Here is a 54,912-nt window from a genome sequence, read left to right on the forward strand (position 1 = left end):
CTTGTACCCCGTGTACAGGGGGCGGACTCGCGTGTACCCGGCGATCTCGGCGGCGTGCACCCGCATGAACGGAGCGGATGCCCCGGGGCCCGGCCCGCGTCACGCCCCGGGTGTGCGGCGCCACCGCGCGGCGAGCGCGGCGTCGAGCGCCACGCCGAGCAGTAGTGCCACCGCGATGGAGGCGAGGATGGCCAGCACCGGCGCGTCCGGCAACAGCGTTGCCACGACCGTTCCGACGAGGGCCTGATAACAGGCCCAGCCGAGCGCGGCCAGCGCCGCGAGCGGAAGATATCGCGGCGCGGTCACCCCGCTCGCGCCGGCCGTGAGGTTCACGGCGAGGCGCGCGAACGGGATGAAGCGCGCGGTGAAGACGATCGCGGCCGTGCTGCGCGCGAGACGGGCCCGCGCCCACGAGAACGCGCCGGCGATGCGGGGCCGACGCATCCATGCCCACCGTTCCAGCCCCACGCGCCGGCCTACGAGATAGCAGACCGTGTCGCCCAGAAAGGCGGCCAGCGCGGCCACGGCGATGATCCCCAGCAGCCTCGGCTCTCCGGTGACGAGACGCTGAGCGCGGCCAGTGCCGTCACGGCGGTCTCGCCCGGGATCACGACCAGAAACGCGTCACCCAGCACGAGTCCGAACATCGCGACCAGTGCCCAGGGGCTCGCGGCGATCGTCGAGAGAACGTCGGACATCACAACCCTTGGGTAGCAAGCTCGCGTGAACGCCGTGCGAACGAGCGTTTCGGCGGGTCGCGGCCGATCCCGGGGTGCGGCGACGCCCGGGCATCCGTTCGGTGACGCGGATGCGTGCGCTCGATGAACTCTCGGTGTTCGGGGCTGTTTCGGCACGCCGTGCACCCGCGGGCGCTTCACCCTGGACATGTGAGAGTCGCCCTGCTGGCGGAATCCGCCCTGCCCCACATGAACGGCGTGACCGGTTCGGTCGCGCAGGTGCTGCGGCACCTTCGCCGCGAGGGGCACGAGACGCTCGTGATCGCCCCGCATCCGGGTGGAACGGCACGGGGTTCGCGAAAGATGCTGCCGGACTTCACCGACGCGCGGACGGAGCTGCTCCGCTCCGTCCCATTGCCGTCGTACCCCGATGTGCGCGTCGTGTTCGCGCGGACGGCGTACCTCACGCGCCTGCTGCGGGATTTCGCCCCGGACGTCGTCCACCTGGCTTCGCCGTTCGTTCTCGGCTCCCAGGGGGTCGCGGCCGCAGATGCGCTGCGAGTGCCCTCCGTCGCCATCTATCAGACGGATGTCATCGCGTATGCCGAGAAGTACGGTGTCGTCGGCGCCGCGCCCCTCGTCGCGCGTCACGTCGCACGACTGCACCGCCGTGCGACCCTCACGCTCGCGCCGTCGTCGGCGGCGATCGCGCAGCTCGAGGCGCTCGGCATCGACCGACTGCGGCCCTGGGGACGCGGTGTCGACGCCGAACGGTTCACTCCGAGCCGCCGCAGCGAGGCGTGGCGTCGGAGCATCGCCCCCGGCGAGATCCTCGTGGGGTATGCGGGACGCCTCGCGGCGGAGAAGCAGGTAGAGGATCTGCGGGCGCTCACGGATCTGCCGGGCGTTCGACTCGTCGTCATCGGTGACGGTCCCGACCGTGCGCGCCTGCAGGCCGCACTTCCGACCGCGGTCTTCACGGGATTCCTCGACGGCCTGGAGCTCGCGGAGGCCCTCGCGAGCCTCGATGTCTTCGTGCACCCGGGCGAGAGCGAGACCTTCTGTCAGACAGTGCAAGAGGCTCACGCGAGCGGTATCCCGGTGGTCGCCACCGGTCGGGGCGGCCCCGTCGACCTTGTCCGCAGCAGCATCGACGGCTGGTTGTACCAACCCGGCGATCTGCGCGATCTGCGGGCCCGCGTCGCCGACCTGACCGGCGACGAAGCCAAGCGCCGCTCGTTCGGCCTTGCCGCGCGGGAGGGAGTGCGCCACCGCACCTGGGAGGCGCTCTGTCGCGACCTCGTCGACCGCTACGCAGAGGCACGGGTTCTCCGTCCGATCGATGACGCCCTCCTCGCCCGCGGCATCACGCGGCCCGAGCTGCCGCCCACCCCGACCGCCCCCTCGGCGGCGGCTCCTGGCTGGCGGCGGTACGTCGCTCTCGGCGACTCGATCACCGAGGGTCTCTGCGACGTGTCGCGGGCCCCGTCCGGTCAGTACCGCGGGTGGGCCGACCGCCTGGCCCTGATGTTGTCGTCTGCGGGCCCCAAGCGCGGATCGTTCCGCTACGCCAATCTCGCGATCCGCAGTAGTCGGATCCGTGATGTCGTGTCGCGCCAGCTCCCGGCGGCCCTGGATCTGCGCCCGGACCTCGTCTCGGTGCTGATCGGTGCGAACGACCTGGTCAAGCAGGGCGCGAATCCGGCGCGTCTGTCTGCCGAGGTCGAACAGGTCGTTCGGACGCTGCGCGCGACCGGCGCGGATGTACTGCTCGCGACCCCGTTCTTGCCGCACCGCCGCGCCGCCCGGATTTTCGCCCGCCGGTTCGCGCGCTACAACTCCGAGCTGCGTCGCATCGCCCGCGAAACGGGATCGCTGCTGCTCGACGTCGAAGCACTCCCCAGCGTGTCTCAGCTCGACCTCTGGGCCGAGGACGGCGTGCATCTGCGCTCGGCCGGCCATCGCCTGCTCGCTTACCGCGCGGCAGACGTGCTCGGAATCCCCGACGCCGAACAGCTCGGCCTGCTGGAAGCCGCGTTGCACGCGGACGAGTCGGCTGACGAGGATGCCTCGGGTCCGACACGACCGTGGTTGACCGCGCATGCCCTCCCGGGGTGTGGCGCCGACTGCGCGGCAAGACCGCCGGCGACGGGCTCTCGGCCAAGCACGCCGACTATGTCGTGCTGCCGGGTCGCTCTCGCCGCCGGACGCCGACGACCTGAGGCTTCTTCAGCCCCGCCAGGCGTACTCGGTTTCGGGGCGTCCGGGTGTGCCCCAGCGCGAGCTGCGTTCGGCTCGCCCCACGTCAGCGAGGTGCTCGAGGTACCGGCGTGCCGCGACCCGTGAGAGACCGAGCGCCGCGCCCGCCTCGGCGGCGGAGAGCGGTCCGTTCTCGCGGAGCGCCGCGGTGACACGGTCGAGCGTGTCAGAGGCGAGCCCCTTCGGCGGTGCCGAGGCGGTCGGCGGGTGCAGGGCGCCGAGCAGCGCGTCGACTTCGGCCTGGGTTGCCTGACCGGATGCTTCACGCGAACGTCGTCGAAACTCCGCGTACTGTTCCAGGCGTTCGCGGAACATCCCGAATGTGAAGGGCTTGATGAGATATTGAGCCACTCCGAGCGCGAGGGCCGTCCGGACGACCTCGGCATCCCGCACCCCCGTGATCGCGATGATGTCGATGGGCGCGCCTCGGGCACGGATGAGACGTGCGAGGTCGAGCCCGTGTCCGTCGGGCATGGTCATATCGAGCAGCACGAGGTCGATCCGGGCCCCGACCTCTGCCTCGAACACCGCGGCGACCGCCGCCCGTGCACCCGCGCACTCGGCGACGACCTGGAAGCCCTCGACTTTGTCGACGTACGCGCGGTGCATTTCGCGGGTCAGCCGCTCATCGTCGACGATGAGCACCCCGATCGAATCCGTGGTTGCCGCACGCGCGGTGGCGGGGTCATCCGTCATGGGGCCATCCGTCATGTTGTCCTCCCCGGCAGGACGACCCGGAATGTCGTGGGGGAGTCGTTCACGGTGATCTCGCCCCCGCTGGCGGCCACGATATCGCGCACGAGGGCGAGTCCGACCCCGCGCCCCGACGGCCCCGCGGGTTTGGTGCTGAAGCCGCGGTCGAACATCCGGGCGCTCACCTCGGCCGAAATGGGTGGCCCGCTGTCGCTCACACTCACGGCTACCGCCGTGCCGGCGGGTCGGATGCGCACCCGAACCCACCGTGGTTCGTCGCCCGCAGCGGCGGCATCGATCGCGTTGTCGATCAGATTCCCGACGACCGAGACCGCGTCGACGGGACCGAGCACGGATCGTGGTGCGCCTGGGTCGATGTCGACGTTCCATCCGACACCGAGCTCCGACGCCTGTGATGCCTTGCCGAGCAGTAGCGCCTCGACGGCAGGTTCGCCGGCACGGAGCGGAGTCATCCGATCGACGAGTTCTTGGCTCTCGCGCGTCCGTTCGGTCAGCAGCTCGATCGCCTCGGCGGCGCGGCCCAGTTCGATCAGGGCGACCGCCGTGTGCATCCGATTGCCGTGCTCGTGGGCCTGCGCCCGGAGAGCCTCCCCGAGGGCCCGCACCGATTCGTAGGAAGACACCGCGTCACGCACCGCGCTCGCGGGAAGGTCGCCCGCCACGCGCCGCGTCAGTCGTCGCGCCAGCCACGCGGCCACGGTGCCGATCACGACGAGCGCGGCCGTCAGAGCCAGAATCGCGGGGATGCGTCCCCAGAGCTGCCCGGCGACGCTCTGAACGGTCACCCCGGCCGCGACCAGGCCGACGACACGATCGCCCGAGAGAACGGGCACGACGGCGCGGACGGAGGGACCGAGCGTTCCCGTGAATTCTTCGAGGACGACCCCGCCCGCCGAGGCCTCGGCAATCGTGCCGAGGTAGGGCAGACCGATCTGAGCGGGATCGGGATGCGTCAGCCGAATACCCGCGGGCGTCATGATGGTGACGAAGTCGATCGGGGTCTCGCTCGTGATCTCGAGAGCGATCGGTTGCAGCACGTCCGTGGCATCCGCCCCTCCGGCCGCCACCGCATCCGCGACCGCGGGATCGGCCGCAACGGAGCGAGCGACGGCGAGAGTCAAGGTTTCGGCCTCCCGCCGCTCATCCACCAGGGCGACGACGACCAGGGCAACCCCGACAACCGACGCGATCGCGACGACGGCCCCCACGAAGACGAAGAAGACGCGCGACGCGGCGCTCGGTGCGCGGCGAGCGTTCTTCGGCGTGCGGGACACGACGTCTCCTCTTCATCGATGTCAACGTCCGTGTGACATCTCTGTCCGTGGAGTCCCATCCTGCCGCGCCGTCGCCGATTGCCGTGCACCTCTCGTGCGACCAATACGACCGCAACCCCTTCCGGCATCCGGAGCGGGCCCACAGTACTGGCAGGGATCGCCACGACACACCGCGATGGCGATCACGAACAACGACGGTTCACCAGGAGGCAAAGATGACTCAAGGCATCCCCAAGACGGGATCATTCACTCTCCCGCGTTTCAACGGGCGCAGGGGCAAGCGGGCCTGGGACAGGCACACATGGCTCTACGTCGCCGTGATCATCGCCGTGGTACTCGGGGCCAGCATCGGCCTGATCTGGCCGGAGTTCGCCGTCGCGCTCGAGCCGATCGGCAAGGGCTTCGTGTCGCTCATCAAGATGATGATCGCGCCGATCATCTTCTGCACGATCGTCGTGGGCGTCGGCTCGATCGCCAAGGCCGCGACCGTCGGCAAGATCGGCGGGATGGCGCTGCTGTACTTCATGATCATGACGACCTTCGCGCTGGCCATCGGCCTCGTCGTCGGCAACATCATCCACCCAGGTGAGGGCTTGAACATGACGAACTCCACCTACGACGCTGACACGAGCGAGGCGAAGACGACGCAGGAGTTCATCCTCGGCATCATCCCCACCACCTTCTTCTCGGCCTTCACGGGGGAGAGCGTGCTGCAGGTGCTGTTCATCGCCCTTCTTGTCGGGTTCGCGCTGCAGAAGATGGGCAAAAAGGGCGAGCCCATCATGTTCGCGGTCAAGAACCTGCAGGCACTCGTCTTCCGCATCCTCGGCATGATCCTCTGGCTGGCACCGCTGGGCGCCTTCGGGGCGATCGCGGCCGTCGTCGGCAAGACCGGCTTCGCGGCCATCCTGAGCCTCGGCGTCCTGATGATCGCGTTCTACATCACCTGCGCGCTCTTCATCGTCGGGATACTCGGCACGCTGCTGTACGTCGTCGCCCGGGTCAATCTGTTCAGCCTCATGAAGTACCTCGGCCGCGAGTACCTGCTGATCGTCGGCACGTCGTCGTCCGAGTCCGCGCTCCCGCGCCTCATCGCGAAGATGGAGCACCTGGGTGTCTCGAAGCCGGTCGTCGGCATCACGGTGCCCACGGGCTATTCCTTCAACCTCGACGGCACGGCCATCTACCTCACGATGGCTTCGCTCTTCATCGCCGCGGGCATGGGTATGCCGATGTCGATCCCCGAGCAGATCGGGCTGCTGCTGTTCATGGTCATCGCGTCCAAGGGCGCCGCGGGCGTCACGGGTGCCGGGCTCGCAACCCTCGCCGGGGGGCTCCAGGCCTACCGCCCCGACCTGGTCGACGGCGTCGGCGTGATTGTCGGAATCGACCGGTTCATGTCAGAGGGCCGTGCCGTCACGAACTTCACCGGCAACGCCGTGGCGACCGTGCTGATCGGCACCTGGGTCAAGGAGTTCGACGCGGCGCGAGCGCGCCACGTACTTGCCGGTGACCTCCCGTTCGATGAGAGCTCGCTGACGGGAACCGATCACGATGGGATGTCGGACGCACCGGATGCCGTGGGCGTCGCGGGTCTCGAAGAGGCGGCCAGCGCGGAGGACGAGCGGCTCGAGGGTCGGAAGGCCCGAGCCGGCGCGCACTGACCCAGCCGTGTCCAAGGGCCCCCGAGACCGTCCAGGTCGACGGGGCCCTTGTGCGTTCTCGGCGCCCCTCAGGGGCGAAATGATCCTGGCGTCGCGTCGAACCGGTCCCGGAAAACATGATGAAAGTGCGCGATGTCGCGGAAGCCGGACGCCGCCGCAACTACCTCCACGGATCGCTCCCGCCATGCGGGGGAGCGCAGCAGCTCTCGGGCCGCATCGAGTCGGGCGCCGAGCAGCCACCCGCGGAATGTCTCGCCCGACGCGCGGAAGTCGTTCTGGATCGTCCGCACCGAGACGTTCACCGAGCGGGCGAACTCGTGCACGTCGAAGTCCGGATCATTGATCCGAGAGGATGCGGCACGCTTGCCGGACTCGAGTCGGGAAAGCGCATCCGTCTCGACATCAACGCCGGTGAGGGCGCCGCGCAGCATGGCAACGACCGCGCGAGTCATGGCGGCCGCGGCATCCCATCGTCCCGCGTCGAACTCCGTTGTCAGCAGAGCGCATTGCGCGCCCAGGCGCGCGCCCGCACCCGAAGCCGAGAGACGCCGGTTCAGGTCGGCTACCGCACGGCCGCTCGGTTCGACGCCGGCGAACGTGCGCGGGACGCGCAAAGAATAGAGACGGAATCGCCGCCGTGGATCGAACTCGAGGGCGAACGGTGCCGAGTTGTCGAGCAGGATCGGCGCTCCGGCGGGCATCCGCCATCTTTCGCCGAGGTGATCGAGCCGCGATGACGAATCCGGCGAGACGTTGACGAACAGCGCATCGTCGGGCACACGGGCGAGCGAGGCCGCATCGCGACGCGCCTCGTGGCCGGGCGCACGCATGCGCGACAGAATCGCTCCGTCCCAGTCATACGCGAGTACGTCGGCGTCGAACGACCCCGAGGACGGGCGCTCGGGACGGATGCCGAGGTACACATCGCACAGCGCGTCGCGGAAGCTCTGGAACCGGTCGGACTCGCGTTGGTCCGCCGTGGTCGCCGCAAGGACTGGAACGGGCTCGTCGTGCACAGAGATTGCGTTCATCGCCATCGACTTTCGTTCCGCGCCAGTGCGTGTTCGGACGCGTCGACCTATCTTCGTCCGTAGACGCGTGAGCCTCAAGCGGGCGCTGCCCGAACAGCGCCCGCTTGTACCCGCACTGCGCGTCCGCACAATCCTGACTGCACGATCCTGACTGCACGATCCCGACCGCACGATCCCGACCGCACGATCCGACGATGAAGACGGAGTTCCCGATGACCGATCGCCCCACACTTCTGCTCGTCCACGGCGCCTGGCACGGCTCGTGGGCCTGGGTGCCCCTGCAGGCCGAACTCGAGTCGCGGGGATGGGATGTCCGCACCGTCGATCTGCCGACGGTGCATGCCGACGACCCGCGAGAGCTGCACATGACGGATGACGCGGACGCCATCGCGGCGGCGATCGACGCCATCCCGGGTCCGGTGGCGGTCGTCGCTCACTCGTACGGGGGCGTCCCGACGACGCAGGGCGCGACATCCGATTCCGTCGTCCACATCGTCTACATCGCCGCGTTCGTGCTGGACGAGGGCGAGTCATTGCTCGGCGCCGTCGGGGGAGTGGCACCGTCGTGGTGGGTCGTCGACGGTCCGCTGGCAACGGCGGGGACCGAGGCAGAGCCCGCGACCGGCCTCTTTTTCGCGGACGTCGACGAGGTGGCCGCTGCGGACGCCGTCGGTCGACTCAAGCCGCAGAGCTCCATCGCCTTCAGCGAGACCGTGACGACCGTGGCGTGGCGCGATAAGCCCACGACCTATGTCATCACCGAGCAGGACGCGATCTTCCCGCTGCCCGCGCAGGAGGCGCTCGCGGCGCGGTCGGGCTCGACCGCCGTCCGGATGGACACCAGCCACTCGCCGTTCTTGTCGAAGCCGGCCGATTTGGCCGACATCATCGAGAACGCGCTCGGCTGAGCGGGCGATGGGTCGGGGTCAGCCCTCGATGCCCTGCTCGTACTGTTCGAGCTCGAGTTCAATCTGACGGCGCAGTTCGGCCGTCTGGAAAGCGTTGAGATCCCCGGATTCGTCACCCGGTGCGTCGCTCATGGCTACCGCGTCGCGATCCTCTGCCGCGGGGTTCTCTCGTCGATCGGACATCGTCACTCCTCGCCGTACGGGGGTAGGTCATTGGCGCTGACCTCGGTGGCGAGTGCGGCATCCGCCTCGCCTCCGAGATCGGCGTCCAGGTCATCGTCGTCGACCGCATCCGCGGTGTCGGCGGGGGCCTCGGGGTCGATCGCGTGCGTCGCGTGGACCACCGTTTCGGGGTCGACGGAATTCGAGAGCGCCGCGTCGCGGGCCGCCGCGTCTGCGTCAATCTCTTCGAAAGTGGGCTCGAAGACCATCGGGTGCTCCTTCTCAGCCGCTCTTGCGTCGGAACTCGCGCTTGACCGAGGCCGGACCCTGCGTCGCGTGAACGGCCGAATCACCGTTCAGGTGGGCCTCGCCCTCGCGATGCTTGGCGTTCTTCTTCTCGAGCGCTTCCTTGAACTTGCGCTTGACATCGTCGGATGCCGCGGTGGGCGTCACGTCTTCAGTGCTCATCCGGCAAGCCTACGCGGGCAGCCCGAAGGCGGCGACTGGTAGGGTGAAATGTGATGACGTGGCATTCGTCGTGTCATCAGACAATTTCATACGCATCGCGAACCGCGGTGCACCTGGAGCAGGCCGGCAGAAAGCTGGTCCCCTGTGGTGGTCTCCTCGTCGCGAGTGCGCCGGGTGGATTTCTACTGGTGGCCAGCGCAGGCTAGATCGCGTATTGCGCGCCGCGCGCCCATATCTGCCTGTTCCTGCTTCTTCGCACACACTCGTGCGCCATACGGGCGCGCGAGTCGAAACAAAGAAGGAGAGACCTCTTGGAAGGTCCTGAAATCACATCCGCCGAGGCCGTTCTCGATAACGGCCGCTTCGGCACCCGCACCATCCGCTTCGAGACCGGCCGCCTCGCGCAGCAGGCTCAGGGCGCCGTTGCCGCTTACCTCGACAACGAGACCATGCTCCTCTCGGCCACCAGCGCCGGAAAGCACCCCCGCGAGGGCTTCGACTTCTTCCCCCTGACGGTGGATGTCGAAGAGCGCTCGTACGCCGCCGGCAAGATCCCCGGCTCGTTCTTCCGCCGCGAGGGCCGCCCCTCCACCGAGGCCATCCTCGTCTGCCGTCTGATCGACCGGCCGCTGCGCCCGTCGTTCGTCGACGGCCTGCGCAACGAAGTCCAGATCGTCATCACGGTGCTCTCGATCGCGCCGGGTGAGTTCTACGACGCGCTCGCGATCAACGCGGCGTCGGCGTCCACCCAGATCTCGGGCCTGCCCTTCTCCGGACCGATCGCCGGCGTTCGCCTCGCGCTCATCCCGGGTCACGGCGAGCACGCCGACCAGTGGGTCGCGTTCCCGACCGTCACGCAGCTCGAAGAGGCCGTCTTCGACCTCATCGTCGCGGGACGCGTTCTGCCCGACGGAGAGGTCGCGATCATGATGGTCGAGGCCGAGGCCACCGAGGGTTCCTGGAACCTCATCAAGGGCGGCGCCGTCAAGCCGAACGAGGCCGTCGTGGCCGAGGGCCTCGAGGCCGCCAAGCCGTTCCTGCGCGAGCTCGTCTCCGCACAGCAGACGCTGGCGAACACGGCTGCCAAGGAGATCGCGAACTACCCGGTCTTCCTGCCCTACAGCCAAGAGACCTACGACTTCGTCGCACACCGCGCGTACGACCCGCTCGTCGGCATCTACCAGATCGCCGACAAGGTCGAGCGTCAGACCGCTGATGACGAGCTCAAGGACCGGGTCAAGGGCGAGCTGCTCGCGGCCGTCGAGTCCGGCGAGCTGCAGGCCGTCGCGACCCTCGAGTTCTCGGCCGCGTACAAGTCCGTCACCAAGAAGATCGTCCGTGGACGCATCCTCGCCGACGGCGTCCGCATCGATGGCCGCGGACTGGCAGACATCCGTGCGCTCGACGCACAGGTCGACGTCATCCCGCGCGTGCACGGCTCGGCGATCTTCCAGCGCGGCGAGACCCAGATCCTGGGTGTCACCACGCTGAACATGCTCAAGATGGAGCAGCAGATCGACTCGCTGTCGCCCGTCACGCACAAGCGCTACATGCACCACTACAACTTCCCGCCGTACTCGACCGGTGAGACCGGCCGTGTGGGTAGCCCGAAGCGTCGCGAGATCGGGCACGGCTTCCTGGCCGAGCGCGCCCTCGTCCCGGTGCTGCCGTCGCGCGAAGAGTTCCCGTACGCCATCCGTCAGGTCTCCGAGGCGCTCTCCTCGAACGGCTCGACGTCGATGGGCTCCGTCTGCGCCTCGACCCTGTCGCTGCTGAACGCCGGTGTGCCCCTGCGGGCTCCCGTCGCCGGTATCGCCATGGGTCTTGTCTCGGACGAGGTCGATGGACAGACGCGCTACGCCGCCCTGACCGACATCCTCGGCGCCGAAGACGCCCTCGGCGACATGGACTTCAAGGTCGCCGGTACGAGCGAATTCGTCACGGCGATCCAGCTCGACACCAAGCTCGACGGCATCCCGACCTCGGTTCTGACCGCGGCGCTGCAGCAGGCACGGGATGCGCGTCTCGCCATCCTCGACCTGATCAACGCCACGATCGACGCTCCTGACGAGATGGCGCCCACCGCGCCGCGCGTCATCAGCGTGCAGATCCCGGTCGACAAGATCAGTGAGCTCATCGGCCCCAAGGGCAAGACGATCAACTCCATCCAGGACGAGACCGGCGCCCAGATCTCGATCGAAGAAGACGGAACCGTCTACATCGGTGCCGTCGACGGTCCGTCGGCCGAGGCCGCTCGCGCGCAGGTCAACGCGATCGCCAACCCGACCAACCCCGAGGTCGGCGAGCAGTTCCTCGGAACCGTCGTCAAGATCGCGACGTTCGGTGCGTTCATCTCGCTCCTGCCCGGCAAGGACGGACTGCTGCACGTCAGCGAGGTCCGCAAGCTCGCCGGTGGCAAGCGTGTGGAGAACGTCGAAGACGTGCTCGGTGTCGGTCAGAAGATCCTCGTGAAGATCACGAAGATCGATGACCGCGGCAAGCTGTCGCTCGAGCCGGTCGTCGAAGAGTCGGCCGACCAGGCTGCAGACCAGGGTGCCGCCGAAAGCGCACCCGAGGTTGCTGTCTGATCTGACCTGATCGGATTGCGGAGCCCCCTCACCCCTCGCGGGTGCGGGGGCTCCGTCGTCTGTCGTGACCAAAGCGTTATGGGTAGTTCATAGGTTCGTCACCGGATCGCGCGCCACGGTCGGTGGGCTGCCCTACTCTCGAAGAAAGCGTCGGGGGGCGCGACATAAGGCAAGAAGTCGCGACTCGTGGCACGTAGCGCGCGAGGGGGTGGGAGCATGAGTTTCTTCGGTATCGGTGCCGATGTGTCGACGGGGCAGGCTTCCCCGCCCGCTCCGCACCCGTCGTCACCCATCCCGGTTCTCGGCCCGAGCATCGGCCACGGCATGCGCGTCACGCTCGGCGAAACCGGGCTCGAAATCTTTCCGCTCATGCTCGGTGGTGCGGAGTTCGGTTGGAACATCGACCTGTCGACCAGCCACCGGATCATCGACCGCTATGTCGAGCTCGGCGGTAACGCCCTGCACACGGCGGACTCGTTCTCGGCGGGGCGCAGCGAGCACATCATCGGCCAGTGGCTGGCGTCTCGACAGGCGCGGGATGACACGGTTGTGGCCGTCAGGGTCGGAGCGCACCCCGACAACCCGGGTCTCGGCCCCGTCAACCTCGTACGTGCCGTCGAGGCATCCCTCGTGCGGCTGGGCACGGACCACATCGACGTTCTGTATCTCGACGGTGCCGACACATCCGTCCCGCTGGAAGAGACCCTCGCGACCGCTGAGTGGCTGATCGGGTCGGGCAAAGTACGGCACCTCGGCGCCGCAGCATTCACGCCCGAGCGTCTCGTCGAGGCGCGGATTCTCGCCTCGGCCGGTTACCCCCGCTTCACGGTTCTCGATGCGCACTACAACGTCGTGCACCGGTCCGCCTTCGAGGGCGACCTGCGGCTCGTCGCAGGTGCGCAGGGAATCGCGGTCACCCCCTCGCACCCGCTCGCGCACGGCTTCCTATCGGGGCGTCACCGCAGTCGTGACCGAGTCGGCCTGTCGGCACGCGGTATGCAGGTAGCGGCATATCTCAATCGACGCGGCCAGAAGGTGCTCAAGGCGCTGGATGCGATCGCGCTCGAGCTCTCGGTGCCCGACGCCGCCGTCGCGGTCGGCTGGTTGCTCGCGCAACGCACCGTCGTTGCGCCGATCGTGAACGCCTATGCGCCCGAGCACGTCGAAGAACTGACGCAGGGTGTGGGTGTGCAGCTGAGCCGCGCGCACCTGGGAGAGCTGTCCCGCGCGGCACAGTGACGCTCGAGGGAGGGCGCGGTCGGGCCGCGCCGAGATCGTTTCGTGACACGGCGCATTCGTGACCTAGGCTGGAAACGGCGTGGCATCGGGGCACGCCGGGACGAAAGCGAGCGAGGATGACGCACTTCATCTACCTCGTTCGCCACGGCGAGCATCAGGATGCCGAGCACGGGCTGGTCGATGGTCCGCTCTCTCCGCGGGGTCAGCGCCAGGCATCCCTGATCGCCGATCGGCTGTCAGGCATGCCTCTCAGTGCCGTATGGCACTCGCCCTTGCTGCGGGCGACCGAGACGGCCCGCATGGTCGCCGAACGGATGCCCGCCATCACCCCGCAGGCGTCGTCCCTGTTGTTCGACTGCGTGCCGTCGGGCATGTCGCCCGAGACGCCCGCGGTTTACGAGCCGTTCTTCGGCTCGGTCACCGATGCCGAGATCGAGGCGGGTCGCGCGCAGATGGCCGACGCCGTCAGCGAGTTTCTCGTGCGCCGGACCGGCGAGGTGCACGAACTCGTGATCACGCACAACTTCGTGATCAGTTGGTTCGTGCGCGAGGTACTCGGGGCCCCCGAGTGGCGCTGGATGACGCTCAACCAGGCCCACTGCGGTCTGACGGTGATCGCGCAGAAGCAGGGGCGGCCGTGGACACTGCTGACCCACAACGACCTCGCGCACCTGCCGTTCGAGCTGCGCACGGGCCTGCCCGAGACCCACCCGGTCTAGATCCGGTCTGACTGCCCCGCGCTGGTCTTCCACCGCACGCGTTCACAATTCAGTCGGCGCGTGTGTCGCATGGGTGAGCCCCCGCGGATTCGCACGGATCAGCCCGCCTACTCGGCCCCGAAAGACTGAATTGCGAACGCCCGAGCGCCCGCACCGGCGGGGACTCTGATCACCCGAGGGCTTTCCCGTACCACCGCGTCGCGTTGGGGTTGTCGTTGTAGGGCGCGATCGGCTCGAATCCCGCCGAGGCGTAGAGGCCGCCGGCGGCCTCGAGGGTGTGGTGGGTGTCGAGCACGAGCTGGGCGGCACCCCAGGTGCGTGCCCGACGCTCGAGCTCGTCGAGTAGCAGTCGACCCCACCCGCGTCCCCGCGTCGAGGGGTCGAGGTACAGGTGCTTGACCTCGTATCGCACCCCGGCCGGACCGTCGGGGATGCGCCGGATGCCTCCACATCCCACTGGGCGGCGGGCCCCCGCCGCAGCGCCCTCGTCTTCGATCACGAGGAACACACCGTCCGGGGCGACGAACACCGAAGGATCCGGATACGTCGGTCGATAACCACCGCCCGGGAACACCTCGGCCCGGGCCGCGAAGTACTCGGTCAGCAGCCCATGGGCGACCGGAGCATCCGGCGCCATCTCGATGAATCGCACCACGGGTCGAGCCTATGCCGCCCCGGCCCGGCGTCCCGCCGAGCCCCATGACCCGAACCTAGGATGGGCACATGACGACACGCGTAGCCATCGTGGGTGGAACAGGTCGCCTCGGCGGCGTGGTCCGCGAGGTGATCGAGGAAACCGAGGGCTACGAGGTCGTCGCGGTGCTGTCTTCGCGGAGCGAGATCACCGAGATCGACGGATCGGATCTGGTGGTCGATGTCTCGAGCCCGGCTGTTTCGATCGACGTCGTCCGTGCGGCCATCGAACGCGGAATCAACGTTCTTGTCGGTACCTCGGGCTGGTCGCAGGAGCGCATCGCCCTCGTCCGGCCCCTCGTCGAGGCCGCGGGCACGGGCGTCGTGTTCATCCCCAACTTCTCGCTCGGCTCGGTCATCGGTACGGCCCTCGCCGCCGCCGCGGCCCCGTTCTTCCCCTCGATCGAGATCGTCGAGGCGCACCACGAACGCAAGGTCGATTCGCCGAGTGGCACCGCGGTGCGCACGGCCGAGCTGATGGCCGCGGCGCGGGAAAGCGTCGGGCCGGTCGAGGCGCCGCACACCGACCAGCGCGCCCGCGGTCAGCGCGTTGCGAGCATCCCCGTCCATTCGCTTCGCCGTCCAGGCGTGATCGCGCGCCAAGAGGTGCTGCTGTCGGGCCCGGGGGAGTCGCTCCAGATCGTCCACGACACGGTCGACCCGGCGTTGGCCTACGCGCCCGGCATCCGCATCGCCCTCGATGCGGCGCGCACCGTGCGCGGCGTCGTTGTGGGACTCGACCGATTCGTCGACGTCGGCATCCGTCTGCCCGGAGACAAGTCGGAGAATCCCGTCGACGACGGTGGCGTGCCCGGGCAGGTAGCGCGGGTCACCGGCCTGTGAGCGCACGCATCGGCGCGGCCATCATGGCCGTCGTGCTGGCGCTGTACCTGGTGCTGGTCTCTCAACGGGCATACCTGCTGATGACCACGGGCGATCCTGTCGGCGTTGCCATGGGAGTCGCGCTGTTCGTCTTGCCGGCGATCGCGGCGTGGGCCATCGGGCGCGAACTCTGGTTCGGGATGCGCGCGGAAAGCCTCGGTCGACGGCTCGATCACGAGGGTGCCCTGCCCGACGAGCAATTGTCGGTGCGTCCGAGCGGGCGAGTCGATCGCGACGAGGCCGAGGCGCTCTTCCCGAAGTACCGCGACGCAGTAGAGTCCGCGCCCGATGACTGGCGCGCCTGGTACCGGCTCGGCCTTGCGTATGACGGTGCGGGGGACCGGCGGCGTGCTCGATCGGCCGTGCGGCAGGCGATCAAGTTCGAGTCCGCCGAACGTCGGGGCAAGCGTACGAGCCCGGGCGAGCGCTGACCTCGCCCGGACCGCTCAGGGCGCGGCAGGGATGACCGCCGCCACCGCCTCGTCAACGGTCGTGTGCGTGAACGTGAACCCGGATGCCTCGAGCGCGGCCGGCACGACGTGTGCATCGACGAGTAGCACCGCGTCGGCCATGTCGCGTCCGAGTCCCAGGCGGAGAGCCCACGCCGGTGCGCGCAGGATGTAGGGCCTGTTCATGCGGCGCGCCAGCGCGAAGCCGAGATCGTTGGCGGTCGCGCGGGTCGGCCCCGACAGATTGACGGGTCCCTCGAGCTGCGCATCGATGACGTGGCGGATGGCGCGCACCTCGTCGACGAGCGAGATCCACGGCCAGACCTGTGTACCGCGGCCCATCGGCCCGCTGAGCCCGAACCTCGTCAGCAGGATCAGGGGTTTCAGCACGCTCTCGGGGTGGACGACGGGCGCGGTCCGGAGCAGCGCGACGCGCGCCGACCCGGCCGTGCGCGCGGTGGCCTCCCACTCGACACACAGGTCGCTCAGGAATCCATCCCCCGGGCCCGCGTCCTCGCGCAATTCGCGTCCGGGAACGGACCCGTAATAGCCGATCGCGCTGGCGGACACGAATGCCGGAGCGTTGTCGCCGAGCGTGCGCAAGGATTTCGCCAGCACACCCGTGGCCTCGAGTCGGGACGACACCAACGTTCGCTTGTAGGACGACGTCCACGGGATGCGCCCGATACTCGCACCGTTCAGGTTGACGACAGCCGTGGCCCCCTCGAGCACGCTCGGATCGAGCGGCGAGCCGTCCAGCCAGCGGACCTCAGAAGGGCCCTGTGGCTCACGCCGAACGAGAGTCGTCACCTCGATGCCGTCGGCGAGAAGACTGTCGGTGAGCGTCCGGCCAATCAGGCCAGAGGCGCCCGCGATGACGACGCGCTGAGACATCCGATCCGCCCGCCTCAGGCGAGCGTCGCCTCGAGCGTGATCTCGATGCCCGCGAGAGCCTGCGAGACGGGGCATCCCGTTTTCGCGTCCTGCGCGATCTTGGCGAAGTCTTCGGCGCTGAGCCCCGGTACGACCGCGTTGACATTCAGGTGGCTGCCCGTGATTCCGGTGCCCGGCACGAAGGTGACGGATGCCGTGGTGTCGACGCTCTCGGGCGGGGTGCCGTTCTCGCTTAGCGCGTGCGAGAGCGCCATGCTGAAGCAGGACGAGTGAGCCGCGGCGATGAGTTCTTCGGGCGTCGTGACGGAACCGGATCCCTCGGAACGGGCCTTCCAGTTGACGTCGAAAGTGCCGGCGTGGGAGGTGTCGAGGGCGACCGTGCCCGAGCCGCCCATGAGGCTGCCCTTCCAGGCGGTGCTGGCTTCGCTCGTAACGCTCATGGGAGTCCTCCGGGTTGGTTGTGCCGCTGCATCGTCGGCACGGATCACCGACGACCTGTCTCTCCGGTCAGCCTAATCCGGCCCGCGGGGCGTGCGCGACGTAACGCCGAGGATTGCGTCTCAGACGGCGGGACGCGCGCGCCCGACGACGCCCGCACGCTGGAGGACGAGGTACAGCTGGCAGCCGAGGCACAGACCGAAGACGGCGTTCAGGAACGCGGCGACAAACGCGGCGGCGGCGGCGATCGGTAGCGCCCACGGCACCCCCGCGAGGTGCAGGACGAGGCCGATCGTGACGACAAACAGTCCGACGCCCTGCGCAAAGCGGGGCGGGCGCGGGTCTTCGAGCTCGGTCGGGGGCTTCAGACGCGGCCGGATGACCCGGCGAAACAGCGCACCCCACGGCGCCGTGCGCGGCGCGAGCACGCCCCACAGGAATAGCAGGGCGATCACGAGCATCAGCAGGAAACCCGGGTCGAGTGCGCGCTGAGCGAGGGAGGCGTAGGTGATCGCGAACGATCCGTCGCCGGGGAGTGTGCTTCCGGTCCCCGAAACGATTCCGAAGTCGAAACTCTGGGACGTCGAGAGACCTGTCAGCCCCAGCAGCACGGCCACGGCGAGCAAAACAGCGGTGATGGATGCCGCAAAGCGTGGTCCACGCGGGTCGATGCCCGCGGGGGCGCTGGTTCGATCAGACACGTTCGGGCTCCGCTTCGGGTGCTGCGTCAGCACCGATCACCCGCGCCAGCTCCATCTCGATCACATCGCGGCGCGCGACACCGCCGAAGCGCGTCTGCACGACGCCGTCGCGATCGAGGATGAGTGTCGTCGGGGTCTGCAGGACGTGGAAGTGCTTCGCGATGTCGGGACGATTGGTCAGGTCGACGTCGAGATGACGCACGCCCGGGCGCGCATCTGCGACGGCCGAGAGGGTGCGGTGAACGCCCGGGCAGCGCGAGCACATTTCGGTGCTGAACTGCAGAAGTGTTGCGACATCGCCCAGTCCGTCGGCGCCGAGCCGCGCGGGTTCGACGACCTCATGGGGCACGTGGTGATGCGCGCGTCCCTGGTTCCACCGCACGACGATGCCCGCGACAACGGTGACCGTCAGCAAGACGGCCAATCCGATCAGGGCTTCAACGAGAGTCACAGCAACCCAGGATAGGCGTGTCGGGCAGGCCGGGGCTCGCTCGAGAGACTTTTAACGGCTACGCCGTAACAATCGTCCGGACGCTCGCGGGTAGTCTGGGCGCGTGACCGATGCTGCTATCTCCGCCGAGTCCACCGTCCCCGCCGTCGAGTTCCGCTCCGACGTGACCGTCGAGCTCGTGCGTTCGAGCGCGTCCGACAGCGATGTGTTGTTCGCTGCGCGCGTCTCGACGATGGGCGAGCAGACACTCGAAGAAGCCGCATCCGGTGCCGACGCGTCCGCTCGTGATCGCGGACTGATCAACTACCTCATGCGCGACCGCCACGGTTCGCCGTTCGAGCACAACTCGATGACGTTCTACGTTCAGGCCCCGATCTTCGTGTTCCGCGAGTTCATGCGGCACCGCATCGCGTCTTATAACGAAGAGTCGGGCCGCTACCGCGAGCTCCGCCCGGTGTTCTACGTTCCCGCCGCTGACCGTCGCCTGATCCAGGTGGGCAAGCCGGGTGCGTACGAGTTCCTCGAGGGGACCCCGGAACAGACTGCGCTGACGGATGCTGTCACGCGCGAGGCATCCGTCCACGCGTTCGAGGCATACCAGCGGATGCTCGACGCCGGTGTTGCCCGCGAGGTCGCCCGCATCGTGCTTCCGCTGAACATCTACTCGTCGATGTACGTGACGATGAACGCCCGTGCCCTGATGAACTTCCTGTCCTTGCGTACGAAGCGTGAGGGCACCCACTTCCCGTCGTTCCCGCAGCGCGAGATCGAGATGGTGGCGGAAAAGATGGAGCACATCTGGACCGATCTCATGCCGTTCACGCACGCCTCGTTCAACGGCAACGGTCGCGTCGCGCCCTGAGGCGCCGGGCTCGCGCGCGATGGCCAAGACAGTGCTCATCACGGGCGCCAGCTCGGGACTCGGCACCGAGTACGCCCGCCAGCTGGCGGCGCGTGGTGCGAACCTCGTGCTCGTCGCCCGCGATCGCGGGGCGCTCGAGCGCCTCGGGGCGGAGCTTGCCCGCGACCACGGGATCTCTTACGAGGTGCTCGCCGTCGACCTCACCAAGCCGCGCCAGCTCGAGAAGGTGACGGACCGCCTCGCTGAGGTCGCGCGCCCCATCGAGATGCTCGTCAACAACGCCGGCTTCGGGCTGGACCTCGCGTTCGAGAGCAACGACATCGAAGATGAGGCGCGCCACCTTGCGCTGCACGTCGAGGTGCCGATGCGCCTCATGCGGGCGGCCCTGCCCGGCATGCTCGAGCGTGGCAGCGGACGGATCGTCAACATCGCTTCGGTGGCCGGCTTCATCCCGCGCTCGACGTATGGCGCCTGCAAGGGCTGGCTGATCAGTTTCAGCCGGTGGGCGAACGGGCGGTACGCACCCCGCGGGGTGACCGTCACGGCAGTCTGCCCGGGCTTCACGCATACGGGCTTCCACGAGCGCATGGGTCTCGCGCCCGGCAATGAGGGCGTGCCCGCCGCGCTCTGGCTCGACGCATCCGACGTCGTCTCGGAATCCCTCCGGGATATCGCCCGCGGCAAGGCCGTGTCGGTTCCGTCTCTGCGGTACAAGGCGCTCGTGGCGCTGACCCGTCTGGTGCCGCCGTCGTTCGCTGCACGGGTGGGGGAGAGTGGCCGCTGAGCGATCGCTGTGACCCCGGGAGTCTCCGCGGTCGTCACACGAGTGAGGTTGCACGACACCGCGGCCCGATAGCCTAGGAACCATGACTCACACCGCCAATCCCTTCGGTCAGGTGCTGGTCGCGCTCGTCACCCCCATGACGGCCGACGGCGAGGTCGATTGGCCCGCTGTCGAGAAGCACATCGACGACGTCATCACGGCGGGTGCGGATGGAATCGTCGTGACGGGTACGACCGGTGAGACGAGCACGTTGACGGATGCTGAGAAGCTCCGTCTGGTCGAGGTCGGCAAGGACGTCTCGGCCGGACGCGCCAAGATCATCACGGGCGGCGGCTCGAACGAGACGGCCCACGCGATCGGGCTGTACAAGGCGAGCGAAAAGGCCGGCGCCGACGGCATCATGATCGTCACGCCGTACTACAACAAGCCGACTCAAGCAGGCATCCTCACGCACTTCCGCCTCGTTGCGGACGCCACGGACCTGCCGGTCATTCTCTACGACATCCCGGGGCGCACCGGGGTCGAGATCAAGTACGAGACGATTCTGCGTCTCGCCAAACACCCGAACATCCTCGCCGTCAAGGATGCCAAGGGCGACTTCAGCGAGGTCAGCCGCGTGCTCAACCAGACCGATCTGATGTACTTCTCGGGCGACGACGCCAACGTGCTGCCGCACCTGGCGATCGGGGCTTCTGGCCTGATCGGTGTCACGGCGAACATCACCGCGACGCCGTACCGCACGATCGTGGATGCCGTGAACCGCGGCGACCTCGCAGCGGCCACCGCGGCGCACAAGCAGCTCGAGCCCCTGGTTCGCGCGGTGATGACGCACGTGCCGGGCACCGTCGCCGCGAAGTACATCCTGCACGGCCTCGGTCGGATCGGCAGCCCACGGGTGCGCCTGCCGCTCGTTGGCCCGGAAGAGTGGGAAGCCGCCGCGATCGAGGACGAGCTCGCCCTCGTTCGCGAGGTCGCGGGTGCCGACTTCTCGAACTTCCGTCCTGACCGCAACGCGGCCGCAGGCGGCGCTCTCCCGAAGATCCACGGCACGACCCGCTGATCCCGCCCCCGCGCCCAGCGCACGGGAAACGGACCATCGCCCGAACGGGCGCCAAAAGACCACAGCCCGAACCCGGGCCAAAAACCACAGCCGCGGACCCCTCACCGGGCCGCGCACACCACAACAACACACGAGCGGGAGCCGCGAGGCTCCCTGGAGGCAGCATGCCCACGAACGTCTACGATCCGCCCGCCCTCGAACAGGGCACCCTGCGCGTCTTCCCCCTCGGCGGACTCGGCGAGATCGGTCGCAACATGACCGTCTTCGAGTACGAGGGCAAGCTCCTCATCGTCGACTGCGGTGTGTTGTTCCCCGAAGAGCACCAGCCGGGTGTCGACCTGATCCTGCCGGACTTCGAGCCGATCAAGTCCCGTCTCGACGACATCGTCGGCCTCGTTCTGACCCACGGTCACGAAGACCACATCGGCGCGGTTCCGTACCTGTTGAAGCTAAAGGGCGACATCCCCATCATCGGCTCCGGGCTGACGCTTGCGCTGATCGAAGCGAAGCTCAAAGAGCACCGCATCCGCCCGTACAGCCTCACCGTGCGCGAGGGCCAGCACGAGAAGGTCGGCCCGTTCGACCTCGAGTTCATCGCGGTCAACCACTCGATCCCGGACGCGCTCGCCGTCGCGATTCGCACGCCCGCGGGCCTCGTGCTCGCCACGGGTGACTTCAAGATGGACCAGCTGCCGCTCGACGGCCGCCTGACCGACCTGCGCGCCTTCGCGCGTCTGGGCGAAGAGGGCGTCGATCTGTTCCTCGTCGATTCGACGAACGCGGATGTCCCGGGCTTCACGCCGCTCGAAAGCTCGATCGGTCCGGTGCTCGATCAGGTGATCGGCAAGGCCCAGCGTCGCGTCGTCGTCGCAAGCTTCTCCAGTCACGTCCACCGTGTGCAGCAGGTGCTGGATGCAGCGGCCGCACATGGCCGTCGCGTCGCGTTCCTCGGACGCAGCATGGTGCGCAACATGACGATCGCGTCCGACCTCGGCTACCTGCGGGTGCCCGAGGGTGTGCTCATCGACTACAAGAAGGCGCGCGACCTGCCCGACGACAAGATCGTCTACATGTCGACAGGTTCGCAGGGTGAGCCGATGGCCGTGCTGAGTCGCATGGCGAATCTCGACCACGAGATCGAGCCGGGTCCGGGCGACACCGTGATCCTCGCGTCGAGCCTGATCCCGGGTAACGAGAACGCGGTCTACCGCGTGATCGACGGGCTCACCAAGCTCGGCGCCAACGTCGTCCACAAGGGCAACGCGAAGGTGCACGTCTCGGGCCACGCGGCCGCGGGTGAGCTCCTCTACTGCTACAACATCCTGAAGCCGAAGAACGTGCTGCCGATCCACGGCGAGTACCGGCACCTGACCGCCAACGCCCGCATCGCGCAGTCGAGCGGCATTCCGATCGAGCGCACGTTCCTGGCCGAGAACGGCACCGTCATCGATCTGCGTGATGGCGTCGCATCCGTCGTCGGCCAGCTCGACATCGGGTTCGTCTATGTCGACGGATCGACCGTCGGTGAGATCACGGATGCCGACCTCAAGGATCGCCGCATCCTCGGCGAAGAGGGCTTCATCTCGGTCATCGTCGTCGTCGACGCCGCGACAGGCAAGATCATCACCGGCCCCGAGATCCACGCGCGCGGCTTCGCCGAAGACGACAAGGTGTTCGACAGTGTCAAGCCGAAGATCGCCGCTGCCCTCGAGGAAGCCGCCCAGTCGGGTGTGCGGGACACGCACGCGCTCGCGCAGATCGTGCGCCGGACGATCGGTCGCTGGGTCAGCCAGTCGCTGCGTCGTCGCCCGATGATCGTGCCGCTCGTCATCGAGGCGTAACAGGGGGCGCTGCGCCGCTACACTCGCCGCATGCCCGCCTCGTTCACCACGCGTCCCGCCGCCCAGGCGGATGGCGGGTTCTTGGCGGACATGGTCGTCGAAGCCGTCAATTGGCGTGCGGGCGGTGCGCGTCCACGGCATCAGATTCTGTCCACACCCGAGCACGGCCGGTTCGTCGCGGGGTGGATGCGTCCGAGCGACGCCGGGTTCGTCGCGCTCGACCCGCAGGGATCACCCATCGGCGCCGCCTGGTACCGGATGCTTCCGCGCACCGACCCCTCTTTCGCCCATGTCGGCACGGGGGTTCCCGAGATGATCATCGGCGTGCGGCCGATCTGGCGCGCGCACGGGGTGGGGCGGGCGCTGCTGAAGCAGCTGACGGCGCACGCGGCGCAGACCGGGTTCGCTCGACTCAGCCTGAACGTCGCGCGCGGCAACTTCGCCGCGGTGTTCTACCGCTCTGAGGGCTTCGCCGTGACACAACCCGGAGTCGGTCGAGACACCATGGTCAAGCGCCTGCGGTGAGCCGGGGCTGAGACCGGCGTGAGGTCGAGCCGCGTCGCTGCGGCCGAACGTCGCACGTCAGTCGTACCGTGGGGGAATGGCCAGGAGTACCAGCCCGACCAAGAGCGGCCGCACGCCCGCTAAGGGCACCACGACGCGCGCGCGAAAGCCCGCGCCCGCACCGAAGCGGTATGACGACGAGCCCGAACGGCCGCCCGTCATCGCGCGCGCCTGGATGGGCGTCGCTCACGGTGTCGGCGGGCTGTTCCGCGCGTTCGGACCCGAGACACTCGAGAAGGATCAGCGCCGCGACGGCTTCCCGTTCCTGCTCGTGCTGCTGGCCATTGCCGGCGGCGTCATCGAATGGTTCTTCATCGGCAACGACGTCGCTCGCTCGATCTCCGATTACAGCGTCGGCGGCATGCTCGGGCGACTCGCCTTCGTTCTGCCGGTACTCGTGCTGATCCTGGCGGGCTGGCTCTTCCGCCACCCCTCGAGCGTGCACGACAACGGACGCATCGGCATCGGCTTCGGGATGCTGGTGTTGACCGGCGCGGGCTTCTGCCATCTCGCCGGTGACCGCCCCGTCCCGAGTGAGGGTCTGCCCGTGCTCAGCCGCTCGGGCGGATTGTTCGGCTGGATGGTCGCCGAACCCCTCGCCCTCGCGCTGACACCGATCGGCGCCTGGATCGTGTTGGTGCTCGTTGCACTCTTGAGCGTCCTCATCATCACCAAGACCCCGCCGAACCGCATCGGTTCGCGGATGGGCGATCTGTATGCGTGGATGTTCGGAGAGCATGCGCGCCCCGAGGCCGACACCGCGACCACGGGCAAGCCCGAGGTCGCCGCCGAGGCCGAAGATCCGAGCACCCCCTGGTGGCGTCGCAACAAGACCGGCCGCGAGGAAGACCCCGAGGGGGCCCTGAGTTCGCAGGACCTCACGGAGTTGCTGACGCCGGGCTCGACGCACGGCGGTTTCGAACAGGCCATCGCCACGGCTCCGCCCGTCCCACCCGCCCCGGTGTTCTCGCCGGACGCGCTGACGGAAGTCATCGACCCGAATCTGCTCGCCGATGCGGAACGCGCCGCTGCGGCCGCGCGGCAGCAGGGTACATCGATCCACCGCACATCCATTCACGACGACGCGACCGAGTCCGTCGATGACGGCGTGCTGCCCGGATTGTCCGGCCTGGGAACGGACGGCGCCCTCGCCGGCAACCGCCCCGCAAACCCGTATCGTCTGCCGTCGGTCAGCGCGCTCGCCGCGGGCACGCCCGCCAAGGCGCGCTCGGCCGCGAACGACGAGGTCGTGCGCTCACTGACCGAGGTGCTGCGCCAGTTCGGCGTGGATGCTCGGGTCACGGGCTTCTCGCGCGGTCCGACAGTGACTCAGTACGAGATCGAACTCGGCCCGGGTGTCAAGGTCGAGCGCATCACGGCACTGACGAACAACATCGCGTACGCCGTCGCATCCAACGAGGTCCGCATCCTCGCCCCGATTCCTGGCAAGAGCGCGATCGGTGTCGAGATCCCGAACGCCGACCGCGAGATCGTGACGCTCGGCGATGTGCTTCGCTCGGGAAATGCGCAGCAGTCCACGCATCCCATGACCATCGGTGTGGGCAAGGACGTCGGCGGCGGGTTCGTTGTCGCCAACCTGGCGAAGATGCCCCACCTGCTCGTGGCCGGTTCGACCGGTTCGGGTAAGTCGAGCTTCGTGAACTCCATGATCACGAGCTTGCTGATGCGCGCGAAGCCCTCCGAGGTTCGCATGGTGCTGATCGACCCGAAGCGCGTCGAGCTGACGTCGTACGCGGGCGTGCCCCACCTGATCACGCCCATCATCACGAACCCCAAGAAGGCCGCCGAGGCGCTGCAGTGGGTCGTGAAAGAGATGGACATGCGGTACGACGACCTCGCGTCGTTCGGGTTCCGCCACATCGACGACTTCAACAAGGCCGTCGTCGCGAACGAGATCCAGCTGCCCGCGGGCAGCGAACGTGTGCTGAAGCCCTACCCGTACCTGCTCGTGGTGGTCGATGAGCTCGCCGACCTGATGATGGTCGCCCCGCGCGACGTCGAGGACTCGATCGTCCGCATCACCCAGCTCGCGCGAGCATCCGGTATCCACCTGGTGCTCGCGACCCAGCGCCCGAGCGTTGACGTCGTCACGGGTCTGATCAAAGCCAACGTTCCGTCGCGTCTCGCCTTCGCCGTGACGAGCGTGACCGACTCCCGCGTCATCCTCGACCAGCCCGGCGCCGATCGCCTGATCGGCCAGGGAGACGGATTGTTCCTGCCGATGGGCGCCTCGAAGGCGATCCGTGTGCAGGGCGCGTGGGTGAGCGAGCGTGAGATCGAGACGGTCGTGGCGTACGTGACCGGACAGGCGCGTCCGGAGTACCGCTCGGATGTCGCGGCCGTGGCCGAGAAGAAAGAGATCGACGCCGACATTGGTGACGACCTCGAGTTGCTGCTTGCGGCGGCCGAACTGATCGTCTCGACCCAGTTCGGATCGACGTCGATGCTGCAGCGCAAGCTCCGCGTCGGGTTCGCCAAGGCCGGACGCCTGATGGACCTGCTCGAAGCGCGTGAGATCGTCGGTCCCTCTGAAGGCTCGAAGGCTCGTGACGTTCTGGTGACCGCCGAACAACTCCCCGAGGTCCTGGGCATGCTCCGCGGCGACGTGGCCCCGGCCGCGCCTGTTGCGCCTGCTGCCCCCGCCGCGGCTCCGGCCCCGGCCGTCGGGTACGAGGCGGACTCGCGCTACGGCACCGACGCGGTCGCCGACTCTCTCGCTGCCCAGTACGACGGCCTGCCGGTCGTCGACGCTGAAGACAGCGACGAGGATGCCTGGGGCCTGACGGGGCGCGACTGATGGCCGTTCCTCGGCAGCTCCCCAACGCGATCACGATCGCGCGGATTCTTTGCGCCCCCGTCTTCCTGTGGATGCTGCTCGCCGACGGCGGCGCCGATGGCGCACTGCGTTGGTGGGCGGCGGTGCTGTTCATCGTCGCGATCGCGACCGACGGGATCGACGGCTACATCGCTCGGCGCTACAAGATCGTCACCGACCTCGGCAAGCTCCTCGACCCGATCGCCGACAAGGTGCTGACGGGATTCGCCTTCATCGGTCTGTCGATCCTGCTCGAGTTGCCGTGGTGGATCACGATCATCGTGCTGATCCGCGAGGTCGGCATCACGGTGCACCGCCTCCTCGTCGCGAGTGACCATGTCGTCGCGGCCGCGTGGATGGGCAAGCTCAAGACCGTCGCCCAGGCCGTCGCCCTGTCGCTCGCGTTGCTCCCGCTGTCATCGGTGGTGGGGGAATGGATCATCTGGGTCAATATCGTGACGATGTGGATCGCTGTCATCCTGACCATCGCGAGCGGGATCGACTACGTCGTGACCGAGATCCGCGGCGCACGCCGTTCCCGCACCGACCGAACATGACCGAAGAGGGGCGGTCCGCGGGGGAGTGGCGGCCTTACGCATCCACCGGCGACGCCGCACAGGATGCCGCCGTCGCCTTGGAGCGACTGCGTGCGCGCGGCTGGACGCTCGGCATCGCCGAGTCGCTCACCGGAGGCATGCTCGCGGCAGCGCTGATCTCCGTTCCCGGGGCCTCCGCCACGGTGCGGGGCGCGATCGTGGCCTACGCCACCCCGCTCAAGCATTCGCTGCTCGGCGTGGATGCGGCGCTCCTCGCCGAGCATGGCGCAGTGCACCCCGAGGTGGCGCGCCAGATGGCCGACGGTGTGCGCCGCGCGGTGGCGATCGACGGCCGGCCGGCCGAAGTCGGCATCGCGACGACGGGCATCGCGGGTCCCGACTCTCCCGACGGACAACCCGTGGGTACGGTTCATATCGGGATGAGCACACCCGACGATTCCCGCGTCCTCACGCTGCAACTGAATGGCGATCGGGCAACCATCCGGTCGGAAAGCGTCGGCTTTGCCCTCGGCGCCCTGTTGAGCATCGTCTGAGGGAATACCACGTGTTTCGTCTCCGTTACATTCGGTGATTCCCAGCCTCTGCAAAGCGGGGGGCATTAGATTGGCACCATTCGGTGCTGTAATGTGGCCCACCCGGTGGGGCACAGCGAGGACAGTGAGGAGGGGGCATCATGATCCTGGTTCGTCAAGAGATCGGGGACGTCCTTCGGGACTTCCGTCTGCAGAAGGGTCAAACCCTCCGTCAGGTCGCCGGCAAGGCAAGCGTCGCGCTCGGCTACCTCAGCGAGGTTGAGCGTGGTCAGAAAGAAGCCTCGAGCGAGATCCTCGCTTCTGTGGCCGAGGCACTCGACGTGCCCATTTCGACGATCATGCGCGAAGTCGGCGATCGCATTTCTGTGATGGAAGGCCTCCAGACCTTCCCGGATGTCGTTCCCGACGACCTCGTCGCGTCGGTCGACGCCGAGCTGTCGCTGCGCTGACCCCGGATGCGTCGAAGCGAATTCGAGCGCGCCGTCGAGGATGAGTTCGGCGCCGCCTATGGTGCCGTCGTGACCGCCGACCTCGGACTCGACGCACTCGGCGGCCGCACCGCCGCTGTCGCGATTGCGGCGGGCGTCGACCCGCGCGAGGTGTGGGTCGCTTTGTGCGCTGCGACGGATGTCCCGCCCGAGCGCCGCTACGGTGTCGGTCGGCTCGAGCCGCGGTCCTGAAGTTGTGACCGAGGTCGTCTCGATTCGACCGCCCCCTGATCGCATGCTAAGCTCGATTCTTGTGCCGCGGGGTGGAGCAGCTCGGTAGCTCGCTGGGCTCATAACCCAGAGGTCGTAGGTTCAAATCCTGCCCCCGCAACAAAAAGAGAGTCCCGAAAGCCGTCAAGGCTTCCGGGACTCTCTGCTTTTCGGCCGGCTTGCCGCCTGTCACCATGCACGTCAGGATGGGGACATGGTCGACGCTGAGGGAATCGCACATGCCGCGCGTCGCGACATCTCCACCGAGCCCGATCTCGCCGAAAGCGCGCGCGACGGTCGGCACGAGACCCCCTCGGAACGGTATGACCGCAACTGGATCGAGGTGCTGCAAGAGCTCCGCGTTCTACAAACCGGCACCCAGATCCTGACCGGCTTCTTGCTCGCTCTGGCATTTCAGCCCGCTTTCGCGGATCTCGATGAGGGACAGCGGGCGTTCTACCTGTTTCTGGTCGTCGCCTCGGCGCTGAGCGCGATCATCGCGCTCGCGCCGGTCGCGCTGCATCGCTTCCTCTTCCGGCGGCGGGAAAAGGGGTTGATCGTGGCATACGGACACACGGCCCTGATGATCGCGCTCGGCACGGTCTCGGTCTTGCTGGTGGGCGTGGTCGCGTTCGTGTTCGATGTCGTGCTGGGTCGGGATGCGGCGTACATCGCGGCCGCGTCCCTCGGGGCGCTCATCATCGTGCTGTGGGTGGTCGTGCCCGTGATCTGGCGCGTCCGCGGAGAGGACCATTCCTGATGGGCGAGTCCGTGGGGGTCGGGGTGGCCCAGTTCGCGCCGACCGCGTCTCGCGAGGCCAATCTCGAATCGATCGGCGAACTCGTCGAGCGCGCTGTCGCGCGTGGCGCACGGCTCGTGGTCTTCCCCGAGTATTCGAGCTACTTCGTCGACCCGTTCGACGAGTCCCTCGCCGCCAACGCCGAGACGATCGAGGGGCCCTTCGTTGCCGGGCTCGTGGCGCTCGCCGCCCAGCATGACGTCCACATCGTCGCAGGCATGGTCGAGCGAGCGGACGACGAGCAGCGGGTTCGAAATACCGCGGTCGCGGTGAACGGTGCGGGAGTGCAGGCGCTGTATCGCAAGCTCCACCTGTACGACGCGTTCGGTCAACGCGAGTCCGACTGGGTCGAGGCGGGCGAGATCACGCAACCCCAGACGTTCGAATGCGAGGGACTGCGGTTCGCCCTCCAGACCTGCTACGACCTGCGGTTCCCCGAGGTGACACGGCTGCTGGCGGACGCCGGAGCCGACGTCGTCCTGGTGCCGGCGGAGTGGGTGCGCGGTCCGCTCAAGGAGTACCACTGGCAGACGCTGCTCAGGGCCCGAGCCATCGAGAACACGCTCTACGTGGCGGCAGCAGATCATCCACCGCCCCTCGGCGTCGGACATAGCGCCGTCATCGACCCGCAGGGCGTCGAGATAGCGGCCATGGGCACCGGGACGGACGTCGTGGTGGGTTTCGTCGATCGTGCGGCTGTCGAGCGTGTGCGGCGGACGAACCCGGCGCTGGCGCTCCGTCGTTTCCGCGTCGAGCCCCGGTGATCTAGCCGGGCGGATCGCTCTGCTCCGCCACGTACTCCTGCCGCAGGATTCCGTGCCCGAGAGCCCGCTGAATGTGCTCGAAGTCATGATCAGCCGTGAGCAGGGTGAGGTCGTTTGCCAGGGCATACGCCGCGATGAGAACATCCGCGTTTCCGGCTCCGCGCATGAGTCCCTTGTCCCACAAGGCTTGATGAATATCGAGAATCGCGCTCTGTTCAGGTGCGATTCCCGCGGGCGTGTAGAGGTCCATATCCCGCCGCAGCTCGGCGTATTCTGCGGGGTTTCTTGCCGACCAGCAGTATTCGAGAACCTGCGGAGGGCATGTGTAGATCGGGTATGTATTGGTGATCTCCGCGAACCGGCGCTGTATATTCGCGCTGCGTGACAGCTTCTGCAGCACGCTGTTATCTACCAAGTACCCGCGGCGCTCGACCGGAGTGGGGGACTTTGACTCGTTCACGTGCCTCTGACCGACGTGGGGGACTACGGCGTGTAGTCGATCTTCGGTGCATCGATCTGCTCGTCAGTGAACTCTCGCTGCGAGATCCGCTCGAACGCCAGTCGCTGTCGTTGCATCGTGATCGTGTACTGCAGAGCGCGCTGCACGGCTTCTTTGTTGGTGGATGCGTCCAGCAGTTCTTTCGCGTCGTGCAGAAGATCGCGGTCGATATCAATGGATGTGACGGCCATGACGCCCCCCTCGATATATATAAGCTGTCTATATATTACGCCCGGTTCACCCGATGAGGTAGACCATCCCTCGGCCTTCGTCGGCCAGTGATTCAAGGAATTCCTGAGCGCGGCGGAGGTAATCGAGAACGTATTGAAGCTCGGCATCGTCGTCCGCGCCGTGCGGACTGCGCCACGTCCGCGCCCATGCGTGTACCCGGGTCTCGTCTATCGCGCAGAGGTCGTCGCGGATGGCCGGAACCTCTTCCGGCACGATCGTTCTCACCCACGGGTCCCACCCCATCCCGTGCATCGTCACGTCGCCCTCGAACATTCGATACGAGGACCCGGTTGCGGCCTCGATAGGGCTCGGTCGCGTCAGCGACTGAAGGGCCCGCCAAGCCTTGTCCAGGTAGAGCATGTCGCGCTTGGGTGTGGTTTGCTCGAACGTCGTAACGCCGACGCTCGCATGCGGTTCCAGACCCCAAGCGTCAGCGAGCGGGTCACTGGACAGGATGCTGTGCGGGTCGTCGACCGCCTGTCGTGCGAGGTCGGCGTCGAAGGCGTATGCGTAGTAACGGATTCCCATGCGCAGATCATCGCGCCGTATCTGCGGCACGGATCTCTGGATTCGCCTGGCGTGGGTAGGGCACGAGATTTCTCGTCCTGGGGAGGACTGGCCATCGCGGTGTCCCGTCGACAGGCTCAGAGCGTGCGGGCTCAACGCATAAGCGCGGCGAGACGCCCGGCGGCATCCTCGAGCACCTCGACGCGCTTGCACGCCGCGAACCGCACGAGCGTCGCGTACTGTGCGCGGTGCTCCGTGGTGACGAAGGCCGACACGGGCACGCCGACGACCCCGGCACGCTGCGGCAAATCGCGGCAGAACGCCGCAGCATCCGTGACTCCGAGTGGCGACGCATCCGCGACGGTGAAGTACGAGCCGCGCGGCTCTGACACCGTGAAGCCCGCCGCGCGCAGACCCGCGCCGAGGATGTCGCGCTTGAGTGCCAGCTCCGAGGCGATGCCCTCGAAGAAGGAATCGTGCAGCCGCAAACCGGTCGCGATGGCCGGTTGGAACGGCGTGCCGTTCGAATACGTCAGGTACTGCTTGACCGTGTTGACGGCCGTGATGAGCGGAGCGGGACCGGTCGCCCACCCGATTTTCCACCCGGTCGTCGAGAACGTCTTGCCTGCGGACGAGATCGTGAGGGTCCGCTCCCAGCCGCCGGGCAGCGTCGCCAACGGCACGTGCGGCACATCGAACGTCAGGTGCTCGTAGACCTCGTCGGCCACGATGATCGCATCGTGCCGCTCGGCGAGCTCGACTATTCGCTGCAGCACCGGCGTCTCGAAGACAGCTCCGGTCGGATTGTGGGGGTTGTTCACCAGGATGACCCGGGTGCGATCGGTGACCGCGCGCTCAAGGGCATCGAGATCAGGCTGAAAATCGGGCCAGCGGAGAGGAACCGTCACGAGCCGAGCACCCGCGAGGGCAACGCATGCGGCGTACGAGTCGTAGTACGGCTCGAACACCACGATCTCATCGTCGGCGGAGTCGACGAGAGCGAGAAGGGCTGCAGCGATAGCCTCGGTCGCCCCCGCGCTGACGAGTACGTGCCGATCGGGGTCCAGGTGGAGTCCGTAGAACCGCTGCTGGTGCTCGGAGATCGCCAGACGCAGGTCGGGGATGCCTCGGCCCGGCGCATACTGGTTCGCTCCTTGCGCGATCGCCTCGCGGGCGGCGTCGAGCACCTCGAGGGGGCCATCCTCGTCCGGAAAGCCTTGGCCGAGGTTGATTGCACCGGTACTCGTGGCCAGCGCGGTCATCTCGGCGAAGATCGTCGGTGAGACCGACCCGTCCGGGCCGAGCAAACCGGCGCCCGCAGCGGTGCGCTTCCACGCGCCCGTGGGCTCAGACATCCACGCCTCCTGACGGGGCGCCCGAGGCGGTCGCCGCGCTCCAGGCTAAGGCAGCCCGTTCGCATAGTCGACACGCGGTCGCGTCATATGTAACGCACAGGATCCAAGAGCACAGTGAAGGAGATTTGAACGAAGGAGCACCCGATGACCGACACCCAGGGCACCAGCCCCACCGATGACGCGGCCCGGCCGAACGGCGACGCAACGCCGGCGAGCGAGAACGCGGCAACCGCGCCCGATGCACCCACCGTGCCGGCCGCCGCGTCGACGGCTGGCGCAGCACCCGCGAACGCAGCACCCGCACATGGCGCGGTGCCCCCGCACACCCCGCCCGCGGCCTCGGCGCACAACGGCTACCCGCCTGCGCCGCCGCTGCCCGGCGCCCAGCAGCCCTACAGCCCCGTTGCGCCCACGGCGGCTCCCGCCTTCGCCGGTGCACCCTCCGGTGGACAGGCCTTCGGTCCCGCGGCGACCGCCGCCTACGGTACGCACGCGACGGGCACGCAGCCGACGCTTCCGTTCGCCCCCGGCTCCGTGGGTGCCGCCCCGCGCCCCGCGCAGAAGAAGTCCGCTGCGGGCCGCGTGGCCGGTCTGATCGTCGCCGCTGCGCTGGTCGGCGGTGCCGCCGGCCTCGGGGGTGCCTACGCGGGCACACAGCTCTGGGCCGCGCCCTCGACGACGGTCGTACAGAGCGGGTCGACGGTCACCGTCAACAACCCGGACAAGGTCAACGCCACGACGGCGATCGCCGCCAAGGTGACTCCGAGCGTCGTCACGATTGAAGTTTCGGGAGGCGGGTCGGGAGGCAGCGGTTCCGGTGTCATCTTGAGCGAGGACGGATACGTCGCAACGAACACTCACGTCGTGACGCTCGATGGTGCAACGGGTACCCCGACGATCCGCGTGACCACGTCGGACGGCAAGATCTACGACGCCGAGATCGTCGGAACGGATCCCACCTATGACCTCGCCGTGATCAAGCTCGAGGACGCCTCGGGCCTGACCCCGATCGAGTTCGCAGACTCGTCCGAGCTGAACGTCGGCGACCAGACGGTCGCGATCGGTGCCCCGCTCGGTCTGTCCAACACCGTTACAACGGGAATCGTCAGCGCGCTGAACCGCAGCATCTCGATCGCGTCGTCGGCGGCTCCCGAATCCGGCACCGACGAAGACCAGGGCGAAGAAGACCAGGAGCAGGGCCAGCAGGGTCCGTTCCAGTTCGACATCCCCGGTCAGCAGGGCCAGGGGAGCAGCTCGGCCGGCACCATCAGCATCGCGGTCATCCAGACCGACGCGGCGATCAACCCGGGTAACTCGGGCGGAGCGCTCGTTGACGCCGAAGGCAAGCTGATCGGCATCAACGTCGCGATCGCGACGGCCGGGTCGTCCTCGTCCGATTCCTCGGGATCGATCGGCGTCGGCTTCTCGATCCCGTCGAACATCGTCGAGCGCGTCACCGATGAGATCATCGCGGACGGCGCAGCCACGCACGGTCTGCTGGGTGCCTCGGTGGTCGCGGCGAGCTCGGTCGAAGACGCCACCATCTCGGGCGCGTACATCCAGGAGATCTCGAGCGGCGGTGCCGCGGAAGCGGCGGGCATCCGCGAGGGCGACATCGTCACCGCGTTCAACGGGGTGCCGATCACCGACTCGATCGACCTGACCGCCCAGGTCCGGGCGGCGGCGGCGGGAAGCGATGCGACCGTCACATTCGTCCGGGACGGAGAGACGCAGAGCGTGGACGTCACCCTGGGCTCACTCGGCTGACTCCCTCGAGCTCCACACGCGACGCCCCTGGCGCCCTCTTTCCTGAAGAGGTGCCGGGGCGTCGCGCTGTGCTCCGCCCGTCGTGTGACCCCACCGGGTAGGCTCGCGTGCGGAAAGGGGATCGTGGCGTCCTTCTCATTCGGCGCGGGCAATGCGGCCAAGCTCGCTCGCATCCCGCTGTATGCGGCCGGTCGTCTCGCCACCCTCGTCATTCCCCGCTCGCGCGATGAATGGGTCTTCGGCTGTGGTGCCGGCATCGGTGATGGCGCTCTTGCGCTCTGGCAGCGGGTTGCCGCCGACGCTCGCCCGGCCGTCTGGCTCACCGGGTCCGACAGCGAAGCTGCGGATGCCTCGGCCCTCGGCATCCCGCACGTCCGGCGGATGTCGTGGCGCGGCTTCTGGTGCACGTCGCGTGCGCGGGTGATCGTCGTGACCCACGGATTCGGCGACGTCAACAGGTACGCCGTCTCGGGTGCGTTCGTCGCACAGCTCTGGCACGGCATTCCGCTCAAGCGGATCGGGCTCGACTCTCCCGAGACGCTCCGGAGCAGCATCCTGCCGCGGTCGCGCCTGCTGCGCCGCGCCCTGGGCGCGATGTACCGCGGCGCTGCTCGCCAGATCGACCTGCTGCCCGCGGCCTCGCCGCTGGTGCGCGGGCGGCTCGAATCCGCGTTCGGACTGCCCGATGCCCGCGTTCCGGTCACGGGAGAGCCGCGTGTCGATGTGCTGTCGATGGGAACGCCGGGTGAGCGGCGTGAACGCGCTCGCGCCGTGCTTGCCCGCGCGGGACTGCCCCCACTCGGAGATTCGCGTCTCGTTCTGTACGCGCCGACGTGGCGAGATGGCGAGCCCGACCCCGCGATCCCGACGCCTGCGCAGTGGCGCCAGCTCATCGAGATGCTGGAGGCGCGCGACGCCGTCTTGCTGGTGCGCTCGCACCCGCTCGGCGCAGGCGACTACGAGCCACCGTTCGCGACCGACCGTGTACTGGCGCTCGGCAGCTCACGGCTCCGGGATGCAACCCCCGCCCTGCCTGCCCTGAGCGCATTGATCACGGACTACTCGTCCATGGCGTTCGACGCGTCGCTCGTACCGCTTCCGGTGCTCTTTCTCGCGCCCGATGTCGAAGAGTACGCCCGCCGGCGGGGCTTCTACGGGCGTTTTTCGGATGTCGCGGGCACCGATCCGGGGACGACCTGGGATGACACCGTCGCGCAGCTGGATGCGCTGCTGGCCGATCCCGTCGTCCGCGCGGAGCGGATCGCTCGTGCCGCGGATCTCAGCGCGAGCGTGCACACCTACCGGGACGGCGAGAACACGGCGCGGGTGTACCGTGCGATCCTGAACGGGGCTCAGCTGCACAGCCGGGTCCCCGAACACCGAAAGAGCACCGCATGACCTCCGCACGTTTCGTCAGCGACGGCACAGAAGAACTCGTGCTGCAGGGGAGCGGGCCGCGTCCCGAGGTGGTCTGGCTCGACGGACCTCGGACGCGTGTGGACGCGGTCGTGACGGGCGGCGGGAACACCTGGAAGGCACGCCTTCCGCTCGCAGCTTCGCGGTGGGGTGGTCCGGAGTTGCCCCTGCCGAGCGGCTCCTACACGATCCGTCTGCGGACGACGCCGGATGATGCGGACGAGGTGCTCTTCACCGATTCGCTGCCGCTCACCATTCTCGAAGGACTCCGCGCGACGCTCGAGGGCGAGCAGGGAACGCTGGTCATCGGCCCTCCCGTCGACCCGGCGTACGACTCCGGGGCGGGTCAGGACGCTCTCGCGCGACGCTACGTCGGCCGCACGGCTCCTCTCGAGAACGCCGTCTTTTTCGAGAGCTTCTATGGCCGCTCGGCGAGCTGCAATCCGCTCGCGATCGATCGCGAACTCGCGCGCGTGGCACCCGCGGTCACTCGGTATTGGAGCGTCGTCGACCTCTCGATCGCGGTTCCCGAGGGCGCGATTGCCGTCGTCGAGGGAAGTCCCGAGTGGTGGCGCGCTCGCGGCACGGCTCGTCTGCTCGTCGTGAACGACTGGCTGCGTCGGGCCTACTCACGACGGCCGGGTCAGCATGTCCTGCAGACCTGGCACGGCACACCGCTGAAGCGTCTGGCCCTGCACCGTCCGGGCTTTGACCCCCGTCGTGCCGTCGCCGTCGTCCGGGAATCGCGCCGGTGGAACGTCCTCCTCGCGGCGAACCCCTACAGCGAGAGCATCCTGCGCAAGGCGTATGCCTTCCTGACTCGTCCGGTGTGGGTCGAGGGTTATCCCCGCAACGATGTCCTCACCACGGGGGACGGGGCGGCGGTCCGGGCGCAGCTCGGAATCGCGGAGGGCGAGCGTGTGCTGCTGTACGCGCCCACCTGGCGAGATGACCGCGACCTCATCGTCGACTTCTTTGACCCGGCCGAATTGGCGCGCCGGTCGGGCGCCGTGGTTCTGGTGCGCGGCCATTCGCGGACACTACCGGCGGGACGGGATGCCGCGGGCGCGCGGGTCATCGACGTGACGCGATACCCGGACGTCTCGCGGTTGTTGCTTGCCGCAGATGCGCTGATCACCGACTACTCGTCGATGATGTTCGACTTCGCCGTCACGGCCAAGCCGATGTATTTTTTCGTCCCGGATTTCGAGCACTACCGTGGCGAGCTGCGCGGGTTCTACTTCGATCTCGAGGCGCACGCGCCTGGGCCGGTCGTCCGCACATTCGACGATCTTGTCGAGGCGATCGAGGACCCGGCGACGCAGGCGACCTACGCCCCCCGGTATGACGCCTGGCGACGGAAATTCTCCGCTCGCGAGGATGGTCGGGCGGCGGAGCGTGTTGTGGCCCGCATCCTCGATCAGGGCTTCGTCGACCGCGACTAGCCCCGCCGGTGCTCCGTGTGGGCCACGTCCTACGGCAGGGGGGTGTTGCGGTCGCCGAGGCGCGACGTGTCGACCGTCTCGTGTGCGCCGCGAACCAACCCGACGATGAAGCCCGTGCCCCATGCCAGGTGCATGGTGGGAAGTACCGCGAGGGTCCACAGTTTGTCGCGCCATCCGATTCCCCCGCCGCGCCCCGTGGCGACCGCGACGATGAGGACCGCGTAGGCGGCGACCGGGAGATAGACGACGGATGCGAGGAGTGCCGGCCATCCGCTGATCACGCCCGTGACTTGCAAAATAGCGAGGACGATGCTGAGGGTGACGTCCACGACCAGCGCGGGAGGTGCGAAGAATCTCAGCGAGTTGCGGCGACCGTAGCGACGGACCAACTCTCCGCGCCAGGCTCCGGTGGCGCGGAATTGCCGAGCCAATCGCACCCAGCTCTCGCGGGGCCAGTACGTCACGGAGAGTGTCGGGTCGAACCAGACGCGGTATCCGGCCGCACGGATGCGCAGGTTGAGTTCCCAATCCTCGCCCCGTCGGATGCTTTCATCGAACAGTCCGACCTCGTCGAGCACCGAGCGTCGAAGCACCCCGAGGTAGGCGGATTCAGCCTCACCCTCGCGGGTGCCACCGTGGTAGGCCCCACCGCCCAGGCCGATGGGGGAGTTGTAGGCGCGCGCGACCGCCCGCTGAAACGGGGTCCGACCGGAGGCGTGCATGACGCCGCCGACGTTGGCGGCGCGCGTGCGTTCGAGGGTCTGCAGGGCGAGGCGCGTGTAGTCCGGCGCGAGTTCGGAGTGCGCATCGACGCGCACGATCGTGGGCAGCGTGCTCGCGCGGATGGCGGCGTTCAGCCCGATGGGGATATCTGCGGCGGGATTGTCGACGAGGGTGATGCGCGGCTCTCGGCCCGCCAGCTCACGGGCGAACTCGGTCGTGCCGTCGGTCGAGGGACCGAGCGCCAACACGAGCTCCGTCGGGCCGCTCACGTCCTGCTCCAGGACCGTCTGCACCGCCCGCTCGAGGTAGCGACGTTCGTTCAGCACCGGCATCACGAACGACACCCCGGAACCGGGCGGCACGATCGGTGCGTCCCTATCTGTCTTCGCGACCGTCCCGCGTTCCTCCTGATGCACCCGTCGATCATGTCACGAGGCTCGCCGTGGTCCCGAGTGGATGCTGGGTAGGCTGATCGGATGAGTCTCGTGTCGGATGGTCGCAAACTCGCCGCCCTGGCGCGGCGAGCCCTCGCGAACCGCACCGCTCACCGGGGCGTGCTGCGCCAGTTCGAGAACAACCCCCCGCACCCTCCGCGACACTTCCGAATCGCCGTTTACTTTGCCGACGGTGACGTGAACATGTACCAGATCCGGCAGTGGTACCGACCGCTCGCTGAACTCGCGCCGACCTGGCCCGTCGTGGTGCTCTCGCGCTCGGCCACGGGGGCTCGGACGATACTGGCCGACGGCGCACTGCCGGTGGCCTACGTGCCCTCGGTGCGGAGCCTCGAGGAATTCGTTGCGACGCAGGACATCCGCATCGTTTTGTACGTAAACCAGAACACCCGCAACTTTCAGATGTTCCGGTACGGGCATCGCTGGCACGTCTTCATCAACCACGGTGAGTCCGACAAGATGTACATGACCACCAACCAGTTCAAGGCGTACGACTTCGCCTTCATCGCCGGGGCGGCGGCGCGTGAGCGGCTGTCGCGGGTGTTGTGGGACTACGACTTCGATCGCCGGGCCATTCCGATCGGTCGGCCCCAGGCGGATTACTACTCCGGTGAGCTGCCGTACACGCCCGATGACCGAACCGTGGTTTTGTACGCCCCCACCTGGGAGGGCGACCGGCCGTCGGCGCACTACGGGTCCGTCCGTACGCACGGCGAAAAGCTCGTTGCCGAGTTGCTCGCGACCGGTCGGCATCGCCTCATTTATCGGCCCCATCCGCGCAGCGGCGTCATCGATCCTGGATATGGTGCGGCCAACGCGCGCATCATTGCGGCGATCGCCGCCGCCAATGCGCGGGATGCGTCGGCGCACCATGTCTATGACAACCGACCCGAGCTCGGTTGGCAGTTGTCCGCGGCCGACATCGCCGTGGTCGACATCTCGGCTATGGTCTACGACCGGTTGGCTGCGGGTCGTCCACTGCTGATCACGAAACCGGTCGACCCCGAGGCATCCGTCGACACGGGTGGCTACCTGGCCGCGTGCGAGTGGCTCGACGCCGACGCTCCGACGGGCTTCGTCGCAGAACTCGAGCGTGTCACGGCCGATCCCGAGGTCGCGGCGCGCCTCGGTTACTGGGTGGAACACTACTTCGGCGACGTGCGCCCGGGTGTTCCGACCGCGACGTTCCGGGCCGCGATCGAGCGCCTCATGAGCCACTGGGACACGTGGCACGCGCGCTCCGTCGCCGCGGGCAACCCCGAAGAACTCGACGAGGCCGAGCTCGACGCCTGACGGTTCGCGGGACTGCGTGGTCTTGCGGGACTGCGCAGTCACGGCGCGAACCGCCAGACGTACTCGCGGCCGTCGTCCGGACGAAACCAGGCAAGGGTCACGAGGCAGTCGTCCGGGTCGAGGGCGCACAGGCAGAGTTCGACGCTCTCTCCGGGGGTCATGAGCCCCCACAGGTGCGTTTCGACGCGCGGCGTACGGGGCAGACGGGGTCCAACCTGATCGATCGAGTGGTGGACGGCGCCGGGCCGCGCGGGGCTCACATGGACGAAGACGCGGACGATGTCGACCACGGTGGCGCTCACATTCGAGACCAGGCTATGGCTTTCGTGCAGCCGTTCGACGTGCCAGGGCACACGGTAGGCGAGTCCGCGGGATCGATCGCCGCGAGGGATCAGAGGGGTCAGCATGCGAGGCACGCTAGGGCCGGCCGCAGACAGCGGAGCGAAGAATTCGAATCTGACGCGGTGGACCGTGGAGAACTTCTCGCGACGTGCGCGGGGGAGGACGGATCCGCGATCTAAGCCCGAGTGTCGCCGTTCGTGGCGTCGTCCCCATCGCCGGCGTCGCCGCCACCATCGTCTGTGTCGGGGGCCGCCGTGTTGGCGTCGATTGCCTTGCGGGAACCGGGGATGATCCGGCCGACAGAACCCGCTACCTTGCGCCCCGCCGACCCGGCACCACGCGCCGCGCTACCGACAGCCCCACCGACGACTCCGGCGACCGTCCCGCCGAGGCGGGCTACGCCGGAAAGCGTCGAGTGTTCCACTCGTCGGGCGCCCGGACGCGGCTCGAGGTCGGCGGGCAGTTCGAGGGGTGGGGCGCCGAACGCACGACGGGAGCCGACGAGAACGCGACGGCCCAAGATGTTGTTGCCGGCGCCACCCACGGCGGCGCCGATGCCGAAGGGCAGAGCCTTGCCGACCCACGAGGCACCGGCCTTGGCCGCGAACTGGTGGACGAAGACCGTCTTGAGGCGATCGACCAGTGGGCCGACGGCGGCGCGGGGGAGCGTCTTCGTGACCATCTCACCCCAATAGGCCGGGCGAGCCGTGCCCTTGCCCGCGGCTTGACCCGCGAGCTGGGCGACCAGGTCGACGCCCTCCTTACCGAGCATGAGCGTCAGAACCAGTGCACGGGCACGGTCGGGGTCCTCGATGGCGATGCCGTGGACCTCGGCGACGGACTGCGCGAAGAGCGTGGTCGACTCGAGGAATCCGATCGTCTCGACACCCGACAGCGCTAGTGTCACACCGGTCCCGATACCTGGGACGACGGCGGTGGCACCGACGGCAGCGCCGCCCGTGGTGACGGCCGCGAGATAGCGACGCTCGAGCATGCGGACGATGTCTGCGGTCACGGCGTCCGGGTGTCGGAGTCGGATGCTGCGGATGTGGGCGACGACGAGCGGACGCTGGATCGCGAGCACGCGGTCGAGCGCACGGACGATGCGCGGATGCTCCTCCGAGCCCACGGGCGGAAGGCCTCCCTGCCAGGGGGCATCTTCGGACAGGGAGTGAATCCTGTGTACCTTGTCGACCATCCTCGCGAGCCTACCCGCGAGGGCTGGGGACGCGCTGGAAGAGTCCGGCTTAAACGAACAGGTTGGCGCGCTCGAGGTCTTCGGCGAAGTCGACCTCGACGGCGTACAGATCCGAGATGTCGAGGGGCTCGACGAGGAGCGCGTTCTCGATGATCGCGAGTTCGAGGCCACGCTCGAAGTAGTCCTGGTCATCGACCCGGCCGAGCTGGTGGATGAACGCCTTCTTGTCGGCGGCCGAGATGTAGTTGATTCCGACGGCCTCGCCGATTCCGCCCCGAACGGTCTTCGACAGTTCGTTGATGTAGCCCTCGGCGGTGACGGTGTACTTGACCTCTTCGTCGCTGACCTTGGCGGTGTTCACGGAGACGAAGGATTGGCCGCGCTCGATGAACTCGATCGCGCGTCCCAGGACGCGCGGGTCGAAGACGACATCGCCGTTCATCCACAGGACGCCATCGCGCCCGGTCTTCTCGAGGGCGCGCAGCAGCGACTTGGACGTGTTCGTCTGGTCGTAGCGGTCGTTGTAGACGTAGTCGACGTCCGGGAACGCTTCGACGATGGTCTCGGCACGGTAGCCGACGACCGTCGTAATGCGGGCGTCGTCGCCGAAGGCACTACGAACGTTGTCATGCTGCTGTTGCATGATGGAGCGGCCGTCGTTCAGCTCCGTGAGCGGTTTGGGCAAGGCGCGACCCAGTCGCGAGCCCATACCGGCTGCGAGGATGACTATTTGTAGACTCATGATGCTCCAGAAGTTCGTGTGCGTTCACCGTCAATTCAGATACGCGACACGTCTTTGTGCTTCCGTCATGCTACAGATCGACCCTGGGAACCAGCAGAGGCGGATCGCCGTCGTTGTCTTTTCGTGACACGAGAGACCCTTGGCTGTGAATGCCCGGCACGTCCCCCGGGTCTGGGTGCGGATGGTTGATACGTTGGGTCGGTGACCGCTCCCACGCCTGACCCGCGGGAACCTTCCGACAAGGCCGCGACTTCCCCCGCCGAGCCTCAGCGAGCCCCCCAGGTTCCGCCGCGTCCGCGTGCCCCGCGTCCCCCGGCACCGCCCGCCGATTGGACCCCGACAGGCGCAAGACGGACGGACGCCGAGCGGGAGACGAGGGATGACTCGACCGCGGCCGTACCGCCGAAGCCTCCCCGGCCGGCCGCCAAGACGTCTACTTCGCGGGCTCCGCGCAAGCCCGCCGCACCCCGGTCGGGTGGATCGACGTCTCGCAAACCCGCTGCTCCGCGCAAGCCTGCAGCGCCCCGGGCCACGAAGAGTGCGCCGAGTGCACCCACGAAGACCCCTCCCGTTCTCATACCGGGACCGCCTCCGCCCCTGCCGACGTCCCATCCGGTGGATATCCCCCCCGTTCCTCCCCTCCCGCCGCTGTTTCTTCCCGAGCCGGTCGCGCCCGCCGATGACGTGATTGCGGACCCCGTGGACGATTTCGCTGAACCCGTTGTTGCCGAGCCGGTGTCCGATGTCGCGGAGCCTGATGTCGCGGAAGCCGATGTCGCGGAGCCTGACGTCGTGGAGCCTGACGTCGCGGAAGGCGATGTCACGGAGCTCGATGCGGCTGTGTCGGAAGAGCCTGTCGTCGTAGAGCCTGTCGAAGAGCCTGTCGCGGAAGAACAGGTTGTCGACGAGCTCGACATCGATGAGTCCGAGCCCGACGACGCGATCGACGAGCAGCCCATCGCCGATGATCCGATCGTCGATGAGCCCATCGTCGACGGGCCAGCCCCGGACGAGCTCGCGGCCGTGATCGATCCCGACGTGCTTGCGGCGCCCGCCGAGAACGCGACCGAGTCGGCCACGCCCGAGTCGGCAACGCCGGCGCTTGCCCTGCGCGGCGTCGTCAAGGAGTTCGGCAATACGCGTGCCGTCGATGCCATTGATCTGACGATCCCCGCGGGGTCGTTCTTCGGACTTGTCGGACCGAACGGTGCCGGCAAGACGACCACACTCTCGATGATCGCCGGGCTTCTCCGTCCCGATAGCGGAACGATCGAGGTCTGCGGGATCGACACGGCGACAGACGCTTCGCGGGCGAAGAAGCTCATCGGTGTGCTGCCGGACCGTCTGCGGACATTCGATCGCCTGACCGGGCGCCAACTGCTCTATTACTACGGTGTGCTGCGCGGGCTTTCGGCCTCGGTCGTGCAATCGCGTATCGCCGACCTCGCGCGGGCGTTCGACCTGGTGGACGCCCTGGGGCGCGTTGTTTCCGACTACTCCGCGGGTATGACGAAGAAGGTCATGCTGGCGGGCGCGATGATTCACTCACCTCGTGTTCTCGTGCTCGACGAGCCGTTCGAGTCGCTGGATCCGGCGTCGTCACAGGTCATCCTCGACATCCTCGAGACCTACGTCGAGCACGGCGGCACGGTCGTGCTCTCGAGTCACGGAATGGCGCTCGTCGAACGCGTCTGCACGCGGATAGCGGTCCTCGTCGAAGGCGAGGTTCTGGCTGCGGGAACCGTCGAGGAAGTGCGCGGCGAGATGACGCTCGAGCAGCGCTTCGTCCAGCTGTCGGGCGGCGTCGACGATGCGGAAGGTCTCGAGTGGTTGCACACGTTCTCCGACTGAGGGCGGCGCTTCTCGTCGGTGCGCTCCGCGGCGATTCGTCACATGTGGTTCGCGCTGTCCTCGGTCTCGTCGCCGTGATCGCGCTCGCGATCATCGGATGCCTCGGCATCCTGTCGCTCACCGATGCGTCGTCCGATCGGACCGGCACGGTCCTGGTCTGGACCGGCTCCGCCCTGGTTCTGGCCTTCGCCCTCGCCCCGGGCCTGACGGGAACCCCCGACCCGCTTGATCCTCGCCGCTTCGCGGTGTTCGGTCTGGCCCCGCGGGGGCTCGTCGCGACGTTGGCACTTGCATCGCTCATCAGCGTCCCTTTCGCGCTCGTCGTCGTGCTCGCTGTCAGCGGGGTGGTGGTCCGTGTGGACCACGGCACGAGCCCTGCGCTCGCGACTGTGGGTGCGATCCTCGCGGTCTTCACGTGTGCGCTTGCGGGCCGGGTCGGCTTCGCTCTGGCCGCGATCGCCGTTCGGGAAGGGCGTGGCGGATCGCTCATCGGGCTGCTCGCGCTCGGGGCTCTCGCCGGCGCTGTGCCGATCGGCGTGTACCTCGCGACATCCGTTGATCCGCCTGTCGTCCCCGTCGGTTCGGTGGCCGAGGTACTCGCCCTCACCCCCTTCGGCGCCGCCTGGGCGATCGGTGACCCGAACGCGAACACCGCCGTCGCGATCGTCGTGGCCGTCCTCACCCTCGTCGTGCTCTGGGCGTCGTGGGCGTGGCTGGCGCACCGCCTGGTGTCGGGAGCGATCCGCTCAACGCCCGGTCAGGACCACGCCGGACTCGGGTGGTTCGCCGTCATGCCCGGTACTCCAGGCGGTGCAATCGCTGCACGCAGCATGATCTATTGGCTGCACGATCGCCGCTACCTGATGAACGTCGTCATCGTGCCCGTCGCCGCGGCCATCTCTATCGTTCCCCTGCTGGTGGCGGGCGTTCCCCTCGAGATCGCCATCCTCGTTCCCGTGGCGCTGGTAGCCCTGTTTCTCGGGTGGCTGCCGCACGACGACGTCGCCTACGACTCGACCGCGGTATGGATGCACGTGGCATCCGATGTTCACGGCGTCTCGGATCGCGTCGGACGACTCGTGCCCATTTTGCTTCTCGCGACCCCCGTGCTGGCGGTGGGTGTGCTGTTTTCGGTCGCGGTGCACGGCAGTTGGGACGTGCTTCCCGCGATGATCGGTCTCTGTGCGTCGCTCTATCTTTCGGGGCTCGGCCTGTCGAGCATCGCGTCGGTCGTCGCCCCCTACGCCGTCACCCGCCCGGGCGACAACCCCTTCCGCCAGCCGCAGCGCACGGGCTCATCGGGTGTCATCGCGCAAGGCGTCGTGCTGTTCGGGTCCGTCGTCGTCAGCGCACCGGCCCTGCTGTGGACGTGGCGAACCGTTGCGGGTGACGCGGACGCCAGCATGCCGGCGCTCGGTCTGGGACTCGGGATCGGGCTCGCTGTGTTCGTCATCGGTGTGGCCATCGGTGGGGCCGTCTTCCGCCGCCGCGGTGGCCGGCTGCTCGAACTGGCCGAGACCGCCTGAGACGGACCCGACCGCCTCTTCCGCCGATAGACTGACCAGCCATGAGCACGCCTCTCGATACCCCAGACCAAGGCGGCCTTGCCACCCTCGAACGCGAACTCGAGGAGCTGATTCGGGAAGAGAACGTCGAACCCGGCGATCACGAACGCTTCTCGCATTACGTCAAGAAAGAGAAGATCCTCGAGTCGGCTCTGACGGGCAAACCGGTGCGGGCGCTGTGCGGCAAGAAGTGGACTCCGGGTCGCGACCCCGAGAAGTTCCCCGTCTGCCCGTCGTGCAAAGAGATCTACGAGTCGCTGCAGACCTGACTCGAGTCAGCGAACGAACGGCTCGACCGGACGGGAATTACTCGACCATGACGGTCGGTATCGCCGGATCGGACTTGCTGAGTGCGAGCGCCTGCAGCGGCAGCTCGGCCCGCGCAACGGCGTGATGGGCTCGGGCGGCGCGGGTGCCCTCCGGGCCCTCGGCCGCCGTGTCGATCTCGCCGTCGATGACGAGTCGGACCTGGAGGGCGCGGGCGTCGGAGGGGACGGATGCCGGAGCATCCGCTTGGTAACTGTCCACGTGATCAGAGGTCACGAGTTCGCTCCTGGCGACCCCGTGCTCGAACGTTCGGTAGGCGGACTTGCGGCCGCCGACCGACGCCTTGGACGCGGATGCTTTGGCCACCGAGATCCAGTCGCCCGAGGCATCCTGGCGCGCCACGAGCTTGTAGACCATGCCGGCGGTCGGGACACCCGACCCCGTGACGACCGAGGTGCCGACCCCGTAGGCGTCGACCGGTGAGGCGGCGAGAGCTGCGATCGCGTACTCGTCGAGGTCGCTCGTGACGGTGATGCGGGTCTCGGTCGCGCCGAGCGCATCGAGCTGCGCGCGCACGTCGGTCGCAACGATCGGCAGGTCGCCGGAGTCGATCCGCACGCCCCCGAGCTGAGTGCCGGCGACGCGGATCGCGGTCTCGACGCCGCGGCGGATGTCGTAGGTGTCGACGAGCAGAGTGGTGCTCGGCCCGAGCGCGTCGACCTGGGCGCGGAAGGCCTCCTCTTCGGTGTCGTGCAGCAGGGTCCAGGCGTGCGCGGCCGTGCCCATGGTCGGCACCTCCCAGCGGCGCCCGGCCTCGAGGTTGCTCGTGGCGGCGAATCCCGCAATGTAGGCGGCGCGCGCGGCGGCGACGGCCGATTCTTCGCCCGCGCGACGTGACCCCATCTCCGAGAGGGGACGGGTGCCCGCGGCCGTGGACATGCGCGCGGCTGCGGTTGCGATGGCGGAGTCGTGATTGAGGACGCTGAGGGCGAGTGTCTCGAGCACCACCGCGTCGGCGAAGGAGCCCTCGACGGTCAGTACGGGCGACCCGGGGAAGTAGAGCTCGCCCTCGCGGTAGCCCGAGATCGAGCCGCGGAAACGGTACGCCTCGAGATACGCGAGAGTTTCGGCATCCACGATCCGCTCGTCCCGCAGGAAGGCGAGTTCGTCGTCGCCGAACCGGAAGTCGCGCAGCAACCCGAGCAGGCGCCCCGTGCCCGCCACGACGCCGTAGCGCCTGCCGCCGGGGAGTCGCCGCGCGAACATCTCGAAGACGCAGGGGATGCGGGCGGTTCCGTCGCGGAGAGCGGCGCCCACCATGGTGAGCTCGTAGCGATCGGTGTGCAGAGCGCTGCTGCGGCTGCCGGCCGGGTCGGTCATCCGGTCACTCTACCGACGCGGGCCCGCGCATCCGCGCCGGTAGGCTGGGGAACCATGAATGACGCGCCGATCGGAATCTTCGACTCCGGCGTCGGCGGACTCACGGTGGCCCGAGCGATCGGCGACCAACTGCCCCGCGAATCCCTCGTCTACATCGGCGACACGCTGCACTCGCCGTACGGTCCGAAGCCGATTGCCGACGTGCGCAGATACTCGCTCGAGGTACTCGACTCGCTCGTCGATCAGGGCGTGAAGATGCTCGTGATCGCCTGCAACACGGCCTCGGCCGCCGTCCTCGGCGATGCCCGCGAGCGCTACGACGTTCCCGTCGTCGAGGTCATCCGCCCCGCGGTCCGCACGGCCATCGCGACGACACGCAGCGGACGCATCGGCGTGATCGGCACGGAAGGCACGATCGGTTCGGGCGCCTACCAGGACATGCTCGAACTCAACGATGAGCTGACGGTCTTCGCCCAGGCGTGCCCCGCGTTCGTCGACTTTGTCGAGCGGGGCGTGACCGGATCGCCCGAGCTGCTCGAGATCGCCGAGGGGTATCTCGCGCCGCTCCGGCACGCGGGCATCGACACCCTCGTGCTCGGCTGCACGCACTATCCGTTCCTCAAGGGCGCGATCAGCTACGTGATGGGTCCGGATGTCTCGCTCGTCGCGAGCGACGACGAGACCGCGAACGACGTCTACCGCCAGCTCGTGACCCGCGATCTGCTGACGTCGTCGGAGCAGCCCGGGACCCACGTTTACGAGGCGACGGGCGGATCACCGGATGCCTTCATCGACCTCGCGAACCGGCTGATGGGGCGCGAGGTGCGCACCGTGCAGCTCGTGCACACCGGCGCGATCGAGCTGCCGCCCACCTAACCCTGCATGTCCCAACACTTCACCCCATACGCGCCCTAGGCGTGAACAAGTGGGACACCGATGACGAACGAGGAGTCTGAGAACACCATGACCGAAACATCCGAGACCACGCGCGCCGACGGGCGCACCCCCGACCAGCTGCGTCCCATCACGATCGAACGGGGCTGGAGCGCGCACGCCGAGGGTTCGGCGCTCATCTCGTTCGGTGGCACGAAGGTGCTCTGCACCGCCTCGTTCACGAACGGTGTGCCGCGCTGGCTCGTCGGCAAGGGCAAGGGCTGGGTCACGGCCGAGTACGCGATGCTGCCGCGCGCGACGAACAGCCGCAACGACCGCGAGAGCGTCAAGGGCAAGATCGGCGGACGCACGCACGAGATCTCGCGTCTGATCGGCCGCGCCTTGCGTTCGGTCGTCGACACGAAGGCGCTCGGCGAGAATACGATCGTCATCGACTGCGACGTGCTGCAGGCCGACGGCGGCACCCGCACGGCCGCGATCACGGGCGCCTACGTGGCCCTCGCCGACGCGATCGAGTGGGGCAAGCGCAAGAACTTCATCGCCCAGCGCTCGCAGCCCCTGCACGACTCGGTCGCCGCGGTCTCGGTCGGCATCATCGACGGTGAGCCGATGCTCGACCTCGCGTACGTCGAGGATGTTCGCGCCGACACCGACATGAATGTCGTCGTGACAGGCCGGGGCCTCTTCGTCGAAGTGCAGGGCACCGCCGAGGGCGCTCCGTTCGACAAGCGCGAGCTCGACGCACTGCTGGACCTGGGTGTTGCGGGGTGCGCATCGCTTCGCGAGCAGCAGCTTGCGGCCCTGGCCGCATCGACGACGGAGTAGCGGATGCCCCGCCGTGTCGTGCTCGCCACGCACAACCCGCACAAGGTCGAGGAGTTCGCCGCGATCGTCCGCGCGACGCGTCCGGACCTCGAGGTCGTCGGCTACGACGGCCCCGAACCCGTCGAGGACGGTGTGACCTTCGCGCAGAACGCGCTGATCAAGGCCCGCGCGGCGGCGCTGCATACCGGACTGCCCGCGCTGGCCGATGACTCGGGCATCTGCGTCGACGTGCTCGGGGGTTCGCCGGGGGTGTTCTCGGCCTACTGGGCCGGGCACGCGAAGGATGCCTCGGCCAACCTCAGCCTGCTGCTCGACCAGCTCTCGGATGTTGCGGACCCGCATCGCACCGCACAGTTCGTGTCGACGATCGCGCTCGTCGTTCCGGCGGTGGACGGGGGAGCGGCAGCCGAGCATGTTGTCGAGGGGCGATGGCCCGGGCGTCTCGCCCTGGCGCCGTCGGGAGAGAACGGCTTCGGTTACGACCCGATCTTCATCCCGGACGGCCAACCCGGCGGAGCCGAGCGCTCGGCCGCGGAGTTCTCGCCGGCTGAGAAGAACGCTTCGTCGCACCGCGCTCGCGCCTTTGTCGCGCTCGTGCCGCTCCTCTCCACCCTCTCGGTCTGAGTCCGCGCCCGCCGCTGCGGGTGCGGATGAGAATCGGAGTCATTCCCGGCTAGGAGAAATGGCGCAGAACCGGGCATTCTCGGCCCTAGCCTGGGAACATGCACGATCACGCACCGGCCGGGGGAGGCATCCGTACCGCCTCTCATCGTCGGCTGTTGGCGATGTCGCTTGCGATCACCGCGACCGTCATGGTGGTGCAGATCGTTGGTGGCCTGCTCAGCGGATCCCTCGCCCTCCTCGCCGATGCGGCGCACATGTTCACCGACACCGCGGCGCTCGTCATCGCGCTTGTTGCGAACGCCGTCGCGTCCCGACCGGCGGACGACCGACGCACCTACGGCTATCAGCGCGCCGAGGTGTTTGGTGCGCTGATCAACGCGGTCGTGTTGATCGTGCTCTCGGTCTGGATCGCGATCGAGAGCGTCGGTCGCCTGATGGCACCGGGCGACGCCGAGGTCGAGGGCGGCGTCATGCTCGTCATCGCGATCATCGGTCTCGTCGCGAACGCCGTGGCCCTGTGGCTGCTGAGCTCGGCGCAGCGCAGCAGCATCAACGTGCGCGGGGCCTATCTCGAGGTCATGGGCGACCTGCTGGGGTCCGCGGCTGTGATCGTCGCCGCCATCGTGATCGTCGTCTCGGGATGGGTGCAGGCGGACGCGATCGCATCGCTGCTGATCGCCGCGATGATCGTGCCGCGGGCGATCGGGCTGCTGCGGGAGGTATTCTCGGTACTGTCCGAGTCGGCGCCGCAGGGCACGCAGATCGCCGAGATCCGCAACCACATCCTGGGCGCGCCGGGCGTCGCCGACGTCCACGACGTGCACGTCTGGCAGCTGACCCGCGGTGCGCCGGTGTTCACGGCGCACGTCGTTGTGGACGCGGACGTACTCGCACGCGGGGGTGCGGCCGAGTTGCTCGCGAGTCTGCAGTCCTGCCTGGCCGATCATTTCGACGTCGCGCACTCGACATTCCAGATCGAACCCGCGGGTCACGCCGACCGCGACACTGCTGCCCACGCCTGACAGGTGCCGCGGTCGGGCTGGTCGCTTCGACAGGCTCAGCGACCGGACGCTCCCTGAGCTTGTCGAAGGGAGCAGCCAGGCATCAGCTTTCGCGGACCACGTCGGCGGGGTCCTTATCAGGACGTAGTCCCCGCCAACGGGCGTGACGCAGCGAACCATCTCGGGTCCACTCGGCGAACTCCACCTCGCCGACGAGCTCGGGCCGCACCCACAGGGCATCCGATGCATCCGCCGCCGGGATGCCGACGAAGGGATTCTTGTCTGTACGTAGCGGCGTCAGTGCCTCCGTGAGCCGCGCGAGCGTGGCATCGCTGAACCCGGTTCCGACCCGCCCCGCGTAGTGCAGCCCATCCGGACCCGGCACACCGAGCAGCAGCGAACCGATCGATCCGCTCCGGCCGCCGCGACCCGGGCGGATGGCCCCGATCACGACCTCCTGCGTGTGTGTGAGCTTGACCTTCAGCCAGGACTCGGTGCGGATGCCGCGGCGATACGCCGATGTAGGGTCTTTCACCATCGCGCCCTCCAGCCCGAACTCGCGCGCGGTAGCGAGGGCGGCGTCCAGGTCGTCGAAGACCGGCGGGGCAGAGAGCGGAGGACGGGCTTCTGCGACGACGCGCTCGAGCAGGGCCCGACGCTCGCGCAGGGGGAGGGCTGCGACATCCTCTCCGTCGTGCTCGATGAGGTCGAACACGTAGTAGGTCACGGGAGTGCGCCGGGCCTCGACGGCGATGTCCTGCGCCTTCACCAGATTCATGCGGTGCTGCAGCAGCGAGAAGCTGGGTCGGCCGGTCTCGTCGAGCGCGACGAGTTCGCCGTCGAGCACCGCGGGCTCGGGTGGCAGCCCGAGCTGCTCGGCCGTGAGCTCGGGGTAGCGTGCGGTGATGTCGGTGCCACGACGACCGATGAGGCGGAGAGTCTCACCGTCCCAAACGCCGAGGGCGCGGATGCCGTCCCACTTGAACTCGACCCACGGATCCGCGCCGGCGCGTGCCGACCAGCGCCGGATCGCCCCGGCCGCGAGCCCGGGCGCGGAGCCTGTTGCGAGCATGGGGGTGAAGCGCTCGCCGGAGGGGACGTCGGAGCTCGGCCTCGTCTTGGATGGCGCTTGTGCCTCGTGGCGGAAGGACGCCTCCGGTTTCGCCTCGACGTCTGCGCCCCCGTGCTCGTTCGAGGAAGGCGGGGCTTCGTCATCGATGTCGCCGATCTCGTCCAGGGCGACGACGGGCGCCCCGTCAGTCTGCGTCGCACCCGAGGCATCCGTCTTCATCCGATGCAGCAGCCAGGTCGACTTTTCGCCGTCGCCGTCTGTGCGGATGAGCGCGAGGCGCACCGCACCGAGCGGGCCTCCTGGGCGCCCGAACAGCGTGAAGATGATCTCGTCGTCGCGCCACTTCTCGAGGTCGTAGCGGCCGTCGTCCCAGATCGTCATCGAGCCCGCGCCGTACTCGCCCGCGGGGATCGTGCCCTCGAACTCCGCGTACTCCATGGGGTGGTCTTCGGTCTGCACGGCCAGGTTGTTGCGGGCGGCGGTCGGGGGGATGCCGCGAGGCACCGCCCAGCTGGCGAGCACTCCGTCTCGCTCGAGGCGCAAGTCCCAGTGCAGGCGGCTCGCGTGGTGTTCCTGGATGACGAACCGCGGGCGTTCGCCGGATGCTTCGGAGGCACCCAGCGCATTGGACGGCACGGGTTCGGGGGTCTTGCCCGCCTCGCGTTTGGCGATGTACACGGCGAGGGGTCCATCGTCAGCGGCGCGACCGCCCGCGTGGAAGCCCAGTGCGCTGAGGGGGTCGCCATCGTTCTCGACGCGATCGAGCACCTCGGCGAAGTCAAGGTGCGCCAGGTTGGGATCGTCGAGTTCTGCCCAGGTTCGGGGCGCCGCGACCATCGGGCGCAGGCGTCCGCGCAACGAGTAGGGCGCGATCGTCGTCTTGGCGCCGTTGTTCTGGCTCCAGTCGATGAACACCTTGCCGGGGCGCGCGGCTTTGCTCATCGCGCTGACGACGAGGTCGGGATGATCCGCCTCGACCGCCCGCGCGAGCTCCTTCGCGAACGCCGAGATCTGGTCGCTGGTCTGTTTCGCGTCGAGCGCGGCGTAGAGGTGGATCCCCTTGCTGCCGCTCGTGACGGGATAGGCGTCCCAGCCCATCCCGGCGAGGATGTCGCGGCACCAGCGGGCGACCTCGGCGCACTCTGCGAGCCCCACGCCCGGACCGGGGTCGAGGTCAAGCACGAGACGGTCGGGGTTGCCGCGGCCGCCCTCCGGCGTGAACCGCCATTGGGGCACGTGCAGTTCGAGGCTGGCGACCTGCGCGAGGTACACGAGCGTCGCGACGTCCCCGACGAGCGGATAGTCCTTGGGGCCGCCGGAGTGCTCGATCGGGGTGCGCCGAACCCAGTCGGGCGCGCCGGCCTCGAGGTCTTTCGCGAAGAACGAGGACTCCGGATGCTCCGCCGTGCCCACACCATCCGGCCAGCGTTTGCGGGTCACGGGTCGCCCCGTCACGTGGGGGATCAGGAACGGCGCGATGCGCGTGTAGTACGCGATGACCTCGCCCTTGGTGGTGCCCGTTTCGGGATACATCACCTTGTCGAGGTTCGAGAGGCGCAGGCGACGCCCCGCGACGCGCACCACCTGCTCCCCGGCCATCCGCCCAGGGTACCCGCGCACTCTCGGACTGCTCCGCTGTCGCACATCGATGCTGAGCCCGAGTCAAGGGGTCGATTTGCGACAGCGGAAGCGATTGACTTGCCCTATGAGAGCGATCTGGAAGGGTGCCGTCGCGTTCGGCCTCGTCAACGTGCCGGTCAAGGTCTATGCGGCTACCGAGGATCACGACGTGTCGCTGCACCAGGTGCATGCGGCCGATGGTGGACGCATCCGGTACCAGCGCATCTGCGAGATCGACGGCGAGGTCGTGCCCTACGCCGACATCGATCGGGCGTACGACGACGGCGAGCAGACCGTCGTGCTGACGAAGGATGACATCGCGTCGCTGCCCTCCGAGCGCAGTCGCGAGATCGAGGTCGTGGAGTTCGTGCCGTCGGAGCAGGTCGACCCGATCATGCTCGACCGCTCGTACTTCCTCGAGCCCGATTCGTCATCGCCCAAAGCGTATGTGCTGTTGCGGCGCACTCTGGAAGAGACCGACCGCACCGCGATCGTGCGGTTCACGTTGCGCCAGAAGACGCGTCTCGCGGCGCTGCGGGTGCGGGGCGATGTGCTCGTGCTGCAGACGCTGCTGTGGTCGGACGAGGTGCGCGAGGCATCCTTCCCCTCACTCGATGAGCCCGTGAAGATCTCGGCCAAGGAGCTCGAACTCTCGGCGAGTCTCGTCGACAGCTTTGCCGAGGACTTCCGCCCCGACGAGTTCGTCGACGACTACCAACGCGAGCTCAAGACCTTGATCGAGGCGAAGCTCGAGCAGGGCGACACGCTCGACACGTCGGCGACCTTCGGCGAGAGCGCGGACGACGACAAGGGTGGCGAGGTCATCGACCTGATGGACGCCCTCCGCGCGAGCGTCGAGCGGTCCCGCGCCGCGCGCGAGGGCGGAGGGGCGAAGAAAGATGCCCCGGCCAAGAAGTCGGCTAAGCCCGCCGAGAAGGCGGCGCCGAAAAAGAAGGCCGCGAAGGCCTCCTGACGAGCTTCCCGACCCGACTCATGTACCGTCCGCACGGCCCTTCGTTCGACGCGCCGCTGCGGAGCCGGGTGCACGGGGTGTCGCGCGGACGGCCGTGCGGACGGCACGCGGTCAAGCGCCGGGGCGGGGCTCGCCGTCTGAGTCGTGGTGGCCGATCTCGGGTGCCTTCTCGAACACCTCGGGCTCGAGCACGAGCTCCTGGGCCTCGACGGCATCCGTGACGACATCTTCGCCCGCCGCGGCGGCCTTCTTGGCCTTGCGGCGCTCGCTGAAGTAGTGCCAGGCGGTGACCAGGGCGGTACCGCCCACGGCGATGAGCAGGATGACGTCGATGTACTCGGTGACGAGGTCGCGCACGAACGGGATGAACCCGATGACGTAGCCGAACATCGTCAGGCCGAAGCCCCAGAGGACCGCGCCGATCAGGTTGTAGAGCGTGTACTTGCCCTTGTGCATGTGGCCCACACCGGCGGCGACCGGAGCGAAGGTGCGGACGATCGGCACGAAGCGGGCCAGGATGATCGTGATTCCGCCGAACCGCTCGAAGAACGCGTTGGTGCGCTCGACGTTCTTGACGCTGAAGAGGCCGGATTCTTTGCGTTCGAACACGGCGGGACCTGCCTTATGCCCGATGAGGTATCCGACCTCACCGCCGACGAATGCCGAGAGCCCGATCAGCAACGCCACCAACCACACGTTCAACCCGAAGACACCGTTCGGGGCGACCGCGGTCGAGTGTGAGAGCAGCCCCGCGATGACGAGCAGGGTATCGCCCGGCAGCAGGAATCCGACCAGCAGGCCCGTCTCCGCAAACACGATGAAGCACACCACGACGAGCGACCAGGGGCCTGCCCATTCGATGATCGCCGCGGGATCGAGCCAGGGGATGAGGGCTACAGGCTGCACGAGTTACTTTCCCGTCGTTCTGGGGCGGGTCGCCGACGCCACGGATGGATGAAGAATCGGCCCGTGCGGAAGGTGGGACTTGAACCCACACGCCCGAAAGCACAGGAACCTAAATCCTGCGTGTCTGCCAATTCCACCACTCCCGCGGGTGCGAACAGTCTACCGGCGAGATCGCCCGTTCCCGAGTGTTCGATGGCTACCCGCTCTATGCATAGCAGTGCAATGTATAGTGCTTCGAGGGTAGGAGGTCTCATGAACATCGACAAAGACCTGGTCGCCGCGATGGCTGCGCCACTTGTTCTCGCGATCCTGAACGACGGTGAGAGCTACGGTTACGCCATTCTGAAGCGCGTTCGCGAGCTGTCGGCGGGTGAACTCGAGTGGACGGATGGGATGCTCTATCCGCTGCTGCATCGACTGGATCGGCTGGGGCATGTCGAAGCCGAATGGGG

At 68.0% G+C, this 54,912-nt stretch carries 57 protein-coding genes and 2 tRNA genes (1 of these 59 only partly in view); 34 read left to right on the forward strand and 25 right to left on the reverse strand.

The genetic code is table 11. The features are described 5' to 3' along the window. Window positions 1-99: 99 nt before the first annotated feature. Together MIC448_RS05090 and MIC448_RS16365 are read right to left on the reverse strand one after the other, a co-directional pair. On the reverse strand, window positions 100-525 hold the full coding sequence (locus MIC448_RS05090; RefSeq protein WP_232711597.1) for a DedA family protein: 426 nt from the start codon (window positions 523-525) through the stop codon (window positions 100-102). After that, on the reverse strand, window positions 477-698 hold the full coding sequence (locus MIC448_RS16365) for a hypothetical protein (protein WP_232711598.1): 222 nt from the start codon (window positions 696-698) through the stop codon (window positions 477-479). The genes MIC448_RS05090 and MIC448_RS16365 overlap by 49 nt, the downstream gene beginning before the upstream one ends. A 189-nt stretch (window positions 699-887) precedes the next feature. Here MIC448_RS16365 and MIC448_RS05095 point away from each other — a divergent pair, with 189 nt between their 5' ends. Then, window positions 888-3,023: a GDSL-type esterase/lipase family protein gene (locus MIC448_RS05095; RefSeq protein WP_198517721.1), complete on the forward strand. Its 2,136-nt coding sequence runs from the start codon at window positions 888-890 to the stop codon at window positions 3,021-3,023. Here the strand turns inward: MIC448_RS05095 and MIC448_RS05100 are convergent. Both MIC448_RS05100 and MIC448_RS05105 read right to left on the reverse strand, forming a co-directional pair. Continuing rightward, window positions 2,907-3,647 (reverse strand): response regulator, encoded by a 741-nt coding sequence (locus MIC448_RS05100; protein ID WP_232711599.1) that lies wholly within the window; start codon window positions 3,645-3,647, stop codon window positions 2,907-2,909. The two genes, MIC448_RS05095 and MIC448_RS05100, sit on opposite strands and share 117 nt — an antisense overlap. After that, a complete protein-coding gene (locus MIC448_RS05105) occupies window positions 3,644-4,924 on the reverse strand; it encodes an ATP-binding protein (RefSeq protein WP_036296975.1) in 1,281 nt (426 codons plus the stop codon). The genes MIC448_RS05100 and MIC448_RS05105 overlap by 4 nt, the downstream gene beginning before the upstream one ends. 215 nt (window positions 4,925-5,139) lie before the next feature. Between MIC448_RS05105 and MIC448_RS05110 the strand changes: the two genes are divergently transcribed. Beyond that, a complete protein-coding gene (locus tag MIC448_RS05110) occupies window positions 5,140-6,588 on the forward strand; it encodes a cation:dicarboxylate symporter family transporter (RefSeq protein ID WP_036296978.1) in 1,449 nt (482 codons plus the stop codon). A gap of 68 nt (window positions 6,589-6,656) precedes the next feature. On the opposite strand, the gene MIC448_RS05115 is transcribed toward MIC448_RS05110, so the two are convergent. Next, complete coding sequence (locus MIC448_RS05115; protein ID WP_157811257.1) at window positions 6,657-7,619, reverse strand: helix-turn-helix domain-containing protein; 963 nt, start codon at window positions 7,617-7,619, stop codon at window positions 6,657-6,659. Between the two features lie 212 nt (window positions 7,620-7,831). On the opposite strand from MIC448_RS05115, the gene MIC448_RS05120 reads away from it, so the two are divergent. Continuing rightward, complete coding sequence (locus MIC448_RS05120) at window positions 7,832-8,527, forward strand: alpha/beta hydrolase (protein WP_036297084.1); 696 nt, start codon at window positions 7,832-7,834, stop codon at window positions 8,525-8,527. Window positions 8,528-8,545: 18 nt separating this feature from the next. On the opposite strand, the gene MIC448_RS05125 is transcribed toward MIC448_RS05120, so the two are convergent. The 3 genes from MIC448_RS05125 to MIC448_RS05135 are packed head-to-tail and all read right to left on the reverse strand — an operon-like array spanning window position 8,546 to window position 9,157. Further along, window positions 8,546-8,710: a hypothetical protein gene (locus tag MIC448_RS05125; protein ID WP_157811258.1), complete on the reverse strand. Its 165-nt coding sequence runs from the start codon at window positions 8,708-8,710 to the stop codon at window positions 8,546-8,548. Between the two features lie 2 nt (window positions 8,711-8,712). Then, window positions 8,713-8,958, reverse strand: a complete 246-nt coding sequence (locus tag MIC448_RS05130) for a hypothetical protein (RefSeq protein WP_036296992.1) — start codon at window positions 8,956-8,958, stop codon at window positions 8,713-8,715. A 13-nt stretch (window positions 8,959-8,971) separates the two neighbouring features. Beyond that, window positions 8,972-9,157, reverse strand: a complete 186-nt coding sequence (locus tag MIC448_RS05135; protein ID WP_036296995.1) for a DUF5302 domain-containing protein — start codon at window positions 9,155-9,157, stop codon at window positions 8,972-8,974. 311 nt (window positions 9,158-9,468) lie between these two features. Between MIC448_RS05135 and MIC448_RS05140 the strand changes: the two genes are divergently transcribed. From MIC448_RS05140 to MIC448_RS05150, 3 genes are all read left to right on the forward strand, one after another. Next, the gene (locus MIC448_RS05140; protein WP_036296998.1) at window positions 9,469-11,745 is read left to right on the forward strand and encodes a polyribonucleotide nucleotidyltransferase; all 2,277 of its coding nucleotides are present in this window, start codon (window positions 9,469-9,471) and stop codon (window positions 11,743-11,745) included. A 216-nt stretch (window positions 11,746-11,961) separates the two neighbouring features. Beyond that, window positions 11,962-12,984: an aldo/keto reductase gene (locus tag MIC448_RS05145; protein ID WP_036297000.1), complete on the forward strand. Its 1,023-nt coding sequence runs from the start codon at window positions 11,962-11,964 to the stop codon at window positions 12,982-12,984. Window positions 12,985-13,100: 116 nt separating this feature from the next. After that, window positions 13,101-13,703: a histidine phosphatase family protein gene (locus MIC448_RS05150; protein ID WP_036297001.1), complete on the forward strand. Its 603-nt coding sequence runs from the start codon at window positions 13,101-13,103 to the stop codon at window positions 13,701-13,703. 169 nt (window positions 13,704-13,872) lie between these two features. Here MIC448_RS05150 and MIC448_RS05155 read toward each other — a convergent pair whose 3' ends face one another. Further along, window positions 13,873-14,358 carry a GNAT family N-acetyltransferase gene (locus MIC448_RS05155; protein WP_036297002.1) on the reverse strand — a complete coding sequence of 162 codons (486 nt, stop codon included), beginning with the start codon at window positions 14,356-14,358 and terminating at the stop codon, window positions 13,873-13,875. Between the two features lie 68 nt (window positions 14,359-14,426). On the opposite strand from MIC448_RS05155, the gene dapB reads away from it, so the two are divergent. Both dapB and MIC448_RS05165 read left to right on the forward strand, forming a co-directional pair. After that, window positions 14,427-15,239: a 4-hydroxy-tetrahydrodipicolinate reductase gene (gene dapB, locus MIC448_RS05160; protein ID WP_036297003.1), complete on the forward strand. Its 813-nt coding sequence runs from the start codon at window positions 14,427-14,429 to the stop codon at window positions 15,237-15,239. After that, window positions 15,236-15,709 (forward strand): hypothetical protein, encoded by a 474-nt coding sequence (locus MIC448_RS05165; protein ID WP_100813811.1) that lies wholly within the window; start codon window positions 15,236-15,238, stop codon window positions 15,707-15,709. Before dapB ends, MIC448_RS05165 begins: the two co-directional genes overlap by 4 nt. A 15-nt stretch (window positions 15,710-15,724) precedes the next feature. Here the strand turns inward: MIC448_RS05165 and MIC448_RS05170 are convergent, their stop codons facing one another. The 4 genes from MIC448_RS05170 to MIC448_RS05185 form a co-directional block, all read right to left on the reverse strand. Beyond that, the gene (locus MIC448_RS05170; RefSeq protein WP_036297005.1) at window positions 15,725-16,621 is read right to left on the reverse strand and encodes a TIGR01777 family oxidoreductase; all 897 of its coding nucleotides are present in this window, start codon (window positions 16,619-16,621) and stop codon (window positions 15,725-15,727) included. 14 nt (window positions 16,622-16,635) lie between these two features. Continuing rightward, window positions 16,636-17,061, reverse strand: coding sequence for an OsmC family peroxiredoxin (locus tag MIC448_RS05175; RefSeq protein ID WP_036297007.1), 426 nt, complete (start codon window positions 17,059-17,061; stop codon window positions 16,636-16,638). A 120-nt stretch (window positions 17,062-17,181) separates the two neighbouring features. After that, complete coding sequence (locus MIC448_RS05180; RefSeq protein WP_036297010.1) at window positions 17,182-17,760, reverse strand: DUF4395 domain-containing protein; 579 nt, start codon at window positions 17,758-17,760, stop codon at window positions 17,182-17,184. Further along, window positions 17,753-18,211: a thioredoxin family protein gene (locus tag MIC448_RS05185; protein ID WP_036297012.1), complete on the reverse strand. Its 459-nt coding sequence runs from the start codon at window positions 18,209-18,211 to the stop codon at window positions 17,753-17,755. Before MIC448_RS05185 ends, MIC448_RS05180 begins: the two co-directional genes overlap by 8 nt. 103 nt (window positions 18,212-18,314) lie before the next feature. Between MIC448_RS05185 and thyX the strand changes: the two genes are divergently transcribed. The 13 genes from thyX to MIC448_RS05250 all read left to right on the forward strand — a co-directional run bounded on the left by thyX (window position 18,315) and on the right by MIC448_RS05250 (window position 29,509). Beyond that, window positions 18,315-19,073: an FAD-dependent thymidylate synthase gene (gene thyX / locus MIC448_RS05190; RefSeq protein WP_232711601.1), complete on the forward strand. Its 759-nt coding sequence runs from the start codon at window positions 18,315-18,317 to the stop codon at window positions 19,071-19,073. A gap of 19 nt (window positions 19,074-19,092) precedes the next feature. Next, window positions 19,093-19,857, forward strand: a complete 765-nt coding sequence (locus MIC448_RS05195) for an SDR family oxidoreductase (protein ID WP_036297015.1) — start codon at window positions 19,093-19,095, stop codon at window positions 19,855-19,857. An 82-nt stretch (window positions 19,858-19,939) separates the two neighbouring features. Continuing rightward, window positions 19,940-20,917, forward strand: coding sequence for a 4-hydroxy-tetrahydrodipicolinate synthase (gene dapA / locus MIC448_RS05200; protein WP_036297018.1), 978 nt, complete (start codon window positions 19,940-19,942; stop codon window positions 20,915-20,917). A 164-nt stretch (window positions 20,918-21,081) separates the two neighbouring features. Continuing rightward, on the forward strand, window positions 21,082-22,758 hold the full coding sequence (locus tag MIC448_RS05205) for a ribonuclease J (RefSeq protein ID WP_036297022.1): 1,677 nt from the start codon (window positions 21,082-21,084) through the stop codon (window positions 22,756-22,758). 30 nt (window positions 22,759-22,788) lie between these two features. Beyond that, window positions 22,789-23,283 carry a GNAT family N-acetyltransferase gene (locus MIC448_RS05210; protein ID WP_036297027.1) on the forward strand — a complete coding sequence of 165 codons (495 nt, stop codon included), beginning with the start codon at window positions 22,789-22,791 and terminating at the stop codon, window positions 23,281-23,283. A gap of 76 nt (window positions 23,284-23,359) precedes the next feature. Next, on the forward strand, window positions 23,360-26,140 hold the full coding sequence (locus MIC448_RS05215; RefSeq protein WP_036297029.1) for a DNA translocase FtsK: 2,781 nt from the start codon (window positions 23,360-23,362) through the stop codon (window positions 26,138-26,140). Then, window positions 26,140-26,715 (forward strand): CDP-diacylglycerol--glycerol-3-phosphate 3-phosphatidyltransferase, encoded by a 576-nt coding sequence (pgsA, locus tag MIC448_RS05220; protein ID WP_036297030.1) that lies wholly within the window; start codon window positions 26,140-26,142, stop codon window positions 26,713-26,715. The genes MIC448_RS05215 and pgsA overlap by 1 nt, the downstream gene beginning before the upstream one ends. After that, window positions 26,712-27,248 (forward strand): CinA family protein, encoded by a 537-nt coding sequence (locus MIC448_RS05225; RefSeq protein WP_051513183.1) that lies wholly within the window; start codon window positions 26,712-26,714, stop codon window positions 27,246-27,248. The genes pgsA and MIC448_RS05225 overlap by 4 nt, the downstream gene beginning before the upstream one ends. 140 nt (window positions 27,249-27,388) lie before the next feature. Further along, complete coding sequence (locus MIC448_RS05230; protein ID WP_036297033.1) at window positions 27,389-27,697, forward strand: helix-turn-helix domain-containing protein; 309 nt, start codon at window positions 27,389-27,391, stop codon at window positions 27,695-27,697. Between the two features lie 6 nt (window positions 27,698-27,703). After that, window positions 27,704-27,928 carry a DUF3046 domain-containing protein gene (locus MIC448_RS05235; RefSeq protein ID WP_036297035.1) on the forward strand — a complete coding sequence of 75 codons (225 nt, stop codon included), beginning with the start codon at window positions 27,704-27,706 and terminating at the stop codon, window positions 27,926-27,928. Window positions 27,929-27,993: 65 nt separating this feature from the next. Next, a tRNA-Met gene (locus MIC448_RS05240) sits at window positions 27,994-28,067 on the forward strand. A gap of 93 nt (window positions 28,068-28,160) precedes the next feature. Then, window positions 28,161-28,706, forward strand: a complete 546-nt coding sequence (locus MIC448_RS05245; RefSeq protein WP_051513185.1) for a DUF6328 family protein — start codon at window positions 28,161-28,163, stop codon at window positions 28,704-28,706. Continuing rightward, window positions 28,706-29,509 carry a carbon-nitrogen hydrolase family protein gene (locus tag MIC448_RS05250; protein ID WP_036297037.1) on the forward strand — a complete coding sequence of 268 codons (804 nt, stop codon included), beginning with the start codon at window positions 28,706-28,708 and terminating at the stop codon, window positions 29,507-29,509. The genes MIC448_RS05245 and MIC448_RS05250 overlap by 1 nt, the downstream gene beginning before the upstream one ends. 1 nt (window position 29,510) lies before the next feature. Here the strand turns inward: MIC448_RS05250 and MIC448_RS05255 are convergent, their stop codons facing one another. The 4 genes from MIC448_RS05255 to MIC448_RS05270 all read right to left on the reverse strand — a co-directional run bounded on the left by MIC448_RS05255 (window position 29,511) and on the right by MIC448_RS05270 (window position 32,101). After that, entirely contained in the window at window positions 29,511-29,969 is a 459-nt protein-coding gene (locus MIC448_RS05255) for a PIN domain-containing protein (RefSeq protein ID WP_081766200.1), read from the reverse strand. A 23-nt stretch (window positions 29,970-29,992) separates the two neighbouring features. Next, on the reverse strand, window positions 29,993-30,199 hold the full coding sequence (locus MIC448_RS05260) for a type II toxin-antitoxin system VapB family antitoxin (protein ID WP_036297041.1): 207 nt from the start codon (window positions 30,197-30,199) through the stop codon (window positions 29,993-29,995). Between the two features lie 46 nt (window positions 30,200-30,245). Continuing rightward, window positions 30,246-30,767, reverse strand: a complete 522-nt coding sequence (locus MIC448_RS05265) for a DUF1877 family protein (protein ID WP_036297043.1) — start codon at window positions 30,765-30,767, stop codon at window positions 30,246-30,248. Window positions 30,768-30,898: 131 nt separating this feature from the next. Next, window positions 30,899-32,101, reverse strand: a complete 1,203-nt coding sequence (locus MIC448_RS05270) for an aminotransferase class I/II-fold pyridoxal phosphate-dependent enzyme (RefSeq protein ID WP_036297045.1) — start codon at window positions 32,099-32,101, stop codon at window positions 30,899-30,901. A 144-nt stretch (window positions 32,102-32,245) separates the two neighbouring features. Between MIC448_RS05270 and MIC448_RS05275 the strand changes: the two genes are divergently transcribed. From MIC448_RS05275 to MIC448_RS05285, 3 genes are all read left to right on the forward strand, one after another. After that, window positions 32,246-33,868: a S1C family serine protease gene (locus MIC448_RS05275; RefSeq protein ID WP_036297047.1), complete on the forward strand. Its 1,623-nt coding sequence runs from the start codon at window positions 32,246-32,248 to the stop codon at window positions 33,866-33,868. Between the two features lie 123 nt (window positions 33,869-33,991). Beyond that, window positions 33,992-35,266 (forward strand): CDP-glycerol glycerophosphotransferase family protein, encoded by a 1,275-nt coding sequence (locus MIC448_RS05280; protein ID WP_036297049.1) that lies wholly within the window; start codon window positions 33,992-33,994, stop codon window positions 35,264-35,266. Further along, window positions 35,263-36,729: a CDP-glycerol glycerophosphotransferase family protein gene (locus MIC448_RS05285; RefSeq protein WP_036297051.1), complete on the forward strand. Its 1,467-nt coding sequence runs from the start codon at window positions 35,263-35,265 to the stop codon at window positions 36,727-36,729. Before MIC448_RS05280 ends, MIC448_RS05285 begins: the two co-directional genes overlap by 4 nt. A gap of 29 nt (window positions 36,730-36,758) precedes the next feature. On the opposite strand, the gene MIC448_RS05290 is transcribed toward MIC448_RS05285, so the two are convergent. Beyond that, the gene (locus MIC448_RS05290; protein WP_051513191.1) at window positions 36,759-37,784 is read right to left on the reverse strand and encodes a glycosyltransferase; all 1,026 of its coding nucleotides are present in this window, start codon (window positions 37,782-37,784) and stop codon (window positions 36,759-36,761) included. Between the two features lie 144 nt (window positions 37,785-37,928). On the opposite strand from MIC448_RS05290, the gene MIC448_RS05295 reads away from it, so the two are divergent. Continuing rightward, window positions 37,929-39,200 carry a CDP-glycerol glycerophosphotransferase family protein gene (locus MIC448_RS05295; protein ID WP_036297053.1) on the forward strand — a complete coding sequence of 424 codons (1,272 nt, stop codon included), beginning with the start codon at window positions 37,929-37,931 and terminating at the stop codon, window positions 39,198-39,200. Window positions 39,201-39,238: 38 nt separating this feature from the next. Here MIC448_RS05295 and MIC448_RS05300 read toward each other — a convergent pair whose 3' ends face one another. The 3 genes from MIC448_RS05300 to MIC448_RS05310 all read right to left on the reverse strand — a co-directional run bounded on the left by MIC448_RS05300 (window position 39,239) and on the right by MIC448_RS05310 (window position 41,482). Further along, window positions 39,239-39,607: a hypothetical protein gene (locus tag MIC448_RS05300; RefSeq protein WP_036297095.1), complete on the reverse strand. Its 369-nt coding sequence runs from the start codon at window positions 39,605-39,607 to the stop codon at window positions 39,239-39,241. A gap of 110 nt (window positions 39,608-39,717) precedes the next feature. After that, complete coding sequence (locus MIC448_RS05305; RefSeq protein ID WP_036297055.1) at window positions 39,718-40,740, reverse strand: hypothetical protein; 1,023 nt, start codon at window positions 40,738-40,740, stop codon at window positions 39,718-39,720. Between the two features lie 49 nt (window positions 40,741-40,789). Next, on the reverse strand, window positions 40,790-41,482 hold the full coding sequence (locus MIC448_RS05310; RefSeq protein ID WP_036297058.1) for an NTP transferase domain-containing protein: 693 nt from the start codon (window positions 41,480-41,482) through the stop codon (window positions 40,790-40,792). A 615-nt stretch (window positions 41,483-42,097) separates the two neighbouring features. Between MIC448_RS05310 and MIC448_RS05315 the strand changes: the two genes are divergently transcribed. From MIC448_RS05315 to MIC448_RS05325, 3 genes are read left to right on the forward strand one after another with little or no spacing between them, the layout of a single operon-like run. Then, a complete protein-coding gene (locus MIC448_RS05315; RefSeq protein ID WP_232711602.1) occupies window positions 42,098-43,333 on the forward strand; it encodes an ABC transporter ATP-binding protein in 1,236 nt (411 codons plus the stop codon). After that, window positions 43,309-44,859 (forward strand): hypothetical protein, encoded by a 1,551-nt coding sequence (locus MIC448_RS05320; RefSeq protein ID WP_036297060.1) that lies wholly within the window; start codon window positions 43,309-43,311, stop codon window positions 44,857-44,859. The genes MIC448_RS05315 and MIC448_RS05320 overlap by 25 nt, the downstream gene beginning before the upstream one ends. A 41-nt stretch (window positions 44,860-44,900) precedes the next feature. After that, on the forward strand, window positions 44,901-45,167 hold the full coding sequence (locus MIC448_RS05325; RefSeq protein ID WP_036297062.1) for a DUF3039 domain-containing protein: 267 nt from the start codon (window positions 44,901-44,903) through the stop codon (window positions 45,165-45,167). 37 nt (window positions 45,168-45,204) lie between these two features. Here MIC448_RS05325 and MIC448_RS05330 read toward each other — a convergent pair whose 3' ends face one another. Continuing rightward, window positions 45,205-46,545, reverse strand: coding sequence for a nicotinate phosphoribosyltransferase (locus tag MIC448_RS05330; protein WP_036297064.1), 1,341 nt, complete (start codon window positions 46,543-46,545; stop codon window positions 45,205-45,207). A 54-nt stretch (window positions 46,546-46,599) separates the two neighbouring features. Here MIC448_RS05330 and murI point away from each other — a divergent pair, with 54 nt between their 5' ends. From murI to MIC448_RS05350, 4 genes are all read left to right on the forward strand, one after another. Continuing rightward, the gene (gene murI, locus MIC448_RS05335; protein WP_036297066.1) at window positions 46,600-47,421 is read left to right on the forward strand and encodes a glutamate racemase; all 822 of its coding nucleotides are present in this window, start codon (window positions 46,600-46,602) and stop codon (window positions 47,419-47,421) included. Between the two features lie 87 nt (window positions 47,422-47,508). Beyond that, window positions 47,509-48,264 (forward strand): ribonuclease PH, encoded by a 756-nt coding sequence (gene rph, locus MIC448_RS05340; protein WP_036297099.1) that lies wholly within the window; start codon window positions 47,509-47,511, stop codon window positions 48,262-48,264. A 3-nt stretch (window positions 48,265-48,267) separates the two neighbouring features. Further along, window positions 48,268-48,888: an RdgB/HAM1 family non-canonical purine NTP pyrophosphatase gene (gene rdgB, locus MIC448_RS05345; RefSeq protein ID WP_036297068.1), complete on the forward strand. Its 621-nt coding sequence runs from the start codon at window positions 48,268-48,270 to the stop codon at window positions 48,886-48,888. A 98-nt stretch (window positions 48,889-48,986) separates the two neighbouring features. Next, window positions 48,987-49,910 (forward strand): cation diffusion facilitator family transporter, encoded by a 924-nt coding sequence (locus MIC448_RS05350; protein ID WP_036297070.1) that lies wholly within the window; start codon window positions 48,987-48,989, stop codon window positions 49,908-49,910. A gap of 82 nt (window positions 49,911-49,992) precedes the next feature. Here the strand turns inward: MIC448_RS05350 and MIC448_RS05355 are convergent, their stop codons facing one another. After that, window positions 49,993-52,560: an ATP-dependent DNA ligase gene (locus tag MIC448_RS05355; RefSeq protein ID WP_036297072.1), complete on the reverse strand. Its 2,568-nt coding sequence runs from the start codon at window positions 52,558-52,560 to the stop codon at window positions 49,993-49,995. Window positions 52,561-52,666: 106 nt separating this feature from the next. Between MIC448_RS05355 and MIC448_RS05360 the strand changes: the two genes are divergently transcribed. Then, complete coding sequence (locus MIC448_RS05360; protein WP_036297074.1) at window positions 52,667-53,554, forward strand: Ku protein; 888 nt, start codon at window positions 52,667-52,669, stop codon at window positions 53,552-53,554. 111 nt (window positions 53,555-53,665) lie between these two features. On the opposite strand, the gene MIC448_RS05365 is transcribed toward MIC448_RS05360, so the two are convergent. Then, the gene (locus MIC448_RS05365; protein WP_036297076.1) at window positions 53,666-54,460 is read right to left on the reverse strand and encodes a DedA family protein; all 795 of its coding nucleotides are present in this window, start codon (window positions 54,458-54,460) and stop codon (window positions 53,666-53,668) included. 64 nt (window positions 54,461-54,524) lie between these two features. Next, window positions 54,525-54,606, reverse strand: a tRNA-Leu gene (locus tag MIC448_RS05370). A 106-nt stretch (window positions 54,607-54,712) separates the two neighbouring features. On the opposite strand from MIC448_RS05370, the gene MIC448_RS05375 reads away from it, so the two are divergent. Continuing rightward, window positions 54,713-54,912: the 5' portion of a PadR family transcriptional regulator gene (locus tag MIC448_RS05375; RefSeq protein WP_036297078.1), read on the forward strand. It continues 172 nt past the right edge of the window; the window shows 200 of its 372 coding nt (coding positions 1-200); it begins with the start codon at window positions 54,713-54,715; its stop codon lies off the right edge, out of view.

It is taken from the genome of Microbacterium sp. C448, from assembly GCF_000582705.2.
GTDB classification, from domain to species: domain Bacteria; phylum Actinomycetota; class Actinomycetes; order Actinomycetales; family Microbacteriaceae; genus Microbacterium; species Microbacterium lacus_A.

What these genes read in the sequence shown, in the direction of transcription:
- MIC448_RS16365 (WP_232711598.1), bottom strand. Translation starts at nt 698, where the DNA reads ATGTCCGACGTTCTCTCGACGATCGCCGCGAGCCCCTGGGCACTGGTC.
- MIC448_RS05100 (WP_232711599.1), bottom strand. Translation starts at nt 3,647, where the DNA reads ATGACGGATGGCCCCATGACGGATGACCCCGCCACCGCGCGTGCGGCA.
- MIC448_RS05110 (WP_036296978.1), top strand. Translation starts at nt 5,140, where the DNA reads ATGACTCAAGGCATCCCCAAGACGGGATCATTCACTCTCCCGCGTTTC.
- MIC448_RS05115 (WP_157811257.1), bottom strand. Translation starts at nt 7,619, where the DNA reads ATGAACGCAATCTCTGTGCACGACGAGCCCGTTCCAGTCCTTGCGGCG.
- MIC448_RS05120 (WP_036297084.1), top strand. Translation starts at nt 7,832, where the DNA reads ATGACCGATCGCCCCACACTTCTGCTCGTCCACGGCGCCTGGCACGGC.
- MIC448_RS05125 (WP_157811258.1), bottom strand. Translation starts at nt 8,710, where the DNA reads ATGTCCGATCGACGAGAGAACCCCGCGGCAGAGGATCGCGACGCGGTA.
- MIC448_RS05130 (WP_036296992.1), bottom strand. Translation starts at nt 8,958, where the DNA reads ATGGTCTTCGAGCCCACTTTCGAAGAGATTGACGCAGACGCGGCGGCC.
- MIC448_RS05135 (WP_036296995.1), bottom strand. Translation starts at nt 9,157, where the DNA reads ATGAGCACTGAAGACGTGACGCCCACCGCGGCATCCGACGATGTCAAG.
- MIC448_RS05145 (WP_036297000.1), top strand. Translation starts at nt 11,962, where the DNA reads ATGAGTTTCTTCGGTATCGGTGCCGATGTGTCGACGGGGCAGGCTTCC.
- MIC448_RS05150 (WP_036297001.1), top strand. Translation starts at nt 13,101, where the DNA reads ATGACGCACTTCATCTACCTCGTTCGCCACGGCGAGCATCAGGATGCC.
- dapB (WP_036297003.1), top strand. Translation starts at nt 14,427, where the DNA reads ATGACGACACGCGTAGCCATCGTGGGTGGAACAGGTCGCCTCGGCGGC.
- MIC448_RS05170 (WP_036297005.1), bottom strand. Translation starts at nt 16,621, where the DNA reads ATGTCTCAGCGCGTCGTCATCGCGGGCGCCTCTGGCCTGATTGGCCGG.
- MIC448_RS05175 (WP_036297007.1), bottom strand. Translation starts at nt 17,061, where the DNA reads ATGAGCGTTACGAGCGAAGCCAGCACCGCCTGGAAGGGCAGCCTCATG.
- MIC448_RS05195 (WP_036297015.1), top strand. Translation starts at nt 19,093, where the DNA reads ATGGCCAAGACAGTGCTCATCACGGGCGCCAGCTCGGGACTCGGCACC.
- dapA (WP_036297018.1), top strand. Translation starts at nt 19,940, where the DNA reads ATGACTCACACCGCCAATCCCTTCGGTCAGGTGCTGGTCGCGCTCGTC.
- MIC448_RS05205 (WP_036297022.1), top strand. Translation starts at nt 21,082, where the DNA reads ATGCCCACGAACGTCTACGATCCGCCCGCCCTCGAACAGGGCACCCTG.
- MIC448_RS05210 (WP_036297027.1), top strand. Translation starts at nt 22,789, where the DNA reads ATGCCCGCCTCGTTCACCACGCGTCCCGCCGCCCAGGCGGATGGCGGG.
- MIC448_RS05215 (WP_036297029.1), top strand. Translation starts at nt 23,360, where the DNA reads ATGGCCAGGAGTACCAGCCCGACCAAGAGCGGCCGCACGCCCGCTAAG.
- pgsA (WP_036297030.1), top strand. Translation starts at nt 26,140, where the DNA reads ATGGCCGTTCCTCGGCAGCTCCCCAACGCGATCACGATCGCGCGGATT.
- MIC448_RS05225 (WP_051513183.1), top strand. Translation starts at nt 26,712, where the DNA reads ATGACCGAAGAGGGGCGGTCCGCGGGGGAGTGGCGGCCTTACGCATCC.
- MIC448_RS05230 (WP_036297033.1), top strand. Translation starts at nt 27,389, where the DNA reads ATGATCCTGGTTCGTCAAGAGATCGGGGACGTCCTTCGGGACTTCCGT.
- MIC448_RS05235 (WP_036297035.1), top strand. Translation starts at nt 27,704, where the DNA reads ATGCGTCGAAGCGAATTCGAGCGCGCCGTCGAGGATGAGTTCGGCGCC.
- MIC448_RS05245 (WP_051513185.1), top strand. Translation starts at nt 28,161, where the DNA reads ATGGTCGACGCTGAGGGAATCGCACATGCCGCGCGTCGCGACATCTCC.
- MIC448_RS05250 (WP_036297037.1), top strand. Translation starts at nt 28,706, where the DNA reads ATGGGCGAGTCCGTGGGGGTCGGGGTGGCCCAGTTCGCGCCGACCGCG.
- MIC448_RS05260 (WP_036297041.1), bottom strand. Translation starts at nt 30,199, where the DNA reads ATGGCCGTCACATCCATTGATATCGACCGCGATCTTCTGCACGACGCG.
- MIC448_RS05265 (WP_036297043.1), bottom strand. Translation starts at nt 30,767, where the DNA reads ATGGGAATCCGTTACTACGCATACGCCTTCGACGCCGACCTCGCACGA.
- MIC448_RS05270 (WP_036297045.1), bottom strand. Translation starts at nt 32,101, where the DNA reads ATGTCTGAGCCCACGGGCGCGTGGAAGCGCACCGCTGCGGGCGCCGGT.
- MIC448_RS05275 (WP_036297047.1), top strand. Translation starts at nt 32,246, where the DNA reads ATGACCGACACCCAGGGCACCAGCCCCACCGATGACGCGGCCCGGCCG.
- MIC448_RS05285 (WP_036297051.1), top strand. Translation starts at nt 35,263, where the DNA reads ATGACCTCCGCACGTTTCGTCAGCGACGGCACAGAAGAACTCGTGCTG.
- MIC448_RS05290 (WP_051513191.1), bottom strand. Translation starts at nt 37,784, where the DNA reads ATGCCGGTGCTGAACGAACGTCGCTACCTCGAGCGGGCGGTGCAGACG.
- MIC448_RS05295 (WP_036297053.1), top strand. Translation starts at nt 37,929, where the DNA reads ATGAGTCTCGTGTCGGATGGTCGCAAACTCGCCGCCCTGGCGCGGCGA.
- MIC448_RS05300 (WP_036297095.1), bottom strand. Translation starts at nt 39,607, where the DNA reads ATGCTGACCCCTCTGATCCCTCGCGGCGATCGATCCCGCGGACTCGCC.
- MIC448_RS05305 (WP_036297055.1), bottom strand. Translation starts at nt 40,740, where the DNA reads ATGGTCGACAAGGTACACAGGATTCACTCCCTGTCCGAAGATGCCCCC.
- MIC448_RS05310 (WP_036297058.1), bottom strand. Translation starts at nt 41,482, where the DNA reads ATGAGTCTACAAATAGTCATCCTCGCAGCCGGTATGGGCTCGCGACTG.
- MIC448_RS05325 (WP_036297062.1), top strand. Translation starts at nt 44,901, where the DNA reads ATGAGCACGCCTCTCGATACCCCAGACCAAGGCGGCCTTGCCACCCTC.
- MIC448_RS05330 (WP_036297064.1), bottom strand. Translation starts at nt 46,545, where the DNA reads ATGACCGACCCGGCCGGCAGCCGCAGCAGCGCTCTGCACACCGATCGC.
- murI (WP_036297066.1), top strand. Translation starts at nt 46,600, where the DNA reads ATGAATGACGCGCCGATCGGAATCTTCGACTCCGGCGTCGGCGGACTC.
- rph (WP_036297099.1), top strand. Translation starts at nt 47,509, where the DNA reads ATGACCGAAACATCCGAGACCACGCGCGCCGACGGGCGCACCCCCGAC.
- rdgB (WP_036297068.1), top strand. Translation starts at nt 48,268, where the DNA reads ATGCCCCGCCGTGTCGTGCTCGCCACGCACAACCCGCACAAGGTCGAG.
- MIC448_RS05350 (WP_036297070.1), top strand. Translation starts at nt 48,987, where the DNA reads ATGCACGATCACGCACCGGCCGGGGGAGGCATCCGTACCGCCTCTCAT.
- MIC448_RS05355 (WP_036297072.1), bottom strand. Translation starts at nt 52,560, where the DNA reads ATGGCCGGGGAGCAGGTGGTGCGCGTCGCGGGGCGTCGCCTGCGCCTC.
- MIC448_RS05360 (WP_036297074.1), top strand. Translation starts at nt 52,667, where the DNA reads ATGAGAGCGATCTGGAAGGGTGCCGTCGCGTTCGGCCTCGTCAACGTG.